This is a genomic window from Streptomyces sp. NPDC006261 (assembly GCF_040613515.1).
In the GTDB taxonomy this organism is placed as follows: Bacteria; Actinomycetota; Actinomycetes; order Streptomycetales; family Streptomycetaceae; genus Streptomyces.
On the sequence record NZ_JBEXSI010000006.1, the window covers coordinates 112,183 to 169,853 of the forward strand.

The window sequence follows — 57,671 nt, forward strand, 5'->3', positions numbered from 1 at the left end:
CAGCTACAGCTACGAGGTCGCCCACATCTTCACCGGCGGGGACGACGAGGACGACCTGCGCCGCAAGTTCGACGCGTGCGTCGCCGCCCTCGGCCTGAGTTTCGACGAGACGGAACCGGGCGGGCGCGGCCGGAATTCTTCGTGACGTCCCGGGTACCCGTCCCCACCGGACCCGACGTCAGGAAGGACCCTGCCACCCGTATGCGATTCGTCGAACAGCTCCCGTACGAGACCGAGGTAGAGGACCACGTCACCATCACCATGGCGGACGGGGTGCGGCTGTCGGCCAGGATCTGGCGGCCCGTCCCGTCCGACGGGGAGCCGGTGCCCGCGGTCGTGGAGTACATCCCGTACCGCAAGAACGACCTCACCTCCACCCGGGACGCCATCCACCACCCGTACATCGCGGGCCACGGCTACGCCTGCGTACGGGTGGACCTGCGCGGGACCGGGGAGTCGGAGGGCGTCCTCCTGGACGAGTACCTGGAGCAGGAGCAGCGCGACGCCGAAGAGGTGCTGGCCTGGGTCGCCGCCCAGCCCTGGTGCGACGGGAACACCGGGATGATGGGCATCTCCTGGGGCGCCTTCGCCGCGCTCCAGGCGGCGGCGCGGCGGCCGGAGAGCCTGAAGGCCATCGTCATCGCCTCGTTCACCGACAACCGGTACGCGGACGACATGCACTACCTCGGCGGTGCCATGCTCTCCGACAATCTCGCCGAGGCCGGGACGATGTTCGCGTACGCCACCTGCCCCCCCGACCCCGCGGTGGTGGGGGACCGGTGGCGGGAGATGTGGCAGGAGCGGCTGGAAGCCGCCCGCCCCTGGGTCCTGGAGTGGCTCCGCCACCCGCACCGCGACGCCTACTGGCAGCACGCCTCGCTCAGCGAGGACTACGCACAGCTGCAGTGCCCGGTCCTCGCCTCCAGCGGCTGGGCGGACGGCTACTCCAACGCGGTCACCCGGCTGCTGGCCGGCGTCGACGTGCCCCGCAAGGGGCTGATCGGCCCCTGGTCGCACAAACTGCCGCACCTCGGCGAACCCGGCCCTGCCATCGGCTACCTCCAGGAGGTCGTCAAGTGGTGGGACCACTGGCTCAAGGGCATCGACAACGGCGTCATGGACGGGCCGATGCTCCGCACCTGGATGCAGGAGAGCGTCCCGCCCTCCACGTCGTACGAGGAGCGCCCCGGCCGCTGGGTCGCCGAACCCTCCTGGCCGTCCCCGCAGATCAAGGAGGTGGTGCACCCGCTGCGCGGCGCCACCATCGTGACGGCGGACGAGGAGGAGCCCCTCCCGCGCGGCCGTACGCGTACGGTGCAGTCACCGCTCTCCGTCGGCCAGTTCGCGGGCAAGTGGGCCTCCTACAACGCCCCGCCCGATCTGCCCTACGACCAGCGCGAGGAGGACGGCGGCTCCCTCGTCTTCGAGACCGAACCGCTCACCGAACGGGTGGAGATCCTCGGCTCGCCCTCCGTCGGCCTGGAGGTCTCCGCCTCCGCCCCCGTCGCCCAGATCACCGCCAGGATCTCCGACGTGGCCCCGGACGGCCGCGCCACCCGGGTGACGTACGGCGTGCTGAACCTGACGCACCGGGAGAGCGACGAACACCCCGAGCCGCTGGAGCCCGGCCGCCGCTACCCCGCCAGGATCACGCTGAACGGAGTAGGACAGGCGTTCCCGCCCGGGCACCGCATCCGGCTCTCCCTCTCCACGTCGTACTGGCCCCTGGTCTGGCCGGCCCCGGAACCGGCCCTGCTCACCGTCCACGAGGACGGCGCCGCCCTGACCCTGCCGGTACGCCCCGCCGAGGAGCCGGACGGCATGCCCCAGGCGTCCTTCGGGGAACCGGAGGGCTGCCGGCCGCCCCCCGTCACCCGGCTCACCGAGCCCGAGCAGGCCTGGAACGTGTCCAGGAGCCTGGTGGACTACCACTCCGCCCTCGACATCGTGAAGGACCGGGGACTCCAGCGGTACGAGGACAACGGCGTCGAGGTCGGGCTGCGGGCCTGTGAGAGGTACACCTCCGTGGCCGACGACTTCTCCTCCCTGAGCGGCCGTTCGGCGTGGACCATGACCTTCTCCCGGCCCGGCTGGGACGTCCGGGTCGAGACAAGCACCGTACTGACGTCGAACGCCGAGGAGTTCAGCGTCGACGCGACCCTGGACGGTTACGAGGACGGCCGCCGGGTCTTCTCCCGCACCTGGAACGAGACCGTCCCCCGGGATCTAGCCTGACCGCAACTACTGGCACGGGCCTGGTGTGATGCACCATGTGAGGCGCATCACGCCATCAGCCTGCCATCGCGGCGGTCCGCGACAGGCGATCTGCCGGGCACGACAGAGAGAATGAGACCGGACGTGTCGATCACTACCGAAGGTGCGGTGTACGGGTGTCTCGGCGTCGGGGCCCTCCTCGCCGCCGCGCTGCCCCGCCTCCTGGCCCGACTGCCGATCTCCGTACCGATCATCTTCGTCGCCCTCGGCGGAGCCCTCTACCTGACGCCCTTGCCGCTTCCCGAGGTCGATCCGGTCGCCGACCGGATCTGGGTGCATCATCTGGCCGAGCTCTGCGTGATCGTCTCCCTGATGGGAGCGGGCCTGGCCATCAACCGTCCCTTCGGGTGGCGCTCCTGGGCCACCCCATGGCGACTGCTGGGACTGACGATGCCTTTGACGATCGGGGCGACGTCGCTCGCCGTCTGGTGGCTGCTCGGCTGGCCGGCCTCCGTCGCGCTTCTGATGGCTGCGGTCCTCGCGCCGACGGACCCCGTACTCGCCTCCGAGGTGCGCGTGGGGGAACCGTCCGACGAGAAGGAGGACGAGGACGAGGTCCGCTTCGCCCTGACCGGCGAGGCCGGACTGAACGACGGGCTCGCCTTTCCCTTCGTCGCGGCCGCGATCGCCCTTGCCGCGGCTGGAGAGAGCTGGACCGCAGGGTGGATGACGCACTGGGCGTGGGACGACTTGCTCCTCCGGGTCACTGTGGGCGTGGTGGTAGGCATCGCCATCGGGCTCCTGCTGGGCCAAGTGCTCTTCCGGTCCCGGGCCCGATCGCTTCGGCTTGCCGAACAGGGCGAGGGGTTCGTGGCACTGGCGGCGATGTGCCTGTCCTACGGCGTCGCCGAGATGCTGCACGGATACGGCTTCCTCGCGGTGTTCGCCACCGCCTGTGCCCTGCGGAGGTCGGAACGCAACCATGGTTACAACAGGGTGATGCACGACTTCGTCGACCAGGTCGAACGCCTGTTGATGGCGGTGCTCCTGCTCGGCCTCGGCGCCTTCGTGGCGTTGGGCGGCCTGGCCTCGCTCACGTGGAGGGGAGCGGCTGTGGGCGTACTGCTGCACCTTCTGATCCGGCCGGCCACCGGGTGGCTGGCCCAGCTGGGAGGGCCGGGCCTGCCGACGGAGCGGGTGGCCACCGCCTTTTTCGGTATCCGCGGAATCGGGTCCTTCTTCTACCTCGCCTATGCCTGCGGGGAAGGCGACTTCGGACCGTACGAGGACGAGATGTGGGCGGTCGTGGTCTTCACCGTGCTGATGTCCGTGGTCGTCCATGGGGTCGCGGCGGCTCCTGTCACCGCGTACCTCGACCGACGCGCGGGGAAGGCCGCGGCTTCCTGACCGGAAGCGCGGCAAGGTGCGAGGAAACGCCTTTCCTCCCGGCCGGTCCGTCCGGGACCTGGTCCCAGGGCCCAGCCCAGGGTGGGCACCCGATCCGGACGGAGGGTCGGCCGCGTCGGGCGTGCCTCGACACCGGAGCGCTGGAGCAGGGCCCGGTGAAGACCGAGCCCTGCTCCAGCGCAATTCGGAGCGGGATGGTGGCGATGCGGCAAGAGGGTTGCTTCATGGCGGTTCTTGCCACGGACGACGGCTTCCGGGTCCGGCCACCCCGCCGGCCGGCGTCAGGGAAGTGGTGTGCCGCCGGTGGCGTTCATGATCTCGCCCGTGATGAACGAGGCGTTCGCGGAGGCGAGGAAGACATAGGCGGGCGCCATCTCGGCGGGCTGCGCGGGGCGGCCCAGTGGGCTCTGCTTCCCGAACTCCTCGGTGTCCGGCAGGGTCGCCGGGATGAGCGGCGTCCAGACGGGCCCCGGGGCCACCGCGTTGACGCGGATCCCGTCGGAGGCCAGCATCTGGGCGAGCCCCTGCGTGAACGTGACGATCGCGCCCTTGGTCATGGCGTAGTCCAGCAGGTGGGGGCTGGGCTTGTACGCCTGCACCGAGGTGGTGTTGATGACCGAGCCACCCGCCGGGATGTGCGGCAGGGCGGACTTGCACAGCCAGAACATCCCGTACAGGTTGGTCCGCATCACCCGGTCGAACTGCTCGGTCGAGATCGCGGAGATCCCGTCGGGCTGGGACATCTGGTACGCCGCGTTGTTGACCAGCACATCGATGCGGCCGAACTCCGAGACGGCCCGCTCGACGAGGGAGCGGCACTGCTTCTCGTCGCGGATGTCACAGACGAGGGTCACTGCCGTCCGCCCTGCCTCCTCCACCAGGCGGGCGGTCTCGTGCGCCTCCTTCTCCTCCTCGGGGAGGTAGGTGAGCAGCACGTCCGCACCCTCACGGGCGAAGGCCAGGGCGACCGCACGGCCGATACCGGAGTCGCCCCCGGTGATGACGGTCTTCCGGTCGGTGAGGAGGCCCGAGCCCCGGTAGGAGTCCTCGCCGTGATCCGGCGGCGGATCCATGGGACCGGTCCAGCCCGGGTGCTCCTGGTCCTGCTCCGGGAAGTCCGGGCGGGGGTGGAGCCGGTTCGGGTCCTGCGGCTGTTCGCTCCTCGTCATGGTGGCCTCTCTGCTCTGCGTGATCTGCGTCCTTGGCGGTGGTACGTCCGCGGGAGGCTCCGATCCTGCGTTCTCCGATGCGGTCCCGCGCTCCGAGGCGGCGGCCGACGGCCCTGCGGGTACCCCTCCTGGGCCGGCTCACCCGCCCGCGGGACAGGGGCCCGGCCGGGCGGACGGGCCGATGCGCGCGTCCGCCCCGCCGGCCGGGCTGGGCTGGGCTGCCGCCGGCGTCACGGGTGGTCGGGCTGCTCCTCCGGCGGCGTACCGCCGCCGGGGCCGCCGCCCTTCTCGCCCTTGTCCGTACCGTGGGCGCGGCCGCTGCCGCGGGGCGTCCCCGGCTGCTTGGCCTTGAGTTCGGCACTGTCCTGAGGAGTGCCTCCGCCCTTGTCGCTGCGCCGCTGTTCGGGCTGCTGCGGGTTCGCCATGATGATCGCTCCCTTGCTCCGTACGCTCCGTACGTTGGGGTCAGGTGGTCACGCAAGGGTGGGTGCCCTGCCTTACCCAGGCGAAACGTCCCATTCTCCGCGCGCGCGGAGAAGTGGGTCGGGGGAGAACCGCTCAGGCTGCCCAGTGCCCCGGCCTGTGCAGAGCGTCCGGGATCCTGGTCGCCCCGTCGCCCCGGGCCGCGTTGAGCTGCGGCTGGGTGAGGAAGAGGGCACCGGTCAGATCGGTGCCGCTCAGGTTCGCGTCGCGCATGTCCGCGCCGATCAGGTCGGCCTCGCGCAGGTCGGCGCCCGAGAGGTCGGCGGCGATCAGGCAGGCGCCGCGCAGGGTGGCTCCGCGCAGCCGGGCGCCGCGCAGCCGGGCGCCGAGGAGGTCCGCGCCCCGGTGGTTCTTCTTCCTGCCGGGGACGGCGGCGCGGGCGAGCTCGCTGGCGCGCAGGAGGTGGGTGTTCACCTCGGCGCGGAGGGCCGGCACGTCGACGGCGAGGAGGGCTTCGGCGGTGTCCCGGGTCAGTGCGTCGAGCCGGTCGTAGGCGCCGCGCAGGTCGCGGTGGACGGCCCCGGCCGCCGTCAGGTCCAGGGCCTCGGCCGTGTACCGCAGCAGCTCGTGCAGCTGCCGCACCACGGGGAAGACCTCGTACATCGTGCGGGCGGAGTCCGGCTCGCTGCGCCAGCTGCGGCCACCGAAGGTGACCTGGGAGACCTTCTGGCCCGCCCCGAAGCAGTCGAACACCGTGCAGCCGGGATAGCCGCTCTCACGCAGCCGCTCATGGATTCCGCAGCCGAAGTCCTCCTGGAGGTTGGAGCACGGCGTCCCACCGGCCTTGTCCGCGGCGAAGTCCGCCGAGCGGGCGAAGGGCAGCGCCACGCAGCACAGGCCGAAGCAGCTCCCGCAGTCGGCCTGCAGGTCGGGGTGGCCGGCGTGCGGAGTGGTGTGGGACAAGGCGGTGGTTCTCCTGCCGGGGGAAGGGGCCCGGCGGGCGGCGCTGGGCGGGGCACCCATTGTCCCTCGGGTGCCGGAGGGCCGAGCGCGGGGGAGGGGGCCCGGGTGAGCCGTGTCTCACCCGGGCCCCGCGACTTGTCTATGCAACGAGTTGCATAGAAGGATCGCGGTATGGCGCTCGAACACGCGATTCTCGTCTCCCTGCTGGAGAAACCCGGCTCCGGCTATGAGCTGGCCCGCCGGTTCGAGCGGTCCATCGGCTACTTCTGGACCGCCAGCCACCAGCAGATCTACCGCGTCCTGAGCCGTATGGAGGCCGACGGCCGACTCGTCGTCCGCGAGGTCGAACAGCAGGGCCGGCCGGACAAGAAGGAGTACTCCGTCGCCGGCCCGGGCCGCGCCGCCCTCGCCGAGTGGCTGCACAAGCCGATCGAGCCCGAGAGCCTGCGCCACGACCTCGCCGTCAAGATCCGGGGCGCCGCCTTCGACGACCCGGCCGCCCTGGTCCGCGAGGTCGAGCGTCACCGCCAGGTCCACCGGGACCGGCTCGCCCACTACCTCGCCGGAGAGGTGCGCGACTTCACCGGTCCGGAGGCGCCCGCACCCCCGGACCCGGGCCAGCAGCTCCAGCACGTCGTGCTGCGGGGCGGCATCGCGTACGAGCGCATGACGATCGCCTGGCTCGACGACGTACTCGACACCCTCCACCGGCTCGGCCGGCGAGCGCCGGAACCCGGCGCCTGAACCGCTCCCGGCGCCACACCCGTACCACCGCGTCACTTCCGTACCACCGAAAGAACCCTCAACCCTCCCGGAAGGCGATCTTCATGGCTGAGTCCGCGTCCCTGCTCTTCAACCCGCGCACCTACGACCCCCAGCACTTCGACCCGGAGACCCGCAGGCTGCTGCGCGCCACCGTCGACTGGTTCGAGGAGCGGGGCAAGCGCCGGCTGATCGAGGACTACCGCTCCCGCGCCTGGCTGGGCGACTTCCTCGCCTTCTCCGCCAAGGAGGGCCTCTTCGCGACCTTCCTCACCCCGGCCTCCGCCGCGGGGAACGAGGAACAGCGCTGGGACACCGCCCGGATCGCCGCGCTCAACGAGATCTTCGGGTTCTACGGCCTCGACTACTGGTACGCCTGGCAGGTCACCATCCTCGGGCTCGGCCCGGTCTGGCAGAGCGAGAACGCCGACGCCCGCGCGCGGGCGGCCGAGCTCCTCTCCCAGGGCGAGGTGTTCGCCTTCGGCCTCTCCGAGAAGACCCACGGCGCCGACATCTACTCCACCGACATGCTGCTCGAGCCGGACAGCGAGGGTGCCGGCGGCTTCCTGGCCTCCGGCTCCAAGTACTACATCGGCAACGGCAACGCCGCCGGTCTCGTCTCCGTCTTCGGCCGCCGCACCGACGTCGAGGGCCCGGACGGGTATGTGTTCTTCGCGGCCGACAGCCGCCACCCGGCGTACCACCTGGTGAAGAACGTCGTCGACTCCTCGAAGTTCGTCAGCGAGTTCCGGCTGGAGAACTACCCGGTGGCCCCCGCCGACATCCTGCACACCGGCCGCACCGCCTTCGACACCGCGCTCAACACCGTCAACGTCGGCAAGTTCAACCTCTGCACCGCCTCCATCGGCATCTGCGAGCACGCGATGTACGAGGCCGTCACCCACGCGAGCAACCGCATCCTCTACGGCCGCCCCGTCACCGCCTTCCCGCACGTGCGCCGCGAGCTGACCGACGCGTACGTCCGGCTCGCCGGGATGAAGCTGTTCAGCGACCGCGCCGTCGACTACTTCCGCTCCGCCGGCCCCGACGACCGCCGTTACCTGCTCTTCAACCCGATGACGAAGATGAAGGTGACCACGGAGGGCGAGAAGGTCATCGACCTGATGTGGGACGTCATCGCCGCCAAGGGTTTCGAGAAGGACAACTACTTCGCCCAGGCCGCCGTCGAGATCCGGGGCCTGCCGAAGCTGGAGGGCACGGTCCACGTCAATCTCGCGCTGATCCTGAAGTTCATGCGGAACCACCTGCTGAATCCGGTCGACCACCCGGCCGTGCCCTCCCGCCTCGACGCGGCCGACGACGCCTTCCTGTTCCGGCAGGGGCCCGCCCGCGGTCTCGGCGCCGTACGCTTCCACGACTGGCGCCCCGCGTTCGACGCGTACGCGGAGGTGGCGAACGTCGCCCGCTTCCGTGAGCAGGCCGACGCGCTGTGCACGTTCGTCGAGACCGCCGCCCCCGACGAGGAGCAGAGCCGCGACCTGGACCTCCTCCTCGCCGTCGGCCAGCTCTTCGCCCTCGTCGTCCACGGCCAGCTGATCCTGGAGCAGGCCCGGCTGACCGGCCTGGACCAGGACCTGCTGGACGAGCTGTTCGCCGTCCTCGTCCGCGATTTCTCCGCGCACGCCGTCGAGCTGCACGGCAAGGACTCCGCCACCCAGGACCAGCAGGACTGGGCGCTCGGCGCGGTACGGCGCCCCGTCGTCGACGCGGCGCGTTCGGCGCGGATCTGGGAGCGCGTGGAGGAGCTGTCGGGGGCGTACGAGATGGCCGAGTAGCCGGCCGACTCACTCCGGAAGCGTCAGCCTGCGCGTGACGCGCAGCGCCGACGACAGCAGCTGGGCCCTGACCTCGCTGGTCCGGTACATCCGGTCCGAGCGGAAGGAGATGCCGAGCGAGCCGACCTGGTCGCCGCTGTACACACGTACGGCGACACAGGTCGTGCCGCGCCGGTACTCCTCCCGGTCCATCGTGAGCGGCCCCATCGGCGACGCGTCGAGCTCCCGGATCAGCTCCTCGCGGCGCGTGATGGTGTGGGACGTCAGGTCGGCGAGGGGATGGCGGGAGAGGTAGTTGGCGCGGGCCTCCTCGTCCAGCCCGCCCAGCACGCTCTTGCCCAGCGCGGTGGCGTGTCCCGCCTCCTCGAAACCCACCCAGAGGTCGGCCCGCGGGGTCCGTGGGCTGTCGACGATCTGGAGGACCCGGATCTCCCCCTCGTCGTACAGCGTCAGGTAGGCGGCGGCGGCGAGGTCGTCGCGCAGGGAGGTGAGGAGCGGGCGGATGCTCTGGCTCCACGCCCCGTCACCGAATCCCGCGCCCGGCGACGGGCCCCGGTCGGCGAGGGTGAACGCTCCGTCGTCCAGCTCGTCGAGGTAGCCGTCCTCGGCCAGTGCGCGCAGATGCTCCACGGCCACGGCTTCCGGCAGCTCCGCCTCCTTGGCCAGCTGCGCGGCGGGCGCGCCCGCCGGATGTGCCCCAGCGGCCTCCAGCAACCGGAGGTCCCGCTGGACGGACACGGTGGGCTCGGGGCCGGGCTGGTCACCCATGCCACCAGCATGGACCCGGCGCCGGGGCTTGGCATCTCCTGTACGGAAACCGTGGTGGGAGGGGGTCCGCGGTCGGGCCCCCTCCCACGCCCTCACCCCGTCACGGTGAACGTGGGGGATGTGCCCGTGAACGGCGTGATCTTCCCCAGCAGGTTCTTCGCGTCCCCGTGGTGCACGATCCGGTACGTGCCGGGGGCGGTGTCCGCCCCGATGGCCCAGGTGACCGTGGCCTTCGACGTACCGGTCAGACCGTTGACCCGGCTCCAGCGGTACGTGGTGCGCCAGTCGCCGTCGTCCAGCACCCGCACCCACTGCCCGCCCTCAAGACGCTGGACCTCCAGGAAGGTCCCGTCCCGGCGCACGTTGTTCTTCGGGTGCCCGGTGGCGAATTCGACGGTCGCCGTGGAGCCGCGCGCGTACGACGAGGCCGGTGCGGTCAGCACCGAGCCGAAGGACCTGCCGAGCGGCGGGTTGTCGTACACGACGCCCGTCTGGAAGGTGAACTGCCGGGCCGACTCGTCCGGCGGTGCCGTGCCCCGGCCGATGGCGGTGCCCTGGCGCAGGGAGGCCGCGACCCGTGCGTACTCCTGCTGGTAGGCGGGGAGCGTGTTGCGGCCGTAGAGCGTGGAGCCGCCCTCGTAGTTCTGGGTGTCGTACTCCTGCGGCGTCGTCACGTACTGGCTGTAGGCGTTGGCGTACCCCTGGAGCAGCACGCGCTCCAGCGGGACCCCGAGCTCCTGGGCCACGGTCCGGCGGACCCGGAGCCCGGCGGTGATCGTGAACTCGCCCGGGCCCGCCACCAGGTACAGCTCCCCGATCCTCATGATCTGGAGCGGGAGGATCTTCGGGGTGACCGGGTGGACGTTGCTCAGCAGGCCCGTGGGGACCAGGCCGGCCTTCGGGTACTGGCAGGTCGCGAGCCAGGACGGGGTGTCGATGCGCAGCGCGTCGATGATGCCTGCGACCGGGGTGCGCGTGCCCTCCTCGAAGCCGGGGATCGCCGGGCCGTCCTCCACACTGCCCGCGAGCGTGGACGCGCCCACGACGGCGGGACAGGTGCGCTGCTCCTTCCCGTCCGTGGTGTACTCCCCGCGTACGGTGACGTTCTCCATGTCGACATAGGTGAGGCGGGCGTCGACCCCGCCGGTCACCGGCCGCGCACCGGCGTACACCTCGCGGGCCTTGTCCAGCTGGCGCTCACCGATGATGCGGGTGTTCTCGAACTCGTCCTCCGTGGGCCCCGACCCGGGCTTGAGATGGAGGTTCGGGGACATGTCGCCCGCGTTGGTGTTGGGGAACGCGGCGACGAATCCCGGAGTGTCGTCGAGATAGCGCACGCCCTCGTGGTCGTGCTCCCAGGCGTAGGCGGCATAGCCCTTGTTGTCGGGGCTGATGAGGGTGTTCTTGTTGGTGATCGAGGTGTTGTGGGTGGCGAACCAGCTGATCGCGCCCGCGTCCTTGCCGCCCTGCCGGAACCGCAGCACGGTCATCGCCGGGTCGATCCCGTCGGGGAAGGCCGCCCGGTCGGCCGCCGGATTGCGGTCGAAGGCCTCGCGGGAGCGGTTGACGCTGGCGTTGGTCAGTCTGCCGGTGCCCAGGCTCAGGGTGCCGGGCTTCAGGTCGTCGTGGGCCTTGGCGACGGACTCGGCGATGCCGTCGACGATCGCCCGGTAGGTGCCGTTCTGGAAGCCGAGCACGGAGAGGTTGTACGCGACGTGGTGGGAGTAACCGCCGGGGCCCGAGTGGGTGTGGGTGGCGGAGAGCAGCACGTTCTCGTCGCCGTACAGACTGCCGTAGCGCTCCTTGAGGCGGGCGATGACGCCCTGCTGCACGGACTGGAAGATCATCGCGAGGTCCGCGCTGACGTACACGACGCGCTTGCCGGTCGCCCGGTCGACGACGACGTACGCGCGTGACCTCTGGCGCTGGTGGATGCCGGAGGTCTTCTGGTCGAAGCTGGAGTAGCCCATCATCCCGGTCTCGGCGGCCTCCCCGGTGACATCGGCGATGCCGCGTCCGACGAGGTAATCCCCGTCGTCGGCGGCCTGTGAGGCCGATGCGGCGGAGGGAGCGCCGAGCGTGAGGGCTCCCAGCGCGGCGGCCAGAGCCAGTGCGGGGAGCCGGTGACGGGAGCGTCGAGGGGCGGGGGGGCGGTGGCATCGGACCTCCTGGGGCGGGAGACGTGCGGGACCCGGGGCCCGGTCGGTGGCTCACCGACATCGGCGGGACCCGGAGCGCTGCCCCGACGGTAGAGGTGTGTGACCTGCGTCGCATAGCTCTTTACCGGCCGGTAAATGAGGATCCCTCAGAATTCCCGTCCGGGCTGGTGCGGTGTGCCCCGGAAAGTCCCCCCGCGCGACCGCTCAGGCGGTGGAAGCCGAGGTCACCTTGCCGTGCTTCATGATCGGCTGGTCGCTCCGCGCGCTGTAGTCGCCGAGCGCCCACAGCGCGTTCAGCCGCGGGCACGACGCCGGGCAGGGCGGCGGTGGAGAACCCGGCGAGCCCGGACGGGGTGAGGAGGACCAGTGCCCGGGCGGGCTGCGGAGGCGGACTGCTCGCCCTTGCGCCGGTGGTCCTTCTCGGTCCGGCCGGGACACGGCAGAATGAGGAGGCGCCCCAAGCCGACGCCCCGGTGACCTGACCTCCATGTCGTCGGGTCAGCAGGTCGCCCCGGGGCGGACCCGCTCCCGCTTCACCAGGTAGGCGTCGACCTTCGCGGTGACGCAGGCGTCGCCCCGCCCGTACGCGGTGTGGCCGAGCCCCTCGTACGTCAGCAGCATCCCCTCCGGGAACTGCTCCGCCAGACTCACCGACTCCTCGTACGGGGTGGCCGGATCGCCCGTCGTGCCCACGACCAGGACCGGCGGTACGCCGTCCGCGTCCACCCGGTGCGGGCGCCGGCCGCCGGACGGCCAGTCGCGGCAGGTGAGTTCGGCGGTCACCCCGGCGGTGCCGTAGACCCCGGCGGCCCTGTCGGCGGGGGCGAGGGCGTCCCAGTAGGGGCTCAGGGAGCGGGGGTGGGGGACGTCGAGGCAGTTGACCGCGGTGAGCGCGGCGTCGCTGTTGTCGGCGGGGGTCTGGGGAGTCTCGTCCTCTGCGGCGGTGCTGGGTGTCCAGCCGGCCGTCCTCGTCGGTCTCCAGCAGGCCCAGCGCCCAGTTGGTGTCGGCGCTCATGGCCTGGTCCAGCTGTTCGCGCCCGCGCACGCCGTCGCTGCGCACCGCCAGGACGGCCATCGCGACCAGCCCCGCCGCACTGGTCAGCGCGAACAGCATGGTGATGCGCCGGCGCAGCCTCCGTACGCGAGCCGTCGGCGTCAGCGTGCGGGAGGAGCGGAACGGATGGCGTACGGCCCTCACCGGACGGACTCATCGGCCGCCAGGCGGTAGCCGACGCCGCGCACGGTGTGGACGAGCGGGGGCCCGCCGAGCTTTCGCCGCAGCTGCGAGATCAGCACCTCCAGCACGTTGGACTGCGGCTCCGCCATCTCGTCCCAGCAGCTCTCGATCAGCTCCGCCCGGCCCACCGCCTGGTCGGCGCGCATGGCCAGCACCTCCAGCACCGCGAACTCCCGGCGGGTGAAGGTCAGCAGCACACCCGCCCGGCGCACCTGGCGCCGCGCGGTGTCGATCTCCACATCCCCGACCCGCAACACCGGCGGGCTCACGGCCGGAGCGCGGCGGCACAGGCTGCGCACCCGGGCGACCAGCTCCGGCACGGCGAACGGCTTGACCAGATAGTCGTCACCGCCCCGGGCGAACCCCTCCACCCGGTCGGCGACGGTGTCCCGTGCGGTGAGGAACAGCACCGGAACGGCCCGCCCACCCCGCCGGAGATCCTCCACATAGGCGGCGGCGTCCCCCGAGGGAAGCATCCGGTCGAAGACCGCGCAGTCGTACGCGGTGACGTACAGGGCCTCGTCGGCCTGCGGCAGATCGACGGCCTCGTCGACCGCGAGCCCGGCGGCCCGCAGCGCGGCGGCCACCCCGAACCGGAGGTTGGCGTCGTCCTCGACCAGCAGCACTCTCACGGCGACACCCTAGGCCTGTCCGGCCGGACACGTGAACAAGCGGTTCGTCGCCCTCGCCGGCTGTGCCTGGAGTTCCGAGCGCGACCACCGTGCGGAATTCCATTTCAGCGCACCTTCGAAACAGCGCGGCCAAGGATCCGACAGCTCGCCATCGGCCGGGAATTGCCAGAGCGTGCAGAACACCACCTGGTCGTATCATCCGCAGGTCGCAACGCTGCTCGACCGCATAAGACCCGAACGCACCATCCGGCAGCCGCCGTGCGAAGCCAGGAGGGGCATGTAGAGCGGCGCACAAGTAAAGGCAAGGAGAGCCCTCTCCTTGCCTTTCTCAACATATAGCGCACCGGGGGGCTTGCCACAAGACCCGGGCCACCGCGCAGAATCGTCGGCCTGTGCCCCAACTCGCGAAAGAATCAGGGATGACGATGTGCTGGACAGACGTAGTGCACCTCCATGAGGTCGACGCGACGCGGGTCGCCGTCGTCGGCGGCAAGGGAGCGCACTTGGGCGAGCTGTCCCGGATCGACGGCATCCGCGTGCCGGACGGCTTCTGCGTGACGGCGGACGCCTTCCGGCGGGTGGTGGCGCAGGCACCGTCGATCGACGACCTGCTCGACCGGTTGTGGCGTTCGGACCCGGACGACCGGGAGGCGGTCCGCACGCTCAGCGCGGATATCCGCCGGGCCATCGAGGAGACCGCGATCCCCGGCGACCTCGCGGCGGAGATCGCCGGTGCGCTCGCCCGGCTGGGTGATCGGACCGCCGTCGCCGTCCGGTCCAGTGCGACGGCGGAGGACCTGCCGACGGCTTCGTTCGCCGGCCAGCAGGACACCTGTCTGAACGTCGTCGGGCAGGCAGAGGTGCTCCGGCACGTCAGCCGGTGCTGGGCCTCGCTGTTCACCGAGCGGGCCGTTGCCTACCGCAGCCGGAACGGCATCGACCACCGTACGGTCCACATGGCCGTGGTCGTCCAGCAGATGGTCTTCCCCGAAGCGGCCGGCGTCCTGTTCACGGCCGATCCCCTCTCGGGCAACCGGAGAACGGCCACCGTGGACGCCGGCTTCGGCCTCGGTGAGGCCCTGGTCTCCGGGCTGGTGAATCCGGACGTCTTCACCGTGCGGGACGGCGAAGTCGTCGCCCGGACGATCGCCGCCAAACAGCGCGCCGTTCACGCCCTGCCGGGCGGCGGTACGCAGGAAGTGGCGGTCGACCCGCAGCGGCAGGGGCGGCCGGCGCTGACGGATGCGCAGGCCGTGGAGCTCGTGCGGCTCGGACGGCGGATCGAAGCGCACTTCGGCCGCCCGCAGGACATTGAATGGTGCCTGGCCGACGGTGACTTCCGGATCGTCCAGAGTCGGCCGATCACGACCGTGTTCCCCATCCCCGACGCCGGTGACGAGGACCATCACGTCTATGTCTCCGTCGGCCATCAGCAGATGATGACCGACCCCATGAAACCGCTGGGCCTCTCCCTGTGGCAGCGGACGGCCATGGTGCCGATGCACGAGGCCGGCGGAAGGCTGTTCGTCGACGTCACCCGGCGGCTGGCCTCGCCCGCGTCACGCGCCGCCCTCCTGGACGTGCTGGGAAGAGGCGACCCGCTGGTCAGGGACGCTCTGGAGACCGTCCTCGACCGAGACGGTCTCGTCCTGTCGCTCCCGGACACGGGCCCCGGGGGACCACCGGCCGGGGGTGCGTCCGAGCCCTCGGCCGAGGCCGATCCGGCGATCGTCACGGAGCTGATGGAGCGCAGCCAGGTGTCCGTCGCCGCGTTGGAGCGCGACATCCGGACGACGAGCGGACCGGCGCTGTTCGACTTCCTGCTGGAGGCCTTCGAGGAGCACAAGCGCGTCCTCGGCGATCCGCTGAGCATGCAGGCGATCACGGCGGGCATGGAGGCCACCTGGTGGCTCAACGACAAACTGGGGGAGTGGCTGGGCGAGAAGAACGCGGCCGACACGCTCACGCTCTCCGCCCCCGGCAACATCACCTCGGAGATGGGACTGGACCTGCTCGACGTGGCGGACGTGATCCGCCCGCACCCCGAGGTGGTGGCGTTCCTGAGGGACGTGGAGGACGAGGGCTTCCTGGACGAACTGGCGAAGCTGCCGGGCGGCACCGAAGCGCGCGAGGCGATCGAGGCCTACCTCGACCGGTACGGCGTGCGCTGCGTGGGCGAGATCGACATCACGAGGCCGCGTTGGCGCGAGCGCCCCACCACGCTCATCCCCCTGATCCTCGACAACGTCAGGAATTTCGGGCCGGGCGCCGCCGCACGACGCTTCGAGCAGGGCCGGCAGAAGGCGCGGCAGAAGGAACAGGACGTTCTGTCGCGCCTGCGCGCCCTGCCGGACGGCGACCGGAGAGCGGACGAGGCCAAGCGGAAGATCGACCAGGTCAGAGCCTTCGCCGGATACCGGGAGTATCCGAAGTACGGCATCGTCAGCCGCTACTTCATCTACAGACAGGCCCTCCTGGAGGAGGGCGAGCGCCTGGTTCAGGCCCACGTGCTGTCCGAGACGGAGGACATCTTCTACCTGACGTTCCAGGAGCTCCACGACGTCGTGCGCTCGCACCGGGCGGATGACCGGCTCATCCAGCAGCGCAAGGACGCGTTCCGGTCGTACCACGCGCTCACACCGCCCCGGGTGCTCACCTCGGACGGCGAGTCCGTCACCGGCGCGTACCGGCGTGAGGACGTACCGGCCGGGGCCCTGGCCGGCCTGGCGGTCTCCGCCGGGACTGCCGAGGGGAGGGCCCGCGTCATCCTGGACCTGGCGGACGCCGACCTCGAAGCGGGCGACATCCTGGTCACGAGGTTCACCGATCCCAGCTGGTCGCCGCTGTTCGTCGGCATCGCGGGCCTGGTGACGGAGGTGGGCGGCCTGATGACCCACGGCGCGGTGATCGCCCGGGAATACGGACTGCCCGCCGTCGTCGGCGTGGAGCAGGCCACCCGGCTGATCCGGGACGGGCAGCGGATCCGCGTGCACGGGACCGACGGGTACGTCGAGGTCCTGCCCTGACCGCACCACGCCGACGGCGGTGCGCAGTTCACCGGTACGCATAGGGACCGGACGCTGCCAGGCGGCGGGCGACAGGGTCCCCGCCCCCGTACGGGCCCAGGTCAGCGGCGGGCCAGGACGCGTACGCCGTCGGCCGGGGGCAGGTAGGGCAGACCGAAGTAGGCGAAGAGCGCCGGCTCGTCCTCGGCGGGCAGGACGTCGTCCGTCCCGATCGACGGGCCGTCCTTCACCTTGGCCTTGTCGTGGGCGACCTTCACGTAGTCCGGGCCGGCGACCGCCTCCGCCAGCGGTACGAAGACCAGCCGGTGGCGGGTGGGCAGGCCCACCACCACGGTTGCGAACGCCGGGGCGTCCGTCCCCGTGTCGACGTAGACGGACTCCAGGGATCCGATCCTGCGCCCCTCGGCGTCGACGACGTCACGCGTACGCCACTCACGGATGTCTGCGGTCTCGATCACGGTGGAACTCCTCGGGCTCGGCCAGGTCTTACGTGGCGGTCTGGGCGGGTCGGCCAGGTGGCCGCCCTCGCAGGGGCGCCTCCCGGCTCTCCCCTCACCTGCCCCGCGACCTCTCCCGTCAGCGCGGCCCGCACCGGTGGATTCGCTCAGGCCGCCGCGGCGCCCGGCACCCGCCCGTCGGGAAGGAACAGCACCGAGTTGATGTACCGGGTGCCCTGCGGGACGAACGCCCTGCGCAGCAGCCCCTGATGGACGAGGTGTTCCGTCCGCGCCTGGTGGGCCGGCAGGTCGAAGCCGGCCAGGGGGACCCAGCGCCGTGCGGACAGGACCCACCCCGCGTACCCCTGACCGGTGAGCAGGGTGATCGCCGGTCCGATCGGGCCGAGCCGGCTCTCCAGCTCGACGAGCAGCGCCGGCCGGTCCCGCCGCAGCAGCTCCGCCGCACCCCGCAGGGCGGCCACCTCCGCGCCGTCGACGTCCATCTTCACGAAGCCGACGCCTCGCAGGCCCAGGCCGTCGATGGTGAGGGACTCCACCTCGACGCAGTGCGCGTGGATGTCACGGCGTTCCAGCGAGGAGACCCCGCGGTCGCCCTCGTCGCCCTCCGGCAACCAGAGCTGGACCGTGGAGCCCTCGTGGTCCGTCGCCGCGGCCTGCACCACCCGGACGTTCGACGGCAGCGTACGGCGCAGATGGTCGGCGAGGTGGGGTACGGGCTCCACCGTGACGACCTCGGCGCAGCGCCGGGCGAGCCGGCGCGACCAGGGCCCGTACCAGCCGCCGATGTCCACGGCGGTGGAGCCGGGCGGGCAGAAGTCGGAGAGCCGGCGCAGCTCCGGTTCGAAGCGCGGGTACAGGGCGACGGCGGCGGCGGCGACCAGGCCCGTGGGCAGCCGGGACGCCACCGCCGCGGCGAACGTCGTCACGCGGCCGAGGCCTTCAGGTGCGCCAGGTATCTCTCGTGGGCGTCGGCGTCGACCTTGCGGCCCGAGGAGGGCAGCAGCTGCGGGATGCCGTCCAGGATGGGATAACTCAGGCGCAGCCGGGGGTTGTAGAGCGCCTCCTCATCGGTCAGCAGGGCCAGCGGGCCCTTGTCGAGCGGGCAGGCCAGGATGGCGAGCAGCGGGTCATCGGGGTTCATGGAGACTCCCTCGGTCGTGAGGTGGGGCGGGGAACGTGGGTCGTGGAGGTGGTCAGGACGGGGCTGCCCGCCGGGGGAGGGTCATGGCGCGGCATGGCCAGCAGGACGGTGAGGGCCAGCGCCGTGCCGGCCAGCCGCAGGGTCAGCAGCAGCGGGTCGTCGGGGAGGGACTCGCCGAAGGCGAGCGTCCCGAGGACCGCGGTGAACAGGCAGGTCACCGTGGTGCACACGGGCACGATGAGGGAGGCCCGGCAGCGCTGCAGGGCTGTCTGGGACATGATGAGACCGGCCACGGCGGTGAAGAGCAGCAGATACGGGTAGGGCGAGCCGAACAGCGACCGGGCCGCCTCCCCGAGGTCCGTGGTGGTCAGCCGGCTGGAGGTGCCCTTCACGGCCAGGGAGCTGACGCCGTACAGCAGCCCGACCGCCACCCCGTAGCCGATGCCGCTGGTCGGCACCCGGTGGCGCTTGTTCGCCCGGCTCTCCACCCGGACGTAGAGCCAGACGCCCGCCGCCAGCGCCGGGACGCAGACCACGAGCACCAGCATCCAGGGGGCGCCGGAGCTCACCTGGTCCTCGCCCTCGCGCACCGAGGCGACGACCATGAGCAGCGCCACCAGGACGCCGCCCAGGGCGTAGCGTTCGCGGCCGGTCGACTCCTCGCCGAGGACGGTCGAGGAGAGCAGGAGGAGGAGCACCAGGCCGGACACGAAGATGCCCTGCGCCGCCGCTATCGGCAGTGCCCGGTAGACGATCAGCTGCGCCGCGAAACCGGCCGCCAGCGACAGCGCGCCCAGGATCCACAGGGGGCTGGTGAGCAGGACGAGGATCACGCGCAGCGGCTTGCCGGCGGAGAGCGCGGGCAGGTTGCCCAGGGCCCGCTTCTCCACCACGAACCCCACGCTGTACAGCAGGTTGGCCACCAGCGCGGCTCCCACACCCCACCACATCGCGCTATCGCCGCCGCGCGTGGGCCAGCAGGATGGATGCCGCACCCGGCACCGCGCACGCCGCCCTGTCCACCAGCCGCAGCGGACGCGGCACGCCGTGGAAGGGGGCGCCCGTGATCTTCACGTCCTCGAAGCCGGAGGCCGTCAGGAAGGAGCGCAGCGCACGGGCGGTGTAGAGCCGGAGGTGGCCCACCACCTCGGAGCCGGGGCGGCCGTGGATCCCGCGCAGGCTGACCTCGGAGAACACCGGCTGCACCCCGGCCAGCAGCAGCGCCCGGTTGTACCAGGCGGCCAGGTTCGGGGTGGACAGCATGAGGTGGCCGCCGGGCTTCAGGATGCGCCGCAGCTCGTCCAGCGCCTGGTCCGGGTCGACGAGGTGCTCCACGATCTCGCTGAACAGCACCGCGTCCGCGCACCCGTCGGCGAGCGGCAGCCCGCCGTGCTCCAGTTCGCCCCGGACCACCGAGCCCATCCGGGGACGGGCCCGGCGCAGCGCGTCCTGCGACCAGTCGACGCCGATCAGCCGGTGCCCGGTGAGGATCGGCGCGGCGGTGGCGGCGGCCGACCCGTCGCCGCACCCCACGTCCACGATGACCTGGCCCGGCGCGTCCAGGGCGTCGGCCAGCAGCCGCGCCTGGCGTCGGCTGCGCCCGTCACCGGACGCCACGGGGACGGCCGGGTTCTCGTAGAAGTCCCGCAGCCCGGGAGGGGGAGCGGAGACAGGGGCGTCGGCCCCCTGCGAGAGGGGCGCGGTGCCGGTCATGGGGCCTCCGGGGATGTCGCGGCCAGATGACGGGTGAACAGGCCGAGCAGCGTCTCGCCGTCCGCGTCGCCCAGCAGGGTCCGCGACCAGCGCAGGGCCAGGTGCAGCCGGCCGTTCGTGGACGCGGTGGTGAACGTCAGCCCCCTCGGCAGCCGGGCCGGCGCGGAGATCCACAGGGCGCTGGACCTCCCCGCGTCGCCGAAGTCCAAGGGGTAGGGGATCCGGCCGATGTTGCTGAGCAGGGTCGTCGAGGTCCACGGCCCCGCCAGCACCCGCAGCCCCCGGGTGTATGCCGCACGCAGGGCGACCGGCAGCAGCGGGGTGGTCAACAGCGAGGTCGAGCGGCCCAGTTGCGGTCGCGGTTGTGCCTTCAGGGCGCGGGTGCGCTCGGCGGTCAGGCGCAGCAGCCCGGCGATGTCCCTGCCGGACGCCACCTCCGCCGCGTCGAAGCCGACCTCGACCAGCCGGGTGCCGTTGCCGATCGGCATCTCCGGGCCCCGGGTGCGGTCGTCGACCGGCATGGTGATCCGCAGCGGCCGCTCGGCCGCCCCGTGCTGCCGGTTCCAGGCGGCCACCGTCAGGGCGGTGGCCACCATCAGCTGGTCGTTCACCGTGTAGGGCGCGCCCGGCTCCCGCCGGGGCACCGGCAGTTCGGCCAGCAGCTGCCCGTTGCCCGGCGCCGCCCCCGGGCTGCCCGCCGCCACCCGGGCCGGCCGGGTGAGGGCGGAGGGCCCGGAATGCCGGGGCGGTGGTGCGGAGGCCGGACGGGCCGGGGCGGACGGCTCGGGAGCGGACCGTCCGCTGTAGATCTCGGCGGCCGTCGCCGCCAGCCGCAGACAGGCGGGCCCGTCCAGCGCGGTGTGGTGCACGGTGAAGACCAGCACACACCCCTCCCTGCCGGGCTCCTCGACCACCTCGACCCGCAGCGGAGGGGAGAGGGTGAGCGGCGGGGCGAGGCCGAGGGACGCCGCCCGCGCCCGGTCGAGTGCCCCGGGCGCGGACGGCGGGAAGGTGACCGGGTCCCGGTCCGGAGCGTCCGTCAGCTCCCACTCGTACCGCCGCGCGAGGGGGCCGCGCGGCCGCTCCCGCATCAGCGCCCGCGGATACCGCGCCAGCGACGCGGCGAACGCGGCGCGCAGCCGGTCCTCCTCCACCCGGCCGGGCAGATGGATCTCGATGTGGATCGTGCTCGGCTCGGCGTCCTGCGCGCAGTGCCGGTCCACCTCGTCGACGACGGGGAACGGCACCCGGGGCAGCCGCCCGGCCGCGTACGGCCGGGCGGGATGCGTGGCGGTCATCCGATGGGTCCTCCGCTGCCGGGTGGTGCCGTGGGGCCGCCCGGACCGCGCGCGGGCGGGTCGGTGTGCGGCCTCTTGGCGTCGGCGGAGAGGGTCCGGCCGGACGGCTGCGCCGCCTGCTGCGGGATCGTCGGGTCCCCGTCCCCGTCGCCGGCTGTCGCGGCCACGGGCTCCGTAGTCCGGACGGCCCGTCGCCTGCCCCTGCTCGGGGCGGACCCGACCGTGACCAGCGCGGCGAACAGGGCGATCAGCGCGAGGAGTTGAGCCGTACCCCCGAAGGCGCCCTTCCCGATGGCGGTGAACTCTCCGGTGCTGACGGCCACGACCAACCCGGCCCCGGCCATCGCCGCGAAGGCGACCGGCGCCAGCAACGACGGGCGGGAGTGGGCGAGTACGGCGAGCACGGGCACCACCAGGGCGACCGGTCCCGCGATGACGATGCCCACCAGGGTCAGCGCCACGGTGCCCAGGATCAGGCCGGGAGCCGGCGGCACCGACTCAGCCGCGTACGGACCCTCGTACGCACTCTCGTGCGACCCCTCCGACGGGCCGGAGCCCCGGCGGCGTACGAAGGCGAGCCCCACCAGGACCAGGAACAGCACCCCGGCCCCGATCAGCCCGGCCCGGTAGATCAGCGCGGGCTCGTACTCCAGGGTGACCGTGCCACCCTCGCCCTCGGGGACCAGCCACGCCTGCTGCCAGCCGTCGGTCCGCAGCGGCGTCAGCTCCTTGCCGTCCAGCGTGGCCTTCCAGCCCTTGTTGTGGTTCTCGTGGAGCTGGAGGTACGAGGCCTCTCCGGCGCCGACCGTCAGCGTGCGCCGGTCACCGTCGCTCTTCTTGACGTCGACCGTCCGGGCGGTGGCCTGCGGGGCCTTCGTCTCTCCGGTGGACAGCGTGACGTCGGTGATGGCCAGCGGACCGGCGTCGCCGGCCTCCACGGTGTGGGTCGACGCGCCCAGCTCCACCTCGGACCGCTCGGAGCAGAGCGAGACGGCGATGGGCCGACGCTGTGTCAGGTCCCTGATCCGGCCCTCGGCCCTGGTCTCCATCAGCGTGCCGCCGACGGAGAGGACCGGCCCCTGACCGCAGGGCAGGCTGAACTTCTTCTCCGGAGCGGGCTGCGGCGAGCGGAACTTGTCCAGCGCCGGGATGTAGACCTCGCTCAGTCCGACCGGCAGCTGCAACTGGCCGCCGGCGAAAGGGTTGTGCACGGTGAGCGGTGCCTGGCGCGAGATGGTGATGTCCATCTTGTCGGTGGTGATGGGCGAGAAGCGGGCCATGCCGTTCTCGTCCGCCGCCGCCACCGCCGTGCCGTCCGGCGAGCTGATCTGGACCTGTTCGGGCCGGGTGGAGATCCCGCCGGCCGCCGCGAACACGATCTCGCCGATCTGGGTCTTCTCCGGCCAGGACAGATGGAGTACGGGACGGTCGCCCGCGATCCACGCGGTGGTGAGGTCGCCGTCCGTCAGGTTGCGCGCGCTGAGGCTGGTGCCGAGGCGGGCCGTCGAGTCGGCGCTGACCAGGATCTTGTCGCGCTTGCCCGTCAGGTCGAACAACAGCTTGTCCAGCGCCTCGCCCGGCACGGGCACCGCGCTCGCGGCGACCGTGTACCGGCCGGCCTGCCCCACCGTGAACTGGCGGTGCAGCCCGGTCTCCGCGGCCACGGCGGAGAGCCCGCCCGGGTCGCTGCCGCGCTTGAGCGAGTAGACCGTCGAGTCGGCGCCCTCACGCGGTGCGTCGGAGGGCAACTCCAGCATCCGGGTGACCTGCACCCCGGGGACGGCGATGTCGGTGAACCCGGCGCCGGTCAGACCGGGGCGTCCCTGCTGGGACTTGAGGATCGTCACCTTCAGCCACGAGGCCGGCCCGGCGGGCGCGGCCACCTCCTGCGGGGAGCCGTCGGGGCGGATCGGGCTGTCCTTGTGGCCGCGGTCCGTCTCGACGCGCACCTCGGTCGCCGCCGCCCGGACGTTGCCGCTGGGCAGCGGGGTGAGCCGCAACGAGCCCGGAAGCTCCTGCGCACCGGAGAAGTCGATCCGTACCCACTCGCCCTTCGGGGAGGCCGCGGAGCCCTCCGCCCAGGCGGTGTCCGGATTGCCGTCGAAAGCGTTGGCCGGGTCGTACTGCGGCAGATGGAACAGCCAGTTGCCGATGGACGACGCACTCACCGACTTCGCGCCCCGCAGCACCGCCGTGGTCTGGTGCTCCTTCCCTGAAGTCGGCAGGATCTGGCGCGGCGCCGCACCCGGGTCCTGCTCCGACTCGGGCGCGTTGCGCTCGTCGGCCGTATAGGTGTGGGACGTATTGGTGTTGACCAGGCCGAACCGGGTGTCGGCGCGACGGAGTCCGTCGCCCGCCGCGTAGAGCGACGGCTTCCCCACGCCCGGGTGGGCGTCGCCGGCCAGCACGGTGGGCCGGCCTTCCAGGGCGCCGCTCGCGGAGAGCGGGAGCAGGGACTCCGGGCCGCCGCTGACGACGGCGGTCGAGGAGACGGGGGCGATGCCCGCCCGGCCGGGCCGCTCGGTGCCGGTGGGCGGCTCGTAGATCTCCACCGCCTCCTGGCGCGGGTAGAGGCCCTCGATCTGCACGGGCGTGTCGTTGGCTATGCGGCCGCCGGTCATCACCGGTCCGAAGCCGGTGACCCGCTGGTAGCCGGACGCCTCCAGCGTCCGCTTGACCGTGGTGGTGGGGACGTACCCCAGCTGGTCGGGGTCCAGGTCGTTGCGGACCACGACGTAGTGCAGCCCCGCCCGGTTCAGGTACTCGCTCAGCCCGGGCACCTGGCCCCCGGACGTCAGCGCCTGCTCGACCGCGTCCATCGCCCGCCGGTTGCCCGGCGTGCCGAAGGGGACGTAGTCGCGCTGGGCGTACGGCGTGTCGGCCAGCACGTCCAGCGGCTGGTCGATGGTCGAGCCCCAGGTGTAGATGCCGTGCGCGGTGGCGGGGACGACGAGGGCCCGGTCGTCGGCCGAGTTCTCCTTCAGCCAGCCCGCGGCCTTCGACCAGTGGTCCGGGATCTCCTTGAACGAGCCGGGCTGCAGGATCGACCCGTTGACGTACGGCCAGGCCAAGCCGGGCAGCACGAGCACGGCGGCGATCACCGGAGCCAGCCGGCGTGCCCGCACCGGCACCCGCTCGTCGCGGCCGAGCCGCAGCGAGGCCACGGCGGCGATGTGCGCCAGGCCGAGCGCCAGGGCGAGGGCCAGACCGGTCTGGAACTTGTAGATGTTCCGGAACGGCACCAGCCAGGTGTCCAGCCACTCCTGCACGGTCCCGTGGAAGAGACCGCCCAGCGCACCGCCGTACCCGGCGAGCGTGACGAGCGCGACGGACAGCACGGTCAGCACCAGCCAGCGGCGCTCCGGCAGATCGCGCCGCGCCAGACCGGCCAGCCCCAGGGCGGCGGCCAGCGCCGAGCCCAGGATGGTGACGGTCGCCGTGGCGACGGTCCACCCGGCGGGCAGCCACGGCTCGCCGAAGTTCAGATAGCCGACCCAGTTGCCCGCGCCGCGCAGCACCTCGGTCGCCGACATGGTCGTCGTCGTGGTGTACGACGATTCCACGTACGGCATGAAGTTCTCACCGAAGGTGCCCAGCAGCAGCAGCGGAACGATCCACCAGGCGGTCGCGAGGATCACGCCCGGGATCCACCAGAGCAGCAGCGCCCGCTTGCGCGGACCGGCCGGCCGGGACAGCAGATAGAGCCCGACAGGCAGCAGCGAGGCCAGCGTCGACGCCGCGTTCACCCCGCCCATCAGCGGGATCAGCAGCGCGGAACGGGCCGCGGCGATCCGCGGCGCGAGCCGCGGGTCCGTCAGCGGCAGCAGCACCCACGGCAGCAGCGCGCCGGGCAGGGCGGCGGCGGAGGTCGAGCCGACGACGATGGTGTACGTCGGCCACAGCGCGTACACGAGCGCGCCGAGCAGCCGGGTGGCCGAGGAGCCCACGCGCAGCCGCTCCGCCAGCCGCAGCGCGCCCCAGAAGGCGGCCGCCACGATCAGCGAGAGCCACAGCCGCTCGGCGAGCCAGGTCGGCACCCGCAGCAGATCGGCCAGGCCGTAGTACGGCAGCATCGGCACGAGGTAGCCGATGTACTGGTCGGTGATCCCGCCGAAGCCGGACCTGCTGTGCCACAGCTCGCCCAGGTCGCCGAGGAACCGCCCGGGATCCACGACGACCCCGAGCTTGGTGTCGAAGGTCATGCGTCCCGGCGACACCGCCAGGAACGCCACGAACACCGTGGCCCAGAACCCCAGCAGCCAACGCCGCGAACGGGGCGCCGCCGGTTCTTCGACCGGTCTGCCGGGCGGTGGGTCGCCGCCGTCCGGGGCCTGGTGGGGTGGGAGGTGGACTGCGCTGGTCATGAACACCGCCGGAGAATGAGGAGGAGGTTCCAGGTGGCGAATTCCCGCAGTCCGGGCACCCGGGTAACGAGTTCGGGCAGGACCGGCCAGTACCGCGACCGCGCGGACACCACGTCCACGTCGGTGCGGCCCCGCACATGGCGCAGCGTCGGGCCGACGCCGATCCTGAAGAGGTTCTCGCCGAGGCGGTGCTTGGCCGGGTGGCCCGTGCGCCGCTCGTAGCGGGCGCGGGCGCGCTCGGCGCCGGCGTAGTGCCAGGGGGCCCACTCGTGGCCGCCCCACGGCGAGTACCAGTTGGTGAACGAGACGTAGATCAGCCCGCCGGGACGGGTGACGCGCGCCATCTCGCTGATGAAGGTGTGCGGGTCCGCGACGTGTTCCAGCACGTTGGAGGAGAAGGCGACGTCGGCCGCCCCGTCCGCCAGGGGCAGCAGATAGCCGTCGGCGACGACCGTGTCCCGCGGCCCCTCGGCCGGCCTGGTGCGCAGCTCACCGCGGTCCGGCTCGAAGAGATAGCTCTGCGCGCCGCGCCGCCGGAACTCCCGGGTGAAGTAGCCGTCGCCACCGCCGACGTCGACGATGACCTTCCCTTGCAGCGGTACGTACCGCTCGACCTGGTCCGCCGCGTCCCTGGCCAGCAGGGTGTACACGGTGACCGGGTCCTCCTCCTCGCGGAGGAAGGCGCGGAACAGGGTGAGGGAGCGGCGGAAGGACGGGTCTTTCACGAGCGGGCACCCGTCGGCCAGGACCGCGTACCGCTGATCGCCTCGGCGGCCACGGCCTCCAGCTGGGTCACACTGCTGCTCCACCGGTAGGCGGCGGCCCGCTCGCGCGCCGCCTTGCCCATCGCCTCGCGGCGCTCCTCGTCGAGCGCCAGCGCGCACCAGGCCGCGGCGAAGGACGACTCGCCCCGGGCGAGGATGCCCGTGACCCCGTCCTCGACGGAGTCGCGCAGTCCGGGGACGTCGAAGCCGAGGGTCGGCGTCGACCGGGTCCCGGCCTCCGTGACGACCAGTCCCCACCCCTCGACGGCCGCCGGGTGCAGCAGCATCCAGGACGCGCACAGCAGCCGGTGCTTCTCCGCCTCGGACACATGCCCGGCGAACTCCACATCCAGGCCGGCGAGCCGCTCCAGCTTCTCCCGCTCGGGACCGTCACCGACGATCACGAGGCGGCCACCGGTGACCGGCCGTACCCGCTCCCAGAGCTGGAGCAGCAGGTCGATGCGCTTGTAGTCGACCAGCCGGCCGAGCGCCAGGAAGAGCGGGGTCGCGGACCGTTCGCTCTGCGGCAGCGGATCCTGGACGCCGTTGTTCACCAGCCGTATCCGCTCGTCCGGAACGCCCAGCTCCCGCAGGGCGCCCGCGGTGGACGGCGAAACGGCGATCATCAGATGGTCCCGGTAGGCCCGGGACAGGGCCCAGTGTTCGAGCTGTCGCCCGGCGCGGGCCACCGGCGCCGGGAACCTCATCTCCCACAGATCGGTGTGGACGTGGTTGACCAGGCACACGGTCGGACCGCGGTGCCACAGGGGCGCCAGGTACGGCATGCCGTTGCAGACCTCGATCAGCAGGTCACAGCTGCCGACCTGCCGGGCGAACGCGGAGCGCGCGCCGAGGTAGTGCCCCAGCTGGGAGCCCGCGGAGACGACCCGGTAGGGCCGGCGCGCGGCCTGTCCGCCGCAGAGGAGGGTGACGTCGTGGCCCCGTTCGGTGAGGCCGAGGGCGAGCTGGTCGATGAGCAGCTCGGAGCCGCCCGCGGCCGGGTTGCCCAGGTCGCGGTGGGCGAGGAAGACGATGCGTCTCGGGGAGGCGGGAATCCTGGGGGAGACCGGGCCCTGACCCTGCGGCGCGGCTGCGGGAAGCAGCGGGGGAGGTACGTGCTGGGGCATGGGTGCTCCAACTCGGCTCGGGGGCGGGGGACGCGGGCGGGGCTTGAAGAACACGGAGAAGGGACGGAGAAGGGACGGAAGGAAAAAGGGGAGGGGCTGGGGCACTACGGGAGCGGGACGAGCGGATTCGGGTACGAAAGCGGAGAACGCGGCTGTGGGGCGCGCGAACAAGGGATGAGAGACCGGGGGCCGTGCAGTGGTGGGGATAGACAGTTTTCGGTACGGCTACGCCCTCGGCTACTCACCGATGCGACAACTTGCCGGTAACTCAGGTGGGCGAGTTCGTCATCATGTGAGTATTCGGGGCTTCCGGCTCCGTCCTGCGCCCCCGGACGACGAGCACGATGCCCACGGTCGCGAGTACGAGCCCCACTCCGACCGCCCCGGCCGGCGCGGTCCCCGAGAGCAGCGCCAGCCGGTCGCTGTCCGCCGACGCCAGCTCCACCTGCTTGAGCTGGGTCTCCTTGGTGAATTCGACCCGCTTGCTCTCCAGCAGCGTGACGGCGTCCTTCGAGGAGCCCGGCGCGCGCAGCGTCTTCTTCGGGCCGATCGCCGCGTTCATGATGCGCCCGGTGCGCCGGTCCACGACGAGCTCGATGCCGCTGTTGGAGTACCACTCCTCGGCGAGGATCTGCGGTGTACGGGGCTTGCCCACGAGCACGCCGGGCACCTGGCGCACGCCGGTGCGGGTCGGCTCGACCGTCCCCTTGAACAGGTACCCCTCGTACCCCTGCACCCTCTTCCTGCCTGCGTAGTCGAGCCGTACGACGCCGCCGAGGGCGCCGTCCCACCAGCGGTAAGCACGTCTTTCGACATCGAAGGGGAACTTCAGATACGCCTCCCCGTCGAAGGCCGGGGTCTCCTCGCAGCAGTGGACCGGTTCGTTGGTGGACCGGTCGGTCACCCAGCGCTCCACGGTCCACTGGAGGGCGTCGCGCGGGTCGGAGGCGGGCAGGGTTCCCTCGTGGTCGACGGATGTGGAGACGTCCCACACGGCGTTGCCGCTCTTGAGGCTGTCGGCCACGTCCCCGCGCACCTGGCGGGTGATCGTGATCTCCTTGCCTTCGACCGTCTTCACCTTCGAGGTGTCGAAGTAGCTGCCGGTCCCGGTGAAGACCGTGGTGGTGTCGATGTCTATGGGGGTGCGCTTCGCCTGCGGCTGGACATACCAGACGAGCAGGGGCGCGAGTACGAGCAGAAAGACCCCTGCACCCAGCAGAAACAGTGACAGAGGTGAAGCATTGCGGCGCATCCGGGCACTCCTGGGTCGAATCTCTTCGCGGGAGGTGCACGGGCCCCGGGCCGGTCAGCCCTTGATTGGCGTGAACAGTAAGCAAGCCCTTGACGGAATGTCAATGGACTGTCGACACTGTGTGCCAGCCGGAGGGGCCCGGCCATCACGGAGTAGGGATCGACTCCAGCTAGGAGCTGACCCGATCATGCGCAGACTCATCGCCGCTGCCGCCACCACCCTGGTGGCCGCAGCGCTCGCCTTCGGTGCCGCCTTCGGCATCGTGGCCCTGCTCGACGCCACGCCCGAGCAGCCGAACACGCCTTTGATCAGCTACGACACCGCGCCGGCGGGCTCGTGACGCCTCGCGCCTGGCAGGAGGTACCCCGGTCGAAGGTGGAGCGGTTCGCCTCCATCGCCCTGGCCGAGGCACCGGAGATCGCCCAGACGATCCTCACCGAGATCCGGCAGGACTACCCCTACCTCCAGCTGGTCGAGGACGAGTCCGGCGAGCCGATGGCCCTCGTGGGGATCCGTCGCGCCATCGAGGGGTTCGTACGCCACCTCGGCGCAGGCGCCGCCGACCCCCGCGTGCCGCCGGAGGTGTTCCAGGAATTCGGCCGGGGCGAGGGGCTGCACGGCCGCAGCCTCGACTCGCTCCAGGCCATCTACCGGCTCGGGGTCCGGCTCACGTGGCGCAGGTTCGCCGAGATCGGCCAGCAGGTCGACATCGCCGCGCCCGCCATGTACGAGCTGGCCGAATCGGGGTTCGAGTATCTGGACGGCCTCGTGGAACAGTCGGTACTGGGCTACGCCGAGGCGGCGGCCCGCCGCGCCAGCGAACGGCTGCGCCTCCAGCGCCAGCTCATCGACCTCCTGCTGGTGGAGCCCCGCGGCGATTCGGCCAGGATGCTCGCCGAGCGGGCGGCCCGCGTCGGCTGGGAGCTGCCGGAGACCATCGCGGTGGGCGTGCTGATGCGCCCCGCCCGGGAGGCCGTGGCCCCGGCGGTGGGACAGGGGGTTCTGCTGGAGATGGAGAGTGAGCAGCCGCGCATCGTCATCCCCGACCCGGAGACGGCGGGCCGGGCGGACACCCTGCGCCGGGCCACCGCCGGCTGGTCCGGCGCGATCGGCCCGTCGGTGCCGCTGGCCGCGGCGGCGACCTCCCTGCGCTGGGCGGAGACCGCGGTCCAGCTGATCAAGAAGAACCTGCTGCCGCAGGGCGAGGTGCTGCACTGCACCGAGCGCACGGAGGAACTGGTGCTCCTGCCGTCCCGGGAGCTGATCGACGCGGCCGCCCGCCGCTGCCTCGCCCCGCTGGACGGCCTCGGCCCGACCGCGGCGAAGCGGCTTGCCGAGACCCTCCTGGCCTGGATCGAGACGCCCGGCGGCGCGCCCGAGGTGGCCCAGCGCCTCGGCGTCCACCCGCAGACGGCGCGCTACCGGCTGCGCCAGATCCGCGAGCTGTGGGGGGACGCGATCGACGACCCCGACCAGCGCTTCGAGATGCTGCTGGTGCTCCGCTCGCAGCGGCTGAGGGGAGCACCGGCCCAGGGGGCGGGGTAGCGGCCGCCTGCGCGTGCCGGCTCAGACGGGGGTGACGTACGCCCCGGCGATCCCGCCGTCCACCAGGAAGTCCGTCGCGTTGACGAACGAGGAGTCGTCGCTCGCCAGGAACGCCACGGCGGCGGCGATCTCCGTCGGCTCGGCGAACCGGCCGACCGGGATGTGCACCAGCCGCCGTGCGGCCCGCTCCGGGTCCTTGGCGAACAGCTCCCGGAGCAGAGGGGTGTTGACCGGCCCCGGGCAGAGCGCGTTGACGCGGATGCCGTCGCGCGCGAACTGCACCCCCAGTTCACGCGACATCGCCAGCACCCCGCCCTTGGACGCGGTGTACGAGATCTGCGAGGTCGCCGCCCCCATCCGGGCCACGAACGAGGCCGTGTTGATGATGGAGCCCTTGCCCCGGGTGCGCATGTACGGGATGGCGGCCTTGCAGCAGAGGTAGACGGAGGTCAGGTTGACCTCCTGCACCCGGCGCCAGGCCTCGAGGCCGGTCTCCAGGATGGAGTCGTCGTCCGGCGGCGAGATCCCCGCGTTGTTGAACGCGATGTCGACCGAACCGTAGGTGTCGAACGCCGCCTTGAAGAGGGCGTCGACCTGCCCGGCGTCGGTGACGTCGGTACGGACGAAGAGCCCGCCCGCCTCCTCGGCGGCGGCCTTGCCGCTCACCTCGTCCACATCGGCGCAGACGACAAGGGCGCCCTCGGCGGCCAGCCGCCGTACGGTGGCCAGGCCGATGCCGCTGCCGGCTCCGGTGACGACGGCGGCGCGGCCGACCAGGCGGCGGCAGACGGAAGAAGTGTCGTTCATGGTGCTCAGGCCTCCGTGCTGATGAAGATGTTCTTGGTTTCGGTGAAGGCGGCCAGGGCGTCGGGACCGAGCTCACGGCCCAGTCCCGACTGCTTGTAGCCGCCGAACGGGGTCGAATAGCGCACGCTGGAGTGCGAGTTGACGGAGAGATTGCCCGCCCGCAGTCCCTGGCCGACGCGGAGCGCGCGCCCGATGTCCCGGGACCAGACCGATCCGGCCAGCCCGTATTCGGTGGCGTTCGCCAGGCGCAGGGCGTCCTCCTCGCCGTCGAACGGCAGGACCACCGCGACCGGCCCGAAGACCTCCTCGACGGCCACCGGAGCGCCGGCCGCGACCCCGGCGAGCACGGTCGGCGGATACCAGAACCCGGGCCCCTCAGGAGCGTTGCCGAGAATGGCAGTCACGCCGTCGGCTTCCTGTACGCCGTCGGTGAAGCCCCGCACCCGGTCGAGCTGGAGGGCCGAGATGAGTGGTCCCATCTGCGTCTTCTCGTCGGCCGGGTCGCCCACCACCACGGCGGCGACGGCCGGGACGAGCAGCTCCAGGAACCGGTCGTACACGGACCGCTCCACCAGGATCCGGGTCCGGGCGCAGCAGTCCTGGCCCGCGTTGTCGAGGAAGGACATCGGGGTGGCTGCCGCCGCTGCCTCCACATCGGCGTCGGCGAAGACGATGTTCGGGCTCTTGCCGCCGAGTTCCAGGGTGAGGCGCTTCACGCGCTCCGCGCACCGGGTCATGACGTGCTTCCCGGTGCGGGTGGAGCCGGTGAACACGATCTTCGCGACGCCCGGATGGTCCACCAGGGCGCTTCCTGCCACCGGACCCTCACCGGGCAGCACCTGGAACAGCCCCTCGGGAAGACCTGTCTCCAGGGCGAGTTCGGCCAGCCGCAGAGCGGTCAGCGGGGTCGTCTCGGCCGGCTTGAGGAGGACGGCGTTGCCCGCGGCGAGCGCCGGGGCCAGACCCCAGGCGGCGATGGGCATCGGGAAGTTCCAGGGAGCGATGACACCGATGACGCCCAGCGGCTCCAGGATCGTGAAGTCGATGCCGCCCGCCACCGGGATCTGCCGGCCGAGCAGCCGCTCCGCGCCGCCCGCGCTGTAGTCGAGGAGGTCACGCACGTTGCCCGCCTCCCAGCGGGCGTTGCCGATGGTGTGGCCGGCTTCCCGGACCTCCAACTGGGCCAGTTCCTCGATGTGTTCGTCGACGACGACGGCGAAGCGGCGCAGCAGCCTCGCCCGGTCCGCGGGCGCGGTGGCCGCCCAGGGGCGCTGCGCGGCGGCGGCGCGGACGACGGCCGCCTCCACGTCGGCGGCCGAGGCGGCGGGCACGGTGGCGATGACCTCGGCGGTCGCCGGGTTGAGGACATCCAGGGTGGGCTGGGACACGTACGGACCTCGATCGGTAGCGGGGGTGGTCAGAGGCGTTCGAAGGAGCGGCGCAGCTCCCAGTCGGTCACAGCGGAGTCGTAGGCGGTGAGTTCGACCTTCGCCATGTTCAGGTAGTGCGCGACGACCTCCTCGCCGAACGCCTCCTTCGCGATGGGGCTGGCCTCCCACAGCTCGGCCGCCTCGCGCAGGGTCGTCGGCACCTGGTCGTACGCCGCGGTGTAGGCATTGCCCGTACACGCCTGGGGCAACGGCAGCCGGTGCTCGACCCCGTGCAGACCGGCCGCGATCAGCCCGGCCACGGCGAGGTGCGGGTTGACGTCGCCGCCGGGCAGCCGGTTCTCGAAGCGCGTCGATCGGCCGTGGCCGACGACCCGCAGGGCGCAGGTGCGGTTGTCGACGCCCCAGGCGACGGCGGTGGGGGCGAAGGAGCCGGGCTGGAAGCGCTTGTAGGAGTTGATGTTGGGCGCGTAGAGGAGGGAGAAGTCGCGCAGGGCGGCGAGCTGACCGGCCAGGAAGTGGCGCATCAGCTCGGACATGCCGTCCGGGCCGTCGCCGGCCATCACGTTCTCGCCGTTCTCGTCGGTGAGCGAGAGATGGATGTGGCAGGAGTTGCCCTCGCGCTGGTCGTACTTGGCCATGAAGGTCAGCGAGACACCCTCCTGGGCCGCGATCTCCTTCGCGCCGGTCTTGTAGACGGCGTGCTGGTCGCAGGTGGTCAGCGCCTCGTCGTAGCGGAAGACGATCTCGTGCTGGCCGGGATTGCACTCACCCTTGGCGGACTCGACGGTCAGCCCTGCCTGCTGCATCTCGTTGCGGATGCGGCGCAGCAGCGGCTCGATCCGGCTGGTGCCGAGGATCGAGTAGTCGATGTTGTACTGGTTGGCCGGGGTGAGCCCGCGGTAGTCGCGGTCCCAGGCCTCCTCGTAACTGTCCCGGAAGACGATGAACTCCAGCTCCGTGCCGACCTGCGCCGTGTAGCCGAGCGCGGCCAGCCGGTCCAGCTGACGCCGCAGGATCTGGCGTGGCGCCGCGACGACCGGGCTGCCGTCGTGCCAGGCGAGGTCGGCGATCAGGAGCGCGGTGCCCTCGTGCCAGGGGACCGGGCGGAGCGTGGCGGGGTCGGGGACCATGCCGAAGTCGCCGTAGCCGTTCTCCCACGACGACATCGCATAACCGTCGACGGTCCGCATCTCGGTGTCCACGGCCAGCAGGTAGTTGCAGCCCTCGGTACCGTGCTCCAGCACCTCGTCGAGGAAGAAACCGGCCGCGAACCGCTTCCCCTGGAGCCGGCCCTGCATGTCGGGGAAGGCCAGCACCACAGTGTCTATCGACCCGTCCGCGACACGTGAGCGGAGCTCGTCGACGGTGAGCGGGGGTGTGCGGTCTGCCACGGGATTCCTCCTTGGGTGAACCGGGAGGCTTAAGGTATGACAGAGAACCATTGCTTGGGAAGGGAATCCGCGAGTGGTCACCAGAAGGAGAACCGGCGGCACCCCTCCGGTGACGGCGGACACCGCGCCCCGGACCGACCGCGAGGAGACGGCGGCCGGGGAGGCCGCGGAGTTCGGCTCCGGGCCGCCGGTCTCCCTGCTGCGCCCCGTCCGCGCGGGCAACGGCTTCGAGGAGGCCCTCGAGCAGGTCCTGCAGCTGCTCCGCCTCGGCCTCGTCCCGCCCGGCGACCGACTGCCCGCCGAGCGCGAGCTCGCCCAGCACCTGGGGGTCAGCCGGGTGACCCTGCGCGAGGTGCTCAAGGTCCTCCAGGACCAGGGCATGGTGGAGAGCCGGCGCGGCCGCTACGGCGGAACGTTCGTCCTGCCGCGCGCCACCGCCGCCGACGGCAGCGACGAGCTGCGGCGCCGGGTGGCGGCCGTCGACGTGGAGGACACCCTGCGCTTCCGTGAGGTGCTGGAGAGCGGGGCTGCCGGGCTCTGCGCCGACGGGCTCGCGGACGACGGAGCCGCCCGGCTGCGAGCGGCCCTCGAAGCCACCCAGGGCGCCCGGCTGGAGGACTACCGCCGCCAGGACACCCTGCTCCACCTCACCCTCGCCGAACTCTCCGGCTCCCGCTCGCTCGCCGACCGGTACGCCTCCGTGCGCGCCACCCTCAACGAACTCCTGGACTGCATCCCCCTGCTGGTGCGCAACCTGGAGCACTCCCAGCAGCAGCACGCGGCCGTCGTGGAGGCCGTGCTCGACCGGGACGCGGAGGCGGCGCGCGAGATGATGCGCGAACACTGCGCCGGCACGGCGGCGCTGCTGCGGGGCTTCCTGGTCTGAGGCGTCCGGGAACCGGCCTGTACGCCCCGGGGGAGGCGAATCCGTAACCACTCTTTGACGCAGGCCCCTTGCCATGCGCGCAGACGTTCCACAAAGGTGTGCCGACGAACCTTTGATCGAAGCAGTTCCATCGACGACGTCGACAGACATCTGGAGCGCCTCATGGCTCAGGGAACCGAAACACCTGCCGGACCACCCGATTCCGCGGGCCCGGGGGCGAACGGCACGGCCGCGTACCTGCACCGTCGGACCCTGCGCCGGGGCAGCGCGGGCTGGCTGCTGCTGACCGGCCTGGGCGTCGCCTACGTCGTCTCCGGCGACTTCTCGGGCTGGAACATCGGCCTCGCCAAGGGCGGCTTCGGTGGACTCGCGGTGGCCATGGTCCTGATGGGCGTCATGTACGCCTGTCTGGTCTTCGCACTGGCCGAACTCTCCGCCATCCTGCCGACCGCGGGCGGGGGTTACGGCTTCGCCCGGCGCGCGCTCGGCACCTGGGGCGGCTTCCTGACCGGTACGGCCATCCTCATCGAGTACATCCTCGCCCCCGCCGCCATCTCCCTGTTCATCGGCGACTACGTCGAATCGCTCGGCCTGTTCGGGCTGACCTCCGGCTGGCCGGTCTACCTCGCCTGCTTCGCGATCTTCATCGCTATCCACCTCTGGGGCGTCGGCGAGGCCCTCCGCTTCAGCCTGATCGTGACCGCCATCGCGGTGGCCGCCCTGCTGATCTTCGCCGTCGGCGCGTTCACCGAGTTCGACGCGGACCGCCTCAACGACATCCCGGCCGACCCCACCGCCTTCGGCTCCAACTCCTGGCTGCCGTACGGACTCCTCGGCATCTGGGCTGCGTTCCCCTTCGGCATGTGGTTCTTCCTCGGGGTGGAAGGCGTACCGCTCGCCGCCGAGGAGGCCAAGGACCCGGTCCGCTCGATGCCGAAGGCGCTGGCCATCTCGCTCGCCGTGCTGGTCTTCCTGGCCCTCATCACCTTCGTCTCCGCGACCGGCGCCCAGGGCGCCGACGCCATCAAGGAGGCCGGGAACCCGCTCGTGGTCGCCCTGCAGGGCAGCGGAGAGCCGACCGTTCTGAGCCGCTTCGTCAACTACGCGGGCCTCGCGGGCCTGGTGGCCTCCTTCTTCTCCCTCATCTTCGCCGGGTCCCGCCAGCTCTTCGCCCTCTCCCGGGCCGGCTACCTGCCTCGCTTCCTCTCGCTCACCAACCGCCGCAAGTCCCCTTACCTCGGCCTGCTGATCCCCGGCATCATCGGCTTCACCCTGGCCGCCTGGAGCGGCAACGGCGGCCGGATGCTGAACGTCGCCGTCCTCGGGGCGACCATCAGCTACGCCCTGATGGCCCTGTCCCACATCGTGCTGCGCCGCCGCGAGCCGGAACTGCCCCGGCCCTACCGCACCCCGGGCGGCGCGCGTACCTCGTCGGTCGCCTTCGTCCTGGCATGCTCGGCGCTGGTGGCGACCTTCCTGGTGGACCGGGACGCGGCGTTCATCGCGCTCGGTGTGTACGTGGTGGCGCTCGCCTACTTCGCCTTCTACAGCCGCCACCGGCTGGTCGCGGCGGCTCCGGAGGAGGAGTTCGCCGCACTGGCGGCGGCGGAGGCCGAACTCAGGCGCGACTGAAGGCGTTGCCGTCCCACGGGCCGCCACGGGCCGCCACGAGACAACCGAAGGAGCCGTTCCATGTCCCGGCCCGTCATCGGCATCAGCACATACCAGGACCCGGCACGCTGGGGCGTCTGGGAGATGCCCGCGGTGCTCCTGCCCGCCGCCTACCCCCGCCTGGTCCGGGCGGCGGGCGGACTCGCGGTGCTGCTGCCGCCGGACGAGGCCGTGGACGCGGCCCGGGAGACCGTGGCCGCCCTGGACGGGGTGGTGATCGCCGGGGGAGCGGACGTCGAGCCGGCACGTTACGGCGCCACTGCCGACCCCCGTACGGGACCTCCGGCCCGCGAGCGCGACGCCTGGGAACTCGCCCTGATCGAGGCGGCGATCGAGCTCCACGTGCCCCTGCTGGGCATCTGCCGGGGCATGCAGCTGCTGAACGTCGCCCTCGGTGGCACCCTGCACCAGCACCTGGACGGCCACACCGGCGGCCACGCCGTCTTCGGCGGCCACCCGGTGGACCCCGTGCCCGGCACGGCGTACGCGGCGGCCGTCCCGGAGCGGACCACGGTGCCCGCCTACCACCACCAGGCCGTCGACCGCCTGGGCACCGGCCTGATCGCCTCCGCCCACGCCCCCGACGGCACGGTGGAGGCGCTGGAACTCCCGGGCCGAGAGAGCCTGGTGCTCGGCGTCCAGTGGCACCCGGAGATGGGCGACGACCCCCGCGTCATGGCCGCCCTCGTCGACGCGGCCCGCCGCCGCTCGCGCGTGTCAGCGCCGGGTGTCGGGCAGCTGGGATGATCCGGTGCCGGGAGTCCCGTGACCGGGTCCCGAGAAGCCGGGGCTGGTGAAGTCGGGGCCGGCGTAGGCGGGCGGGGTGAAGCGCGAGCCGCCGGGCGCCGCCCCCGGCCCCGCCTCGGCGAGCTCCCCGAGCAGGAACGGGCGGATCGCCTTGTCCCGCAGGGCGGTGCGCCAGGTCTCCCGGGCGCGGTCGAGGTCGGCCGCACGGTTCACCCCGGGCGGTGAGCCGGGCGCCGGCCGGAGGGCGGCGGTGCGGTAGACGGCGACGAGGCTGATCAGGGCGGTGGCCGCCGCGATGGCCAGACTGACCCAGCCGACCCGGACGAGGGTGTCGGCCAGGGCCGCCATGCTGCCGGTCAGGCGGAGCCCGTATCCCAGCAGGAGGAAGGTCGCCGCGGCGACGGCGGCGAGGATCGGGGTCAGCACCCCGAGGACCGCCAGGGCTCCGGCGCCCGGCCGCTCCTGGTGCCCCGGCCCCGACAGGGGAGCAGGGCCACCGTCGCCGCGCCGGCCGTGCAGCTCGCGCCGCAGGGCGGTGTACGCCCGGTACTCCGCCGCGTGGGCGTGGACCGTTTCCGGGGCCGCGGCCAGAGCCCGGATGCGCAACTGACCGCTGCTGACGCCGGATCGCTCCAGCAGCCGCAAGATCTCCGCCGAGGCGAGCACCTCGTCGAGCACCCTCGCGTAGTCGGATCTGTCCTCGTCCCCGAGCCGGGAAGGCGTGCCCATACTGTTCCTCGATCGATGTGTCGCTGTGGGGGCCGCAGGGCCTCCGCAGAAGTGCTGCGGCCCCCGAGCCGTGGTGACGGCGCTGCTACAGGTGCTGGGCGACGGCGGGCATCAGGTCCTGGAAGGTGCGCCCGTCGGCCGCGGCGCCGATGGCGGTCATCTGCCACCCCGAACCGGCCCGCTGGACCTTGGCCATGATCTGCGCGGTGTGCCGCCCGCCGCCGGTCAGGGTGTACCGCGCCAGCTCCTGTCCGGTGCTCTCGTCGACCAGACGGCAGAAGGCGGCCTCGACCTCCTCGAAGGTCTGGCCGGTGAACGAGTTCACCGTGAAGATGATCTGGTCGACCTGGACGGGCACGCGCCGCAGGTCGACGACGATGGACTCGTCGTCGCCGCCCTCGCCCGCACCGCCGACCCGGTTGTCGCCGGTGTGCTGGACCGAACCGTCGTCGCTGGTGAGGTGCTGGAAGAAGACCACGTCCTGGGGGTCCTTGCCCGCGAAGAGCACGGCCGAGGCGTCCAGGTCGATGTCGCGGGCGGTGAGCCGGGCCAGGAAGCCCTTGCGGGGCGCGGACTTCCAGCCCAGCCCCATCCGTACGACGCCGAGTTCGCCGCCGCCGGACTTGGTGAGGCTGACCTGCTGGCCCTTGGAGAGGTTGATCGTCATGTTTCCGCCTTCGATGACTTCGGTGAGGTGGTGTGTCCGGGCCGGTGGAGCGAGGCCGGGGACCGGTGAGGTCAGAGACCGACGCCGAAGTCGGCGACGATGCCGCTCAGCCCGGAGGCGTAACCCTGCCCGACCGCACGGAACTTCCACTCGGCGCCGTGCCGGTACAGCTCGCCGAAGACCATCGCCGTCTCGGTGGAGGCGTCCTCGCTGAGGTCGTAACGGGCGATCTCCGCGCCGCCCGCCTGGTTCACCACGCGGATGTAGGCGTTGCGGACCTGGCCGAAGCTCTGGCCGCGGCCCTCCGCGTCATGGATCGAGACCGGGAACACGATCTTGGCGACGGGCGCCGGTACCGCGGAGAGGTCGACCTTCACGATCTCGTCGTCCCCCTCGCCCTCACCGGTGAGGTTGTCGCCGGTGTGCTCGACCGAGCCGTCCGGGCTCTTGAGGTTGTTGTAGAAGACGAAGTGCTGGTCGGAGAGGACCTTGCCCGACTCGTCGCAGAGCAGCGCGCTCGCGTCGAGGTCGTAGTCGGTGCCGGTGGTCGTACGGACGTCCCAGCCGAGGCCCACGAGAATCGCGGTCAGCCCCGGAGCCTCCTTGGTCAGCGAGACATTTCCGCCCTTGGCCAGGCTCACGCCCATGGTGTTCTCCCTTGTGTCGTGACGGTGCGGCCACTCTGCGGCACCCCCGCAAAATCTACAACACTGTAGATTTTCCGGACCCGGTGGGAAGCCGTCGGCGGTGTCACCCGAGGGCCGGCGGCTGGATACGATCTCCCGGCGCCCGGCGGATGAACGGCAGGGACCGGGCAGCAGAGGGAAGCAGAGCGAGAGGGGAGCCGGACGGTGGACACCGAAGGAGCCGGTGACGAACGGGAATCGCCTGCCCGCAGGCGGGGCCAGGGCGAGCTGGAGGCCCAGGTGCTGTCCGTGCTGGGCGAGGCGACCGAACCGGTGACCGCCGCCTGGGTGCTTCAGCGGCTCGGCAGCGGCCTGTCGTACAGCACCGTCATCACCATCCTGACCCGGCTGCACGCCAAGCAGGCCGTCACCCGGACCGGGCCGGGGCGCCCCGTCCTGTGGCAGTCCGTGGCGAACGAGGCCGGCCTCGCCGCGCTGCGGATGCGCCGCCTCCTCGACAAGCAGAGCGACCGGGACGCGGTGCTCTCCAGCTTCGTCTCCGTCCTGTCGGCGGACGACGAGGAGCTGCTGCGCTCGCTGCTCGCGGAGAGCGGCCCGGGGGGCGGCCCCGGCGGCCCCGGTGGACCCGGCGCGGCGCCGACGGACCGGCCGGAGGGCTGACGATGGGCGTCTTCGTGTATCTGCCCCTGGTCCTGCCCCTGACCGCGCTGCCGATCGCACGGCTGGCCGAGCAGCACCTGCACCCACGGAGAGCCGCACGCCTGCTGACCACCGTCGCCGTGATCCTCGCCTCCTGCAGCCTGCTCTGTCTCGGACTGCTGGTGGTGGTCGGCACCGCGCAGCTGCCCGGCAACCCGCTGCCCGACGGCTGGTCCGACGAAGAGGTGCGGGACGCCGTCCCGCAGGACGCCTTCGCCGGCAAGGCGTCCATCCTCGCGCTCGTCGCCGTCACGGTGGCCTGCGGCTTCACCGTCCACCGCCACTACCGCTTCCGCGCCCGTGCCCACCGCACGCTCGCCCGCCTGCCGGGTGGGGGTGACCTCGCCGTCCTGCCCGACGACGTGCCGTACGCCTACGCGCTGCCCGGCTCCCCGGGCCGGGTCATGGTCTCCACCGCCATGCTCGCCGCCCTGGACCCGGCGGAGCGCCGGGCGCTGCTCGCCCACGAACGGGCCCATCTGGACGGCCGCCACCACCGGCTGCTGCTCGCGACCCGGCTGGCCGGGTGTGTCAACCCGCTGCTGCGGCCACTGCGGGCGGCCCTCGTCTACTCCACGGAGCGCTGGGCGGACGAGGAGGCGGCCCGGGTCACCGGCGACCGCAGGCTGACGGCCCGCGCGGTCGGCAAGGCGGCGCTCATCTCCGCTCCCGGCCCCGCTGCCGCCGCAGCGGCGGGCTTCGCCGCCGCGGGCCCGGTGCCCCGCAGGGTTGCCGCGCTGCTGGGCCCGGTGCCGCCGGACCGGGGCTGGCCGCCCGCGCTCACCCCGGCCGGCGCCGCGGCGTTCGTCGCCGCCGCCGGTACCACCGTCTCGGCGCTCTCCGCGCTCAACGCGGCCGTCGCGCTCTTCCTCGTGCTGGAGGCGGCGACGACGCCGCTGTAGGTCCTGGCCGGGACGAGGCCGCCGCGAGCCCGGCCCACCGCAATGCCGGCGGGGCCGGGGGAGTTCTCGCAGCCCCCCGGACCTGCCTGCTGGAATCCGGCCACACCGGCACCAGGGCCTTGCCGTTCTCCGGGCGGCCCCCGACGGCTCTCCGTGCGCCCGACGGCGCCTTGGAGGGGGCGCCTCAGGGAGCGGTGTCGCGCTCGGCCGTCTCCCCGCGGATCACGCGAGGAGACGGCTGGGGCGCGCCGCCGTCCCCGTGCTTGAGCGCCTGCTTCTCGCTCTTGAGGATGCGCGCGGCCTTTCCGGCCGACCGCACGAGATCGGGAAGCCGTTTCACGGCCAGCACCGCCACGATCACCAGGAGAAGGAGAGTGAGCTCACCGATTCCGAACATGGTTGCTGCTTTCTCTGGAGCGGACTGGACGAGGAGTCATCCGGATCCCTGACGGGCCGGCAGAAGGCAATCTACAGGGCTGTAGAGCATGAGTTCACAGGTGATGGTCCTGCTCTCCGACCCGCTGCCGGACGTGGTGCGCATGGCGGTGAGGACACTCGGCCGGGACTCGGGCAGGAGCACGTGAGCGGACCTAGGGCCCGGGCGCGGGAGAGTCCTAGTCCCCGTCCTCCCGCTCCGCCGCCCCAGCGACCTGGTGCAGCGTCCGTCCCGTACGGGCGGACCGGGCGTGGTACGGGTCCGGCGAGCCGGGTCGATCGCGCACGGCGAGGCGGTCGTCGGCCTTGATCAGCAGCCATGCCTCCTGGCCGCCGCTCTCCGGCTCGTCGCCCACCCGAAAGCGGGTGAGCGCGAACTCGCCGTGCAGTTTGGACCCGTGGAGCCAGAACGTGGCATGGCCGAGGGCGAGCGACTCCGCGAAGGGGACGGCCTCGCCCTCCCCGTCGTGGCCCAGTGGCTCGTAGGTCCCCTGGTCCCAGACGATGACCGTGCCGCTGCCGGACTCGCCCTGCGGGATGACTCCCTCGAACTCGCGGTACTCCAGTGGGTGGTCCTCCGTCTCGACGGCGAGGCGGCGGTCGCTCGGATTCTCCGACGGGCCGCGGGGGACCGCCCAGGACTTGAGTACGCCGTCGACCTCCAGGCGGAAGTCGAAGTGCATGCGCCGCGCGTCATGGATCTGCACGACGAAATGAGGCCGCGGTACGCCGTCGAGACGGGGCCGCGGTACGCCGTCGTTCCGCATGCCGTGCTCCCTCCGCTCGCACCACCCGGTCGCGCCACGCCGGCCGGTGCGGTCCGGCCGCGCCGCCGGGTCGGTCATTCCACTCTGCCGCCGCCCGGAGCGAACCGCACGGCGGGACCCACTGCCTTCGTGCGCATATGCCGCTGGCGCAGTCCGTTCGCTCTCCGGTCCGGACCAGGTTGTTGACGGCTCCTGCGGCGCTCCCTTAAATCAAGGATTGAAATATGCGCCCGAGGTGTTCGCCCCAACCGTTCACCTCTCGGTGTCGATCTGTCATGCACCTGCCCCCCACGAAGTGATGTGATGACCGTGCGCCTTCCGCGCCACGCCGTACGTACCCAAGACCCAGGCACCGCCGCCGTACGCCCCCGCTCCCGGCGCCGCCGCACCGCGCTCTACGCGGCCTCCCTGCTCTGCTGCTCCGCCGTCCTCGCCACCCTGCCCGGCGGCGCCTCCGCGGCCCCCGGATCCGCCCCCGCCCCCGGCCCGGCGGCCCTCTCCTTCGAGGACGACTTCGACGGACCGGCCGGCGCGGCCGTCGACGGCTCCAAGTGGCAGCTGGAGACCGGCGACAACGTCAACAACCACGAGCGGCAGTTCTACACCGGGGGCAACGACAACGCCGCCCTCGACGGCCAGGGCAACCTGGTGATCACCGCCCGTAAGGAGAACCCCGGCGACTACCGGTGTTGGTACGGCACCTGCGAGTACACCTCCGCCCGGCTCAACACGGCGGGCAGGTTCGCCGCCGCCTACGGGCACGTCGAGGCCAGGATCAAGGTCCCGCGCGGGCAGGGCATGTGGCCCGCGTTCTGGATGCTGGGCGACGACTTCGGCAACGTCGGCTGGCCGCAGAGCGGTGAGATCGACGTGATGGAGAACGTCGGCTTCGAGCCCGGCACCGTCCACGGCACCCTGCACGGACCCGGCTACTCCGGCGCCGAGGGCGTCGGCGCCGGGTACACCCTGCCGAACGGGGCCGTGTTCGCCGACGACTTCCACACCTTCGCCGTCGACTGGGCGCCGGACTCCATCACCTGGTCCGTCGACGGCAACGTCTTCCAGCGGCGCACCCCCGCCGACCTGGGCGGCAACGAGTGGGTGTTCAACAAGCCCTTCTTCCTCATCCTCAACCTCGCGGTCGGCGGCTCCTGGCCCGGGGACCCCGACGGCTCCACCGTCTTCCCGGCACAACTCGTCGTCGACTACGTCCGCGTGACCGCCAACGGCTGACCACCGACGACTGGTGGCGGTCCGCACGGACGAGGGACGCGATCCGCCGGCGCCTTCTCGGCTTCCAGGGCGGCCCGCGGCGGTGGGCGGCGGAACAGGTGCTCCTGCCGCCGCCCACCGGACCCGGAAAGCGGAATAGCATGATCCTCATGGAACAGCGCACACTCGGCAGGACCGGCCGTGACGTCTCGGTCGTCGGACAGGGCACCTGGCAGCTCGGAGGCGACTGGGGAGAGGTCGAGGAGAGCGACGCCTTCGACGTCCTCGACGCGGCCGTCGACTCCGGCGTCACCTTCTTCGACACCGCGGACGTGTACGGGGACGGCCGCAGCGAACAGCTCATCGGCCGCTACCTCAAGAACCGTCCCGACGCGGACGTCTTCGTCGCCACCAAGATGGGCCGCCGCGCCGACCAGGTGGCGGAGAACTACGTCCTGGACAACTTCCGTACCTGGAACGACCGTTCCCGCGCCAACCTCGGGACCGACACACTCGACCTCGTACAACTGCACTGCCCGCCCAGCGGCGTCTACTCCTCCGACGCCGTCTACGACGCCCTGGACACCCTTGTCGACGAGCAGCGGATCGCCGCCTACGCGGTGAGCGTCGAGACCTGCGCCGAGGCGCTGACCGCCATCGCCCGGCCCGGCGTCGCGAGCGTGCAGATCATCCTCAACCCGTTCCGCCTCAAGCCGTTGGACGAGGTCCTTCCGGCGGCCGCCGCGGCGGGCGTCGGCATCATCGCGCGCGTCCCGCTCGCCTCCGGACTGCTCTCCGGCAAGTACACCAAGGACACGGTCTTCGGCCCCGACGACCACCGTACGTACAACCGGCACGGCGAGGCGTTCGACCAGGGCGAGACGTTCTCCGGCATCGACTACGCGACCGGGATCGAGGCCGCGGCCGAGTTCGCCGAACTGGCCCCCGAGGGCGCCACCCCCGCCCAGACCGCGCTGCGCTGGATCGTCCAGCAGCCGGGCGTCACCAGCGTCATCCCCGGCGCACGCTCGGTGGAACAGGCCCGCGCCAACGCGGCGGCCGCCTCCCTGCCGCCGCTGCCGCAGTCCACGCTTGACGCCGTACGGGAGCTGTACGACCGGTCGATCCGCGCGGAGGTCCACGACCGCTGGTGACCGGCGGCCGGGCGAGCGGGACTCAGTCGTCCTGCTCGTCCCCCTCCTCCTCTTCCCGCTGCTGCCCCTGCTGTACCGGCTGCTGTCCGCCGTCCTGGACCTCCTGTGAGGCCGGGCCGGATGAGGGACCGGGGGCGGGGGTGTCGGCCGAGCTGGAGTCCGGCGAGAACAGGATCATGCCCAGATAGACGGCCGCCAGGAACGTCGCCGTCCCCGCGATGGCGCTCGCCACCCTCGGACGCCGCCGGATCGCCTCCCGCGTACTGCGGCGCCGGGCCGGTGCCGGACGGGACGTGGTGGAGCGTCTCCGCCCCGTGGGCTGCGGCAGCCGGTACGTGGAAGGGCCCACGGGGGCGGCCGGGGCCGACGGAGAAGGGGCGTGGGAGGGGGCGGCCCGGCGCGACGCGGGCTTCGGCATCGGGAGCGGCTCCGGGCGGCCGCGCCAGGCGTCGGTGCGGAACCAGTCGGATACCTGCTGCGCGGTGGGCCGCTCCTCGGGCTTCTTGGCCAGCAGGCCGAGGAGATACGAGTCGAAGGCGGCCGAGATGTCCACACCGCGCTGCCGCAGCGGGACCGGCGGGGTGTCGACATGCTGGTACAGCGTGGCGGTAGCGGTGTCGGACTTGAACGGCGGCTGTCCGAGGAGCAGTTGGTAGACGACGCAGCCCAGTGAGTACATGTCGGACGCGGAGTCCGCCGTACGTCCCAGAGCCCGCTCGGGCGCCAGATAGAGGCTGGTGCCCACGATGTGACCGGCCGTCGTCAGCGCCGTCGACGGGTCGTCGACGAACTGGGCGATGCCGAAGTCGCCGATCTTCACCGAACCGTCCGCGTCCAGCATGAGGTTGCCCGGCTTGATGTCCCGGTGGACGATGCCCTGGCGGTGCGCGGCGGCGAGTCCGGCCGCCGCTTGTTCCGCGATCCGCGCGACCTGCTCGGGACGGACTCGCTCCTGGGAGGCCAGCAGATCACCGAGACTCTGCCCCTCGACCAGCTCCATCACCAGGAAGAAGCGGTCCTCCCAGGCCCCGAAGTCGAAGACGGCCACCAGGTGCGGGTGGCTCAGCCGGGCGGCCGTCTGGGCCTCCAGCCGGAACCGGGCGGTCGACGAGGCGTCCGCCTGGTCCCCCAGCAGCAGCTTCACGGCCACGGCACGGCCCAGCACCTCGTCCGCGGCGCGCCAGACCTCGCCCATGCCGCCACGGCCGATGGGGGATATCAACCGGTACCGACCAGCTACCAGCACCTGTTCACCTAACTCGAATCGTGGCCCGCTCCGACTGCCGGTCCATCGCGCGGCGGCCTGTCCCCTGAGGGACCCTGCACGGCGGAGTGAACGACATGATCAGGATATCGGTCCGCGGAGCCGCCGATGCCCCGAAGGCCCTCCGCCGAGGTGCGGCTGACGGCCCGGCACGTCAGGATCCGGTGCGGGGCCCCGCCTCGCCCCGCAGCCAGCCGTACGCGGCCTCTGCCGAGAAAGCCGACTGCCCCCGCAGCCAGCCGTACGCGGCCTCTGCCGAGAAAGCCGACTGCCCCCGCAGCCAGCCGTACGCGGCCTCTGCCGAGAAAGCCGACTGCCCGCCCGCGAACAGCAGATCCGCGGCCTTGAACGCCGGGTCGGCGGCCGTCGCGGGCACATAGGGGATCGCGATGCACCGCATCCCCGCCGCACGGGCCGCCGCGGCCCCCGGCGGCGCGTCCTCCAGCACCACGCACCGCGCCGGCTCCGCCCGCATCCGCCGGGCCGTCTCCAGGAACACGTCGGGTTCCGGCTTCCCGTGCGCGACCTCCTCGGCGGACACACATGGAGGCCGGATCGCGGGATCATGGCCTCCAGCATGCCGCAACGGACCCGGTCCCGGCCGGGGCGCCCGGGTGGCCCGCCTCAGCCGGCCTGGCCGCCCGCCGCCCGCCCCACGGATTCGACCAGTGGCAGCACCCGGTGCGCCACCCGCTCGCGCAGCGCCACGTCCGTCCGGGTCCGGACCACACCCGGCAGCTGGATCAGCCGCTGGATCACGTCCTCCAGGTGACCGTTGTCCCGGGCCACGACCCGGGTCAGCAGATCCCCGCCACCGGTGGTCGAGAACGCCTCGATGATCTCGGGAACGGCCGCCAGCGCGTCACCGACCTCGACCAGGTGCCCCTGGGTGACCTCCAGGTGGACGAAGGCGAGGACGGGATGGCCGAGGGCGGCGGGGGAGATGGCCGGCCCCGTACCGGTGATGACCCCGTCCCGCTCCAGCCGGTCGAGCCGGGCCTGCAGAGTGCCGCGGGCCACCCCGAGGATGCGCGCGTACTCCCGCACGCTGGTACGCGGCTGCTCGATCAGCAGCCGCAGGATCCGGGTGTCGAGAGCGTCCACGGCCATGGTCCGTCAGCCTCCTTCTGGTCCGTCCGATGCGTCCCGACTGTACCGATGGCCCAGCACGTGTCCCCCATGCGAAGGAAGTGGGGGCTGAGGACCCGATTCATTTCCCCGGCCGACGTCGCCGAACTCCTGGTGAAGAGTTGATTACGCACTCCGGCTGGACCCAACGTCGGCAATCTGACCCAAACGTGTCGATCCTGGTGGGGGCGTATGCCGGTGCTCGGTCGGTCAATTCGACTAAATGATGGTGAACGCCCCTATCCCGGTCCATGGATGTGGCCGTATAAGCTCGTGACGTTCTGTGTGCACTGTGTAAAGCTCCTGCGGTGGCAAGGTGAAGGTCCTTGCCGCTCATGAGGAGTTGATGTGTCGAAATCTCTACGCAGGCGCTGGTGGAACAGCACCGCCCTGTCTGTACGGCCTTTTTCCCCGCCGCCATCGGTGGGACGGCGGCGTCCGGTAGCCGTGGTTCTGGGGCTCACCCTGGCATGCCAGGCGGCTCTGGTGGCCGGTTCCGGCCAGGTCTTCGCCTTCGGGCAGGAGTCGCCGACGGGCGCCGTGCAGAAGAAGGAGCTGGGTGCGGCTTCGGCGGGTTCGGAGGCCGAGGCCCGTCTGAAGGCCCGGATTCAGGAACGGCGCATCGAGGTGCTGGACGCCCGCACGGAAACGTCCACGACCTGGGTGAACCGGAACGGGACGCTGACCACGCGGGCGTACGCCGGGCCGGTCCGTTTCCGTGACACGTGGGGCAAGTGGCAGGACGTCAACGTCTCGCTGAGGCGGGAGTCCGACGGGTCGGTCCGGGCGAAGGGGCACCCGCAGGGGCTGGCCCTGGCGGGGCGGAGCAAGGCGCCGAAGGGGCTGAAGGCGGCAGGCCGGAAGGCTTCGGCGGAGGCCGTACCGCTGATCTCCCTCGATGACAGGTCCGGCAACCGCATGGAGCTGGGTTGGTACGGAGCTCTGCCCGAACCGGCCATCGAGGGCGAGGAGAGCAATGTCCTGCGCTACCGGGACGCGTTGCCCGCAACGGACCTGCTGGTCGAGTCGACCCGTACGGGGTACGAGCAGTTCCTGGAGCTGAAGGACCGTTCTGCCATCGGCGCCAACGGGTCGGTCGCCTACAGCCTGACGGCGAAGGGGCTGACGGCTAAGGCGGGCAAGGACGGGTCGGTGACGTTCACCGACGCCAAGGGCAAGCAGGCGGGTGTGCTGCCTGCGCCGATGATGTGGGACGCCCGGACCGACAAACGGTCCGGCGAGCACGTGCGTACCGCCCCGGTGAAGGTCGAAGTGGCACAGGACGGCGACAAGGTGACGCTGACGCTGTCACCCGACGCGGAATTCCTGGCCGACAGCACGACGCAATTCCCGGTCACCATCGACCCGGCGATCAACATCGGCCCGAGCTTCGACGCGTTCGTCCAGCAGGGCTACACCACCGATCAGTCGGCGGCCACCGAGCTGAAGCTCGGCAACAACGGATCGAACCAGATAGCCAGGTCGTTCCTGTCGTTCCCGATGAAGAACATCACGGGGAAGCAGATCACCTCGGCGAAGCTGAACCTGTTCGCCACCCATTCGTGGTCCTGCACCCCCAAGGCTTGGGAGGTCTGGTCGACGGGCCAGGCGACGGCGAGCACCCGGTGGACCTCGCAGCCGTCCTGGACGACGAAGTACGCGACGAGCACCCAGACCAAGGGCTTCTCCAGCGCGTGCAACGACGGCTGGGTGAACGCGGACGTCACCTCCCTGGTGGGAGCGTGGGCCGGCAACGGGGCCACCTCGAACCACCTGGGGATACGGGCGTCGGACGAGGGTGACCCGTACGGCTGGAAGCGGTTCAACTCGGGCAACGCGGCGAGCGGTACGCCGTATCTGTCGGTGACGTACAACACGCTGCCCTCGGTGCCGACCCTGGTGGCCCCCGCCGACAAGGGCGCCACCAACGTCACGACTCCGTCGCTGTCGGCGAAGGCGCTGGACGGTGACGGCAACCAGGTCACCCTCGACTACGAGGTATGGACGACGAGCGGCACCGCCGCCGTACGGTCGGGCTCCGGCGCGGCCGTCGCCTCCGGCGCGCAGTCGACGTGGACGCCGACCGCACTGACCCCCGGCGGCTACAGGTGGCGGGCCCGGGCGGGAGACGGCACCGGCAAGAGCGCCTGGTCGGCGTTCCGCGCCCTGACCGTGGACACCACCGCTCCGGGCACCACCGCGATCTCCTCCTCCGCCTTCCCCGCTGCGGCCTGGTCCGGTACGCCGGACGCCAACGGGGACTTCACCGGAAACTTCGCCTTCACCCCGCCCAGCAGCGACGTGAAGGAGGTCCAGTGGAAGCTGGACTCCGGTGCATGGCAGTCGGCGCCCACCGCGGGCACGGCCGTCACCCGGGCGATCACCTTCCGGGCGGGCAAGCACACGGTGTCGGCGCGGACCAAGGACGCCGCCGGAAACGTCTCCGCCCAGACGAACCACACCTTCTTCGCCGGATCCGGTGCGGCGGTGCTCACGCCGGGCAACGGCGAGCGCACGGCCCGGCGGGTCGAGCTGACCGGCCAGGGCAAGACCGGTGACACCGGTGCGCGGTACCAGTACCGGCGCGGTGAGACCGACACCTGGAAGAACGTGCCGGTCGCCGATGTACGGCGCAAGGCCGACGACTCGGCCCTGACCGCCTGGCCCGCACAGGTCAGCGGCGGTGTCGCCGAGGCGCTGATCTGGAACATCACCAGCTCGCTCGCCGAGGACGGCCCGGTGGACATCCGGGTGGTCTTCACCGACGGCACGACCAGCGACACCTCGCCGGCCAGCACGGTGACCGTGGACCGCAACGCCGGCGCGGCGCCGCTGGAAAAGGTGGGGCCGGGCAACGTCAATCTGCTGACCGGCGACTTCAGCCTCTCAGGCAGTGACGCGTCCGCGTTCGACATGACCTCCAGCCGGACCTTCTCCTCCCGCCGTCCCACGAACGGCGCCGTCCAGGAGGGCCAGGTCGCGGTCTTCGGACCGCAGTGGACCTCCGGCACGCTAGCCGAGCTCTCCGACAGCGTCTGGTCCTCCGTCCGCAGGACCTCCACCACCTCCGTCGCCCTGGTCGACATCGCCGGCGAGGAAACGGGCTTCACCGCCACAGGCGGCGGGTGGAAGCCGGAGGCGGGCGCCGAGGACCTGACCCTCACCGGCAGCCTCACCGGCACCTTCACCCTGAAGGACACCGAGGGCGCCACGACGCTCTTCGCCAAGATCGATACGGCGGCCACCACCTGGCAGGTATCCAAGACCTCCCTGCCGACCGACCAGACCACCACGACCGTGATCTCCGAGAAGGTCACCGTCGACGGCAAGGTCCTGGCCCGTCCCAAGTACGTCATCGCCCCGACCTCGGCGGTCACGGCGGCGACCTGCTCCACCGCGCCGTCCACCAAGGGCTGCCGCGTCATGGAGTACCAGTACGCCACCGCCACCACCGCGACCGGCTCCACCCTCGGCGACATCGCCGGGCAGGCCACCCGCATCAGGCTGTGGAGCACCGACGCGGGCGCTTCCAACGCCACGGCGACCGTCGTCTCGCAGTACGCATACGACAGCCAGGGCCGGCTGCGCCAGCAGTGGGACCCCCGCATCAGCCCGGCGCTGAAGACGGCCTACACCTACGACTCCGCGGGGCGCGTGATCACCCTCACCCCGCCCGGCGAGCTGCCCTGGACCTTCACCTACGGCAAGGCCGGGTCGGGGGCCACCGCGGGCGAAGGCATGCTGCTGGCGGTCTCCCGCCCGACGCTGAAGGCGGGCAGCAAGGACGAGCAGGACGGAGACCAGGCCAAGACCTCCATCGTCTACGACGTACCGCTGACCGGTAGCCGTGCTCCCCACCAGCTCTCCGGAACCCACACCTCGCAGTGGGGACAGGCCGACGCGCCCACCGACGCCACCGCAGTCTTCCCGGCCGACCGGGTGCCCGGCTCCCACGCGGGGGGCGGCCTGACCGTCGACGACTACGACACGGCGACCGTCACCTACACCAACGCCTCCGGCCGCACGGTCAACACGGGCCTGCCCGGCCGTCACCTGACGGTCAACCAGCACGACCGTTTCGGCAACACCGTCTTCGCCATCAACGCCACGAACCTCGAACTGGCCCTCGGCACCGAGGACTACCAGGTCAACACCCTGACCGAACTGGGCATCCTCGCCGACTCGCCCGCTGAGCGCGCCCGTCTGCTCGGTACGGTCTCCGTCTACTCCGACGACGGCCAGCGGTTCCTGGAGGAGTACGGCCCCCTGCACCTCGTCACCCTGACGAAGCAGCTCGGCGGAGACGCGGACAGCCCCGATGTGCCCGCGGGCACGCAGGTCGCCGCCCGTACCCACACCGTCAACCGCTACGACGAGAACCGGCCCACCGACGGCACCGCCGTCGTCAGTGACCAGATCACCAGCACCCGCGTCGGCGCCTTCGTCGACGGCTACCCGGCCGACGGGGACGTGCGCACCACCGCGAACCGCTACGACTGGGTCAAGGGGCTGCAGACCGGCACGGTCACCGACCCCGCGGGCCTCAACCTGGTCCACAGCACCAGCCACGACGCCCAGGGCCGCGTGATCAAGACGACGCTGCCCAAGTCCAACGGTTCGGACGCCGGGGCCCGCGTGACCACCTACTGGTCCGCCACCGGCACCGGGACCTGCCAGGGACGCCCCGAGTGGGCCGACCTCGCCTGCACCACCGGCCCGGCAGCCAAGATCACGGGAGGCGGCAGCCAGCCCGACCAACTGCCGGTCTCCACCACCCAGTACGACCGGTGGGGCAATCCCACCACCGTCACCGAGACCGCCAACGGCACCACCCGTACTACCGAGAGCACCTACGACGCCGCGGGACGTCTGACTTCGGTCAAGGTGACCGGCGGCACCGGAGCAGCGGTACCGCCGCGCACGGTCACCTACGATCCCGTCAACGGCGCCGCGGCCACCGTCGGCAACCCGACCGCCACCGTCCGCCGCACCAGCGACGCGCTCGGCCGGGTGATCTCCTACAACGACGGTTCCGGCAACGTGACCCGTACCGAGTACGACAACCGCAACCGCAAGACCCGTGTCACCGACTCCGCGCCGTCCACCACCACCTACGGCTACGACAACGTGGCCGGACTGCCGACCCGGATCCACGACTCGGTCATGGGCAGCACCGGTGAGGTCACCGGCTTCTACGACTCCGACGGCCGGCTCTACAAGCAGACCCTGCCGTGGAACATCGACGTGGAGTTCAACCTCGACCCCACCGGCACCGAGACCTCCCGCTACTGGCACTGGGAGTCCGGCTGGACGATCCAGGGCGAGGAGGCCGGTCTGACCGTCCACGACCAGGTCGCCAACCGCACCACCTACACCGGGGGTGGCGCCTACCAGGAGTACACCTACGACGCCGACGGGCGCCTCACCAGGACCGATGACACCCAGATCGGTGTCACCACCCACCGCGCCTACACCTTCGACGGCAACAGCAACCGCACCAAGCTGACCACGACGGTGGACGACGTGAGTGGTGGGGAGCCCTCCGTCGTCGAGACGGGCTACACCTACGACAGCGCCGACCGCCTCACCACCGGCGGAACTGTCTACGACGCCTTCGGCCGCACGACCACCCAGGCCGACGGCGCCCAGAACACGTACTACGCCAACGACCTGGTCCGCCAGATCACCGCGAACTCCGAGCGCACGACCTGGACCCTCGACGCGACGGGCCGCCTCGCCTCCTGGACGGAGGAGAACCAGGCGGAGAACGGCACCTGGTCCAACACCGCCACCAGGACCAACCACTACGGCGCGGAGGGCGACAGCCCTGACTGGATCTCGGAGGGTGACGGCGGCATCACCCGTGCCCTGAAGGACCTCTCCGACAACCTGATCGCCACCACGAGCGCCGACGGGGACGTGGTTCTGCAGCTCGCCAACCTGCACGGTGCGATCGGGACCCGGATCCCGCTGGTGGACGCCACCACGCCCGTCGTGAACAGCTACGACGAGTACGGCAGTGCCCTGCCCGGCACCGACCCCAGCCGCTACGGCTGGCTCGGCGCCAAGCAGCGTTCCGCCGAGACCCCCAGCCGGGTCACCCTCATGGGTGTCCGCCTGTACGACCCCGGGACCGGACGCTTCCTCAGCACCGACCCCGTCCACGGCGGCGGCGCGAACGCGTACGGCTACCCCGCCGATCCGGTCAACCTGTACGACCTGGATGGCAGGAAGGTCCAGGCCAAGTACAACAAGAACTCCAGGAGCTGTTCCTTCTGGCACGGCCGGTGCACCATAAAACTGAGCCGGGTCCGGGCGTGGAAGGCCTCCTGGAACATCATCGGCGGGGCCACCGCCTGGGGCGTATCGGCTGCCCTGTTCGGTGCCGCCTCCGCCGGAATTCTGGCGGCGGTCATGGGAATTCTTGCCGGAGTCGCGACCTGGGTCGCGGTCAACATCCAGCGCGTGCTCAGTTCCTTCCCCAATCGCGGGGTGAAACTCACGGTGTGGGTCTATGGGAGGATATCGATCACTAAGCAGTAGAAAAGCGCCTTGAGTTGGTAGCCGGGCGGCGGTGGGGCATCCCCCACCGCCGCCCGGCGAACCGGGTATGAAGTGAGGAGCCGTACAGATGCCTACTTTCGTTTACGTGCTGCTGCCCTTCCTGAGTGTCGCGCTGATGATCTTGGCGGAGGTCCGCGATCGTAAAGCGCGGAAAGGCGGTGCGCGGGGCGGAGGGCTTGCGCTTCTTCCTCTGGGGTGGATTCCTGTGGGTCTCGTGGTATTCGCTTCTGTGGCCGGATCGATTGTCGGTGGTGTGGTCGAGGAAAACCTCCGCATAGTGCTTTTCGTCCTCAATATGTCGTGGGCGCTCCTTTCCCTGGTCGCGCTCACCAGATTTCTCGGCCGCACGCTGCGGACGGCCGAAGTCCTGGCACTCTCCGTTCCTGTCGCCGTCTTCTCCTTCCTCTTCATGAGCGCCCTCGGGTAGGGCCTGGTCCGGGGGAGGGGTAGTGGGCGGCGCAGGCCGTGCTCGCGGCAGTCTCGCAGCGCTGACTCTCCCGGGTGGTCCAGTGGCCCCCCTCTGGCCCACAGGGTGGGGAGGAGGCTGGGCCATTGGCCCATGGATTTCGCCCTCGTTTGATCCACAGGCCTCCAGGATGCTCTGATGGTTCTGTCGATGGCGCTGCGGACTTCCGTGGCGCCTTTTTCATGCCGAGCGCGCGGAGCCCACGGGAGACGCGGAAGGGGAGCAGTGTGCTGAAGAGGGTGTTCGTGGCACCGGACCCGGGGAGGGTGCGGCTGCGGTTCGCGAGCCGGGCCGTCATCGGAATCGGGCTCGCGGTCGCGCTGTGCGGGCTCGTCGGGCACTCGCTCGCCGCCGTCATCACCGGCGGTCTCGCGGCGCTGCTGGCCCTCTTCACGGTCACAGACGCCACGGTGCGGCAGCAGGCCCTCACGACCGCGCTGCTCCCCGTCGCCGGGCTCCCGGTCCTCGCCGGCGCCGCCGTGCTGCACGACCAGCCCGTCGCCCGCGATCTCGTCTTCCTCGCCGTCATGGGCGCGGGCGTCTACGCCCGGCGCTGGGGGCCGCGCGGCCACGCGCTGGGCGTCTTCGCCTTCATGACCTTCTTCGCCGCCCAGTTCCTGCACACGGTGCCGGGGCAGCTGCCCGAGCTGTACGCCGCCGTCCTGCTGTCCCTCGGTGTCTCCTCTACCGTCCGCTTCGGCCTGTGGTGCTACGAGCGGCGGCTGCCCGCCGTGGCCGCGCCCGCCCCTCCGGAGGGCCGCGGGCTGGCCCGCGTCACCACCCGGCAGGCGGTCCAGGCCACCCTGGGCGGCGCCTTCGCGCTGGGTCTGGGGCAGGTGCTCTCCGACCAGCGCTGGTACTGGGCGGTCGGCGCCACCTGGTGGGTGTTCGTCAACACCACCTCACGCGGCGAGACCCTGGTACGCGGCTTCCGCCGGGTGCTGGGGACCGTGATCGGTATCGCCGCCGGCTTCTTCGTCGCCATCCCGCTCGAGGGCGCCGGGGCGCCGACCGCCGCCATCGTCGCGGTGTGCGTCTTCGGGATCTTCTACACCGCGGCGGTCTCGTACAGCTGGATGATGTTCTTCGTGACCGTCATGGTCGGCGTGCTCTACGGGGTCCTGGGCGTCCTGGACGCCTCTCTGCTCTGGCTGCGGGTCGCCGAGACCGCCGTCGGCGCGCTCGGCGCGGTGCTCGCCGTGCTGGTGGTCCTGCCCGTCACGACCCACGCCATCACCGACGCGTGGATCCGCAAGGCCCTGCGGTGCGTCCACGCCTGCACGGCCGAGGCCGCCGAGCGCCTCGCCGGCTCCCTGAGCGCCGACCCCGCCCCCCGCGTCGCCGAACTCGAGGTGCTGCTCGGCCGCGTCCGGCTCTCGCTCGCGCCGCTGGTGCATCCCCTGAGCCCGCTGAAGGCCCGTAAGACGCGGGCGCGCCAGGTGCTCGCTCTGCTGGACGACTGCGTACGTGAGGTGCGCGGCCTGGCCTCGATCGCCGCAGACCCGGCCGCCTCGCACGACGCCCGGCTCTCGGCCGCCTGCTCCCGGGTCGAGGAGGCGGTGGAGGAACTCCTGCGCCAGGAGAGCCGGCAGGCGCGGGGAGCGGAGCGCGCGGACGTGCAGCCCGGCGCCGCCCTCGACCACCCCGCCCTTGCCCACCTGCACGGCCTGGAGCGGGCGCTGGTCGACCTCGCCACGCCCCTGCACAGCCCGCCGCGGGCCCCGATCGCCGCCTGAGCGCAACCCCGGGCGACCGTCCCGCGCCTCGGCCCTGACCGTTCGCCGGATTGGTCCAGACCTGCCAGGGGTCGCCTGCTACCGTCGGCCGGGAGATCACAGCGACGGTGAAATGGGGTAGTGCGATGGGCGGCAGCAGCACCGGACGGGCATTCATGGGGTCGTTCACCTCGGCGGGCGGTCTGGGCGTCACCGTCGCGGAGGTGGACCGGGACACCGGGGCACTGGCGGTGCTCGGCTCGTCGGACGCCGTGACGGACCCCTCGTTCGTCGCGCTCGGAACGGGCGGAGGCGTCCTCTACGCGGTCGGCGAGTCCGCCCCGGGCTCGGCGGCCGCCTTCGACGTCAGCGGCGACGTACCGGCCCTCCTGGGCGCCGTACGGCCGGTCGAGGCCGACGGCCCCACCCACCTCGCGCTCGCCGCGGGCCACCTGGTCACCGCCAACTACGGATCCGGCAGCGTCACCGCCCTGGCCGTGCTCGCCGACGGATCGCTCGGCGAGGTCTCCTCGGTCGTCCGCCATGAGGGCAGCGGCCCCGACAGCGAGCGACAGGAGGGCCCGCACGCCCACCAGGTGCTGCCCGACCCCTCCGGCCGCTGGGTGGTCAGCGTGGACCTCGGCACCGACTCCGTGCGGGTCGGCGTCCTGGATCCGGCCACCGGTGCCCTGGAGCCGCACGGCGAGACGTCGCTGCGCCCGGGCACCGGACCGCGCCATCTGGCCTTCCACCCTTCAGGCCGCTACGCCTACGTCCTGAACGAGCTGGTGACGACCCTCACCGTGTGCCGCTGGGACGCGGAGGCGGGTCGTCTGGAGGCGCTGGGGGAGGTCCCGGTGCTGCCGGAGTCCGAGCCCGAGAACGGCACCGAGTCCGCCGACGGCTCCGTACGGGCCTATCCGTCCGAGGTGGTCGTCGCGCACGACGGGCGCTTCCTGTGGACCGCCAACCGGGGCCACGACAGCATCTCGGTCCTGACCCTCGACGAGACCGGCGAGAGGGCCGCCCTGGTGGCCACCGTCGGCTGCGGCGGCCGCTGGCCCCGCGACCTCACCCTCGACCCGAGCGGGCAGTGGCTGTACGCCGCCAACGAGCGCTCCGGGAACGTCAGCTGGTTCGCCGTGGACGCCGGGACGGGCGTTCCGCAGCACGCGGGCTCCGTCGAGGTCCCGGCGGTCTCCTGCGTCGTCCTCGGCTGACCCGGGCCCGTCCAGGCAGCCGGAAAGCCGCGGCCCGGCCCGGTGGATCGACGAAGATCCCTCCGGTCCGGGCCGCGGCTTCCGTGCGTCTGTGCCGCTTCCGTGAACCCGGGTCAGTGCGCCGGGGCGCCCTGCGGGGTCGCGGGCGTGATGCCCAGCGCCGTGGCGTACAGCGACAGCACGAGCTTGCCGATCGCCGGGTAGGCACCCAGCGGCTCGGCGGTCGCGCAGCCCGCCTCCTTGGCGGCGGCGTCCAGCAGGCCGGGGTCGACCTCCGGGCCCACCAGGTACGGCGCCAGCGCGAGCTGCGCGGAGCCGGAGCCCTGGAGCTGCTGCGCGATCGAGGCGACCGAACCCTCCACGTCCAGCGCGGCGGCCATCACGGGCACGGCGAGCCGGGCGGCCAGCAGCATGCCGGTGATTCCGGCGGCCTGCACGGCCTCCTCGCCGCCCACCGTGACCAGCACGATGCCGTCGGCGGCGGTGGCGACGGTGAACAGCCTGGCTCGGTCGGCGCGCGCCAGGCCGGCCTCCGAGAGCCGGACGTGCAGGGCCTCGGCGAGCAGCGGGTGCGGGCCGAGCACGTCGGTCAGCTCCACCTGAGTGCCGCTGTCCATCACGGCCTGCCGTATCCGCCGGATCAGCGCGCCGTCGGGGCCCGCGAGCAGCGGGACCACGACGGCGGCCGGACCGGCGGGCTCGGCGGCCTCGCGGCCGACGGCGACGGCCTGCTCGTAGCGCTGGACGCGCTCGGCGGCGGAGTGGGCGAGAACGGTGGCAAGAGGGGGGTACTCGGCATCGTCACCGTCGAGATACCCGATCCGCGCATTGAGGCCGGGCAACTCGGAACGGGCGATGCTGATCACCTCTTCGGCCAGGCTGCGCGTGGCCGAGGAGGGGGTACCGGGAACGGCGAGAACGAGGGCGGCAGCGCCCTCAGGTGCGACCACGGGCTCCGGGCGGCGGTGCCGTCCGGACTGGCGAGGTCGCG

The 57,671-nt window shown here is 71.9% G+C and carries 47 protein-coding genes and 1 pseudogene (2 of these 48 only partly in view); 19 read left to right on the plus strand and 29 right to left on the minus strand.

Translation table 11 applies throughout. The features are described 5' to 3' along the window. The 3 genes from ABZ154_RS05495 to ABZ154_RS05505 all read left to right on the plus strand — a co-directional run. Positions 1-145, plus strand: the end of a protein-coding gene (locus ABZ154_RS05495; RefSeq protein ID WP_356829290.1) for an ATP-grasp domain-containing protein. The gene continues 1,172 nt to the left of window position 1, outside the view; 145 of the gene's 1,317 nt are visible here — the last part of the coding sequence; its start codon lies off the left edge, out of view; its stop codon occupies positions 143-145. 56 nt (positions 146-201) lie between these two features. After that, a complete protein-coding gene (locus ABZ154_RS05500; protein WP_356829292.1) occupies positions 202-2,235 on the plus strand; it encodes a CocE/NonD family hydrolase in 2,034 nt (677 codons plus the stop codon). Positions 2,236-2,358: 123 nt separating this feature from the next. After that, complete coding sequence (locus ABZ154_RS05505) at positions 2,359-3,621, plus strand: cation:proton antiporter (protein WP_356829294.1); 1,263 nt, start codon at positions 2,359-2,361, stop codon at positions 3,619-3,621. Positions 3,622-3,902: 281 nt separating this feature from the next. Here ABZ154_RS05505 and ABZ154_RS05510 read toward each other — a convergent pair whose 3' ends face one another. From ABZ154_RS05510 to ABZ154_RS05520, 3 genes are all read right to left on the minus strand, one after another. After that, the gene (locus ABZ154_RS05510) at positions 3,903-4,790 is read right to left on the minus strand and encodes an SDR family oxidoreductase (protein WP_356829296.1); all 888 of its coding nucleotides are present in this window, start codon (positions 4,788-4,790) and stop codon (positions 3,903-3,905) included. A gap of 230 nt (positions 4,791-5,020) precedes the next feature. Beyond that, positions 5,021-5,215: a hypothetical protein gene (locus ABZ154_RS05515; protein WP_356829298.1), complete on the minus strand. Its 195-nt coding sequence runs from the start codon at positions 5,213-5,215 to the stop codon at positions 5,021-5,023. A gap of 133 nt (positions 5,216-5,348) precedes the next feature. Next, positions 5,349-6,176 carry a pentapeptide repeat-containing protein gene (locus ABZ154_RS05520; protein ID WP_356829300.1) on the minus strand — a complete coding sequence of 276 codons (828 nt, stop codon included), beginning with the start codon at positions 6,174-6,176 and terminating at the stop codon, positions 5,349-5,351. Positions 6,177-6,347: 171 nt separating this feature from the next. On the opposite strand from ABZ154_RS05520, the gene ABZ154_RS05525 reads away from it, so the two are divergent. Further along, positions 6,348-6,920: a PadR family transcriptional regulator gene (locus ABZ154_RS05525; protein WP_356829302.1), complete on the plus strand. Its 573-nt coding sequence runs from the start codon at positions 6,348-6,350 to the stop codon at positions 6,918-6,920. A gap of 83 nt (positions 6,921-7,003) precedes the next feature. After that, positions 7,004-8,734, plus strand: a complete 1,731-nt coding sequence (locus ABZ154_RS05530) for an acyl-CoA dehydrogenase family protein (protein ID WP_356829304.1) — start codon at positions 7,004-7,006, stop codon at positions 8,732-8,734. A 9-nt stretch (positions 8,735-8,743) separates the two neighbouring features. On the opposite strand, the gene ABZ154_RS05535 is transcribed toward ABZ154_RS05530, so the two are convergent. The 4 genes from ABZ154_RS05535 to ABZ154_RS05550 form a co-directional block, all read right to left on the minus strand. Then, positions 8,744-9,502, minus strand: coding sequence for an IclR family transcriptional regulator C-terminal domain-containing protein (locus tag ABZ154_RS05535; protein WP_356829306.1), 759 nt, complete (start codon positions 9,500-9,502; stop codon positions 8,744-8,746). Between the two features lie 92 nt (positions 9,503-9,594). Continuing rightward, on the minus strand, positions 9,595-11,613 hold the full coding sequence (locus tag ABZ154_RS05540) for a neutral/alkaline ceramidase (RefSeq protein ID WP_356829413.1): 2,019 nt from the start codon (positions 11,611-11,613) through the stop codon (positions 9,595-9,597). Positions 11,614-12,159: 546 nt separating this feature from the next. Further along, a complete protein-coding gene (locus tag ABZ154_RS05545) occupies positions 12,160-12,510 on the minus strand; it encodes an alpha/beta hydrolase (protein WP_356829415.1) in 351 nt (116 codons plus the stop codon). Between the two features lie 345 nt (positions 12,511-12,855). Next, positions 12,856-13,524: a response regulator transcription factor gene (locus tag ABZ154_RS05550; protein WP_356829417.1), complete on the minus strand. Its 669-nt coding sequence runs from the start codon at positions 13,522-13,524 to the stop codon at positions 12,856-12,858. A 425-nt stretch (positions 13,525-13,949) separates the two neighbouring features. Between ABZ154_RS05550 and rph the strand changes: the two genes are divergently transcribed. Beyond that, entirely contained in the window at positions 13,950-16,556 is a 2,607-nt protein-coding gene (gene rph, locus ABZ154_RS05555; protein ID WP_356829308.1) for a rifamycin-inactivating phosphotransferase, read from the plus strand. Positions 16,557-16,657: 101 nt separating this feature from the next. On the opposite strand, the gene ABZ154_RS05560 is transcribed toward rph, so the two are convergent. From ABZ154_RS05560 to ABZ154_RS05605, 10 genes are all read right to left on the minus strand, one after another. After that, positions 16,658-17,014: a PRC-barrel domain-containing protein gene (locus ABZ154_RS05560; protein WP_356829310.1), complete on the minus strand. Its 357-nt coding sequence runs from the start codon at positions 17,012-17,014 to the stop codon at positions 16,658-16,660. Between the two features lie 146 nt (positions 17,015-17,160). Beyond that, positions 17,161-17,940: an FkbM family methyltransferase gene (locus tag ABZ154_RS05565; RefSeq protein ID WP_356829312.1), complete on the minus strand. Its 780-nt coding sequence runs from the start codon at positions 17,938-17,940 to the stop codon at positions 17,161-17,163. After that, complete coding sequence (locus ABZ154_RS05570; protein ID WP_151509009.1) at positions 17,937-18,155, minus strand: Trm112 family protein; 219 nt, start codon at positions 18,153-18,155, stop codon at positions 17,937-17,939. The genes ABZ154_RS05565 and ABZ154_RS05570 overlap by 4 nt, the downstream gene beginning before the upstream one ends. Beyond that, complete coding sequence (locus tag ABZ154_RS05575; protein ID WP_356829314.1) at positions 18,152-19,105, minus strand: hypothetical protein; 954 nt, start codon at positions 19,103-19,105, stop codon at positions 18,152-18,154. The genes ABZ154_RS05570 and ABZ154_RS05575 overlap by 4 nt, the downstream gene beginning before the upstream one ends. A 4-nt stretch (positions 19,106-19,109) precedes the next feature. Further along, a complete protein-coding gene (locus tag ABZ154_RS05580) occupies positions 19,110-19,868 on the minus strand; it encodes a class I SAM-dependent methyltransferase (protein ID WP_356829316.1) in 759 nt (252 codons plus the stop codon). Next, positions 19,865-21,166: a condensation protein gene (locus tag ABZ154_RS05585; protein WP_356829318.1), complete on the minus strand. Its 1,302-nt coding sequence runs from the start codon at positions 21,164-21,166 to the stop codon at positions 19,865-19,867. The genes ABZ154_RS05580 and ABZ154_RS05585 overlap by 4 nt, the downstream gene beginning before the upstream one ends. Beyond that, positions 21,163-25,530, minus strand: a complete 4,368-nt coding sequence (locus ABZ154_RS05590) for an alpha-(1->3)-arabinofuranosyltransferase family protein (protein WP_356829320.1) — start codon at positions 25,528-25,530, stop codon at positions 21,163-21,165. The genes ABZ154_RS05585 and ABZ154_RS05590 overlap by 4 nt, the downstream gene beginning before the upstream one ends. After that, the gene (locus ABZ154_RS05595; RefSeq protein WP_356829322.1) at positions 25,527-26,255 is read right to left on the minus strand and encodes a class I SAM-dependent methyltransferase; all 729 of its coding nucleotides are present in this window, start codon (positions 26,253-26,255) and stop codon (positions 25,527-25,529) included. The genes ABZ154_RS05590 and ABZ154_RS05595 overlap by 4 nt, the downstream gene beginning before the upstream one ends. Beyond that, a complete protein-coding gene (locus ABZ154_RS05600) occupies positions 26,252-27,421 on the minus strand; it encodes a glycosyltransferase family 4 protein (RefSeq protein ID WP_356829324.1) in 1,170 nt (389 codons plus the stop codon). Before ABZ154_RS05600 ends, ABZ154_RS05595 begins: the two co-directional genes overlap by 4 nt. A 268-nt stretch (positions 27,422-27,689) precedes the next feature. After that, positions 27,690-28,673, minus strand: a complete 984-nt coding sequence (locus ABZ154_RS05605; RefSeq protein ID WP_356829326.1) for a DUF3068 domain-containing protein — start codon at positions 28,671-28,673, stop codon at positions 27,690-27,692. A gap of 187 nt (positions 28,674-28,860) precedes the next feature. Here ABZ154_RS05605 and ABZ154_RS05610 point away from each other — a divergent pair, with 187 nt between their 5' ends. Both ABZ154_RS05610 and ABZ154_RS05615 read left to right on the plus strand, forming a co-directional pair. Further along, complete coding sequence (locus ABZ154_RS05610; protein ID WP_356750899.1) at positions 28,861-29,013, plus strand: hypothetical protein; 153 nt, start codon at positions 28,861-28,863, stop codon at positions 29,011-29,013. Beyond that, positions 29,010-30,218 carry a helix-turn-helix domain-containing protein gene (locus ABZ154_RS05615; protein WP_356829328.1) on the plus strand — a complete coding sequence of 403 codons (1,209 nt, stop codon included), beginning with the start codon at positions 29,010-29,012 and terminating at the stop codon, positions 30,216-30,218. The genes ABZ154_RS05610 and ABZ154_RS05615 overlap by 4 nt, the downstream gene beginning before the upstream one ends. A 21-nt stretch (positions 30,219-30,239) precedes the next feature. Here the strand turns inward: ABZ154_RS05615 and ABZ154_RS05620 are convergent, their stop codons facing one another. Genes ABZ154_RS05620 through ABZ154_RS05630 form a run of 3 tightly spaced genes read right to left on the minus strand, consistent with a single transcriptional unit; the run spans position 30,240 to position 33,807 of the window. Further along, positions 30,240-31,025 (minus strand): 3-oxoacyl-ACP reductase, encoded by a 786-nt coding sequence (locus ABZ154_RS05620; protein ID WP_356829330.1) that lies wholly within the window; start codon positions 31,023-31,025, stop codon positions 30,240-30,242. A 5-nt stretch (positions 31,026-31,030) separates the two neighbouring features. After that, positions 31,031-32,413: an aldehyde dehydrogenase family protein gene (locus tag ABZ154_RS05625; protein WP_356829332.1), complete on the minus strand. Its 1,383-nt coding sequence runs from the start codon at positions 32,411-32,413 to the stop codon at positions 31,031-31,033. 29 nt (positions 32,414-32,442) lie between these two features. Then, a complete protein-coding gene (locus ABZ154_RS05630) occupies positions 32,443-33,807 on the minus strand; it encodes a glutamine synthetase family protein (RefSeq protein WP_356829334.1) in 1,365 nt (454 codons plus the stop codon). 196 nt (positions 33,808-34,003) lie between these two features. Here ABZ154_RS05630 and ABZ154_RS05635 point away from each other — a divergent pair, with 196 nt between their 5' ends. The 3 genes from ABZ154_RS05635 (at position 34,004) to ABZ154_RS05645 (ending at position 37,111) form a co-directional block, all read left to right on the plus strand. Beyond that, entirely contained in the window at positions 34,004-34,693 is a 690-nt protein-coding gene (locus ABZ154_RS05635; RefSeq protein ID WP_356829419.1) for an FCD domain-containing protein, read from the plus strand. 162 nt (positions 34,694-34,855) lie between these two features. Continuing rightward, positions 34,856-36,325, plus strand: a complete 1,470-nt coding sequence (gene eat, locus ABZ154_RS05640; RefSeq protein ID WP_356829336.1) for an ethanolamine permease — start codon at positions 34,856-34,858, stop codon at positions 36,323-36,325. A 60-nt stretch (positions 36,326-36,385) separates the two neighbouring features. Next, positions 36,386-37,111 (plus strand): gamma-glutamyl-gamma-aminobutyrate hydrolase family protein, encoded by a 726-nt coding sequence (locus ABZ154_RS05645; protein ID WP_356829338.1) that lies wholly within the window; start codon positions 36,386-36,388, stop codon positions 37,109-37,111. Here ABZ154_RS05645 and ABZ154_RS05650 read toward each other — a convergent pair. From ABZ154_RS05650 to ABZ154_RS05660, 3 genes are all read right to left on the minus strand, one after another. Beyond that, positions 37,082-37,840 (minus strand): hypothetical protein, encoded by a 759-nt coding sequence (locus tag ABZ154_RS05650; protein WP_356829340.1) that lies wholly within the window; start codon positions 37,838-37,840, stop codon positions 37,082-37,084. The genes ABZ154_RS05645 and ABZ154_RS05650 overlap by 30 nt on opposite strands. Positions 37,841-37,925: 85 nt before the next feature. Then, entirely contained in the window at positions 37,926-38,507 is a 582-nt protein-coding gene (locus ABZ154_RS05655) for a TerD family protein (protein WP_327216936.1), read from the minus strand. 71 nt (positions 38,508-38,578) lie between these two features. Continuing rightward, complete coding sequence (locus ABZ154_RS05660) at positions 38,579-39,154, minus strand: TerD family protein (protein WP_356829342.1); 576 nt, start codon at positions 39,152-39,154, stop codon at positions 38,579-38,581. A gap of 204 nt (positions 39,155-39,358) precedes the next feature. On the opposite strand from ABZ154_RS05660, the gene ABZ154_RS05665 reads away from it, so the two are divergent. Both ABZ154_RS05665 and ABZ154_RS05670 read left to right on the plus strand, forming a co-directional pair. After that, complete coding sequence (locus ABZ154_RS05665) at positions 39,359-39,814, plus strand: BlaI/MecI/CopY family transcriptional regulator (RefSeq protein ID WP_356829344.1); 456 nt, start codon at positions 39,359-39,361, stop codon at positions 39,812-39,814. Positions 39,815-39,816: 2 nt separating this feature from the next. Beyond that, entirely contained in the window at positions 39,817-40,755 is a 939-nt protein-coding gene (locus ABZ154_RS05670; RefSeq protein ID WP_356829346.1) for a M56 family metallopeptidase, read from the plus strand. Between the two features lie 184 nt (positions 40,756-40,939). On the opposite strand, the gene ABZ154_RS05675 is transcribed toward ABZ154_RS05670, so the two are convergent. After that, positions 40,940-41,152: a twin-arginine translocase TatA/TatE family subunit gene (locus tag ABZ154_RS05675; protein ID WP_356829348.1), complete on the minus strand. Its 213-nt coding sequence runs from the start codon at positions 41,150-41,152 to the stop codon at positions 40,940-40,942. Between the two features lie 217 nt (positions 41,153-41,369). Beyond that, positions 41,370-41,957, minus strand: a complete 588-nt coding sequence (locus tag ABZ154_RS05680) for a DNA polymerase ligase N-terminal domain-containing protein (protein ID WP_356829350.1) — start codon at positions 41,955-41,957, stop codon at positions 41,370-41,372. Positions 41,958-42,260: 303 nt separating this feature from the next. Here ABZ154_RS05680 and ABZ154_RS05685 point away from each other — a divergent pair, with 303 nt between their 5' ends. Further along, a complete protein-coding gene (locus ABZ154_RS05685) occupies positions 42,261-43,190 on the plus strand; it encodes a glycoside hydrolase family 16 protein (protein ID WP_356829352.1) in 930 nt (309 codons plus the stop codon). A 140-nt stretch (positions 43,191-43,330) separates the two neighbouring features. After that, positions 43,331-44,323: an aldo/keto reductase gene (locus ABZ154_RS05690; RefSeq protein ID WP_356829354.1), complete on the plus strand. Its 993-nt coding sequence runs from the start codon at positions 43,331-43,333 to the stop codon at positions 44,321-44,323. A gap of 22 nt (positions 44,324-44,345) precedes the next feature. Here ABZ154_RS05690 and ABZ154_RS05695 read toward each other — a convergent pair whose 3' ends face one another. The 3 genes and pseudogenes from ABZ154_RS05695 to ABZ154_RS05705 form a co-directional block, all read right to left on the minus strand. Next, positions 44,346-45,518, minus strand: a complete 1,173-nt coding sequence (locus tag ABZ154_RS05695; protein ID WP_356829421.1) for a serine/threonine-protein kinase — start codon at positions 45,516-45,518, stop codon at positions 44,346-44,348. Between the two features lie 340 nt (positions 45,519-45,858). After that, positions 45,859-46,128 (minus strand): annotated as a pseudogene (locus ABZ154_RS05700) (HAD-IA family hydrolase); the annotation flags it as partial. A gap of 83 nt (positions 46,129-46,211) precedes the next feature. Further along, positions 46,212-46,697: an Lrp/AsnC family transcriptional regulator gene (locus ABZ154_RS05705; protein WP_356829356.1), complete on the minus strand. Its 486-nt coding sequence runs from the start codon at positions 46,695-46,697 to the stop codon at positions 46,212-46,214. A gap of 504 nt (positions 46,698-47,201) precedes the next feature. Between ABZ154_RS05705 and ABZ154_RS05710 the strand changes: the two genes are divergently transcribed. From ABZ154_RS05710 to ABZ154_RS05725, 4 genes are all read left to right on the plus strand, one after another. Continuing rightward, entirely contained in the window at positions 47,202-53,258 is a 6,057-nt protein-coding gene (locus ABZ154_RS05710; RefSeq protein WP_356829358.1) for a DNRLRE domain-containing protein, read from the plus strand. Between the two features lie 88 nt (positions 53,259-53,346). Further along, positions 53,347-53,706: a hypothetical protein gene (locus ABZ154_RS05715; RefSeq protein WP_356829361.1), complete on the plus strand. Its 360-nt coding sequence runs from the start codon at positions 53,347-53,349 to the stop codon at positions 53,704-53,706. A 266-nt stretch (positions 53,707-53,972) separates the two neighbouring features. Continuing rightward, complete coding sequence (locus tag ABZ154_RS05720) at positions 53,973-55,481, plus strand: FUSC family protein (protein WP_356829363.1); 1,509 nt, start codon at positions 53,973-53,975, stop codon at positions 55,479-55,481. A gap of 125 nt (positions 55,482-55,606) precedes the next feature. Next, positions 55,607-56,680 carry a lactonase family protein gene (locus ABZ154_RS05725; RefSeq protein ID WP_356829365.1) on the plus strand — a complete coding sequence of 358 codons (1,074 nt, stop codon included), beginning with the start codon at positions 55,607-55,609 and terminating at the stop codon, positions 56,678-56,680. A gap of 113 nt (positions 56,681-56,793) precedes the next feature. Here the strand turns inward: ABZ154_RS05725 and ABZ154_RS05730 are convergent, their stop codons facing one another. Beyond that, positions 56,794-57,671, minus strand: the 3' portion of a protein-coding gene (locus ABZ154_RS05730; RefSeq protein WP_356829367.1) for a hypothetical protein. The gene runs 46 nt beyond the window's last position; the window shows 878 of its 924 coding nt (coding positions 47-924); the start codon falls outside the window, past its right edge; the stop codon is at positions 56,794-56,796.

Coding starts and splice junctions, on each gene's coding strand:
- ABZ154_RS05690 (WP_356829354.1), top strand. CDS start 43,331: ATGATCCTCATGGAACAGCGCACACTCGGCAGGACCGGCCGTGACGTC.
- ABZ154_RS05660 (WP_356829342.1), bottom strand. CDS start 39,154: ATGGGCGTGAGCCTGGCCAAGGGCGGAAATGTCTCGCTGACCAAGGAG.
- ABZ154_RS05515 (WP_356829298.1), bottom strand. CDS start 5,215: ATGGCGAACCCGCAGCAGCCCGAACAGCGGCGCAGCGACAAGGGCGGA.
- rph (WP_356829308.1), top strand. CDS start 13,950: ATGACGATGTGCTGGACAGACGTAGTGCACCTCCATGAGGTCGACGCG.
- ABZ154_RS05580 (WP_356829316.1), bottom strand. CDS start 19,868: ATGACCGGCACCGCGCCCCTCTCGCAGGGGGCCGACGCCCCTGTCTCC.
- ABZ154_RS05675 (WP_356829348.1), bottom strand. CDS start 41,152: ATGTTCGGAATCGGTGAGCTCACTCTCCTTCTCCTGGTGATCGTGGCG.
- ABZ154_RS05620 (WP_356829330.1), bottom strand. CDS start 31,025: ATGAACGACACTTCTTCCGTCTGCCGCCGCCTGGTCGGCCGCGCCGCC.
- ABZ154_RS05715 (WP_356829361.1), top strand. CDS start 53,347: ATGCCTACTTTCGTTTACGTGCTGCTGCCCTTCCTGAGTGTCGCGCTG.
- eat (WP_356829336.1), top strand. CDS start 34,856: ATGGCTCAGGGAACCGAAACACCTGCCGGACCACCCGATTCCGCGGGC.
- ABZ154_RS05680 (WP_356829350.1), bottom strand. CDS start 41,957: ATGCGGAACGACGGCGTACCGCGGCCCCGTCTCGACGGCGTACCGCGG.
- ABZ154_RS05525 (WP_356829302.1), top strand. CDS start 6,348: ATGGCGCTCGAACACGCGATTCTCGTCTCCCTGCTGGAGAAACCCGGC.
- ABZ154_RS05650 (WP_356829340.1), bottom strand. CDS start 37,840: ATGGGCACGCCTTCCCGGCTCGGGGACGAGGACAGATCCGACTACGCG.
- ABZ154_RS05725 (WP_356829365.1), top strand. CDS start 55,607: ATGGGCGGCAGCAGCACCGGACGGGCATTCATGGGGTCGTTCACCTCG.
- ABZ154_RS05610 (WP_356750899.1), top strand. CDS start 28,861: ATGCGCAGACTCATCGCCGCTGCCGCCACCACCCTGGTGGCCGCAGCG.
- ABZ154_RS05685 (WP_356829352.1), top strand. CDS start 42,261: ATGACCGTGCGCCTTCCGCGCCACGCCGTACGTACCCAAGACCCAGGC.
- ABZ154_RS05570 (WP_151509009.1), bottom strand. CDS start 18,155: ATGAACCCCGATGACCCGCTGCTCGCCATCCTGGCCTGCCCGCTCGAC.
- ABZ154_RS05605 (WP_356829326.1), bottom strand. CDS start 28,673: ATGCGCCGCAATGCTTCACCTCTGTCACTGTTTCTGCTGGGTGCAGGG.
- ABZ154_RS05645 (WP_356829338.1), top strand. CDS start 36,386: ATGTCCCGGCCCGTCATCGGCATCAGCACATACCAGGACCCGGCACGC.
- ABZ154_RS05530 (WP_356829304.1), top strand. CDS start 7,004: ATGGCTGAGTCCGCGTCCCTGCTCTTCAACCCGCGCACCTACGACCCC.
- ABZ154_RS05510 (WP_356829296.1), bottom strand. CDS start 4,790: ATGACGAGGAGCGAACAGCCGCAGGACCCGAACCGGCTCCACCCCCGC.
- ABZ154_RS05695 (WP_356829421.1), bottom strand. CDS start 45,518: ATGGGCGAGGTCTGGCGCGCCGCGGACGAGGTGCTGGGCCGTGCCGTG.
- ABZ154_RS05590 (WP_356829320.1), bottom strand. CDS start 25,530: ATGACCAGCGCAGTCCACCTCCCACCCCACCAGGCCCCGGACGGCGGC.
- ABZ154_RS05600 (WP_356829324.1), bottom strand. CDS start 27,421: ATGCCCCAGCACGTACCTCCCCCGCTGCTTCCCGCAGCCGCGCCGCAG.
- ABZ154_RS05655 (WP_327216936.1), bottom strand. CDS start 38,507: ATGACGATCAACCTCTCCAAGGGCCAGCAGGTCAGCCTCACCAAGTCC.
- ABZ154_RS05705 (WP_356829356.1), bottom strand. CDS start 46,697: ATGGCCGTGGACGCTCTCGACACCCGGATCCTGCGGCTGCTGATCGAG.
- ABZ154_RS05575 (WP_356829314.1), bottom strand. CDS start 19,105: ATGTGGTGGGGTGTGGGAGCCGCGCTGGTGGCCAACCTGCTGTACAGC.
- ABZ154_RS05585 (WP_356829318.1), bottom strand. CDS start 21,166: ATGACCGCCACGCATCCCGCCCGGCCGTACGCGGCCGGGCGGCTGCCC.
- ABZ154_RS05500 (WP_356829292.1), top strand. CDS start 202: ATGCGATTCGTCGAACAGCTCCCGTACGAGACCGAGGTAGAGGACCAC.
- ABZ154_RS05670 (WP_356829346.1), top strand. CDS start 39,817: ATGGGCGTCTTCGTGTATCTGCCCCTGGTCCTGCCCCTGACCGCGCTG.
- ABZ154_RS05535 (WP_356829306.1), bottom strand. CDS start 9,502: ATGGGTGACCAGCCCGGCCCCGAGCCCACCGTGTCCGTCCAGCGGGAC.